The 43,791-nt window shown below is 67.5% G+C and carries 45 protein-coding genes; 23 read left to right on the forward strand and 22 right to left on the reverse strand.

Annotated features, from left to right (window positions below; all coding sequences use genetic code 11):
- Window positions 1-65: 65 nt before the first annotated feature.
- Together glyS and AAHM44_RS17305 are read right to left on the reverse strand one after the other, a co-directional pair.
- Window positions 66-2,180: a glycine--tRNA ligase subunit beta gene (glyS, locus tag AAHM44_RS17300; protein ID WP_342250764.1), complete on the reverse strand. Its 2,115-nt coding sequence runs from the start codon at window positions 2,178-2,180 to the stop codon at window positions 66-68.
- Window positions 2,177-3,070, reverse strand: coding sequence for a glycine--tRNA ligase subunit alpha (locus tag AAHM44_RS17305; RefSeq protein ID WP_342250765.1), 894 nt, complete (start codon window positions 3,068-3,070; stop codon window positions 2,177-2,179). The genes glyS and AAHM44_RS17305 overlap by 4 nt, the downstream gene beginning before the upstream one ends.
- An 81-nt stretch (window positions 3,071-3,151) precedes the next feature.
- Here AAHM44_RS17305 and AAHM44_RS17310 point away from each other — a divergent pair, with 81 nt between their 5' ends.
- The 5 genes from AAHM44_RS17310 (at window position 3,152) to pth (ending at window position 6,542) form a co-directional block, all read left to right on the forward strand.
- Complete coding sequence (locus tag AAHM44_RS17310) at window positions 3,152-4,051, forward strand: TraB/GumN family protein (RefSeq protein WP_342250766.1); 900 nt, start codon at window positions 3,152-3,154, stop codon at window positions 4,049-4,051.
- Window positions 4,052-4,231: 180 nt separating this feature from the next.
- Window positions 4,232-4,561 carry an ArsR/SmtB family transcription factor gene (locus AAHM44_RS17315; RefSeq protein ID WP_342250767.1) on the forward strand — a complete coding sequence of 110 codons (330 nt, stop codon included), beginning with the start codon at window positions 4,232-4,234 and terminating at the stop codon, window positions 4,559-4,561.
- A complete protein-coding gene (locus AAHM44_RS17320) occupies window positions 4,558-5,034 on the forward strand; it encodes an SRPBCC family protein (protein ID WP_342250768.1) in 477 nt (158 codons plus the stop codon). The genes AAHM44_RS17315 and AAHM44_RS17320 overlap by 4 nt, the downstream gene beginning before the upstream one ends.
- A 234-nt stretch (window positions 5,035-5,268) precedes the next feature.
- Window positions 5,269-5,889: a 50S ribosomal protein L25/general stress protein Ctc gene (locus AAHM44_RS17325; RefSeq protein WP_269572691.1), complete on the forward strand. Its 621-nt coding sequence runs from the start codon at window positions 5,269-5,271 to the stop codon at window positions 5,887-5,889.
- Window positions 5,890-5,972: 83 nt separating this feature from the next.
- Entirely contained in the window at window positions 5,973-6,542 is a 570-nt protein-coding gene (pth, locus tag AAHM44_RS17330; RefSeq protein WP_269572692.1) for an aminoacyl-tRNA hydrolase, read from the forward strand.
- Between the two features lie 61 nt (window positions 6,543-6,603).
- Here pth and AAHM44_RS17335 read toward each other — a convergent pair whose 3' ends face one another.
- Window positions 6,604-6,999: a MerR family transcriptional regulator gene (locus tag AAHM44_RS17335; protein ID WP_269572693.1), complete on the reverse strand. Its 396-nt coding sequence runs from the start codon at window positions 6,997-6,999 to the stop codon at window positions 6,604-6,606.
- A 76-nt stretch (window positions 7,000-7,075) separates the two neighbouring features.
- Here AAHM44_RS17335 and AAHM44_RS17340 point away from each other — a divergent pair, with 76 nt between their 5' ends.
- Together AAHM44_RS17340 and AAHM44_RS17345 are read left to right on the forward strand one after the other, a co-directional pair.
- A complete protein-coding gene (locus AAHM44_RS17340) occupies window positions 7,076-8,056 on the forward strand; it encodes an aldo/keto reductase (protein WP_342250769.1) in 981 nt (326 codons plus the stop codon).
- 86 nt (window positions 8,057-8,142) lie between these two features.
- Window positions 8,143-8,583, forward strand: a complete 441-nt coding sequence (locus tag AAHM44_RS17345) for a GFA family protein (protein ID WP_269572695.1) — start codon at window positions 8,143-8,145, stop codon at window positions 8,581-8,583.
- 36 nt (window positions 8,584-8,619) lie between these two features.
- On the opposite strand, the gene AAHM44_RS17350 is transcribed toward AAHM44_RS17345, so the two are convergent.
- Window positions 8,620-9,807, reverse strand: coding sequence for a JmjC domain-containing protein (locus tag AAHM44_RS17350; protein ID WP_342250770.1), 1,188 nt, complete (start codon window positions 9,805-9,807; stop codon window positions 8,620-8,622).
- A gap of 187 nt (window positions 9,808-9,994) precedes the next feature.
- Window positions 9,995-11,020, reverse strand: coding sequence for a transferrin-binding protein-like solute binding protein (locus tag AAHM44_RS17355; RefSeq protein WP_269572697.1), 1,026 nt, complete (start codon window positions 11,018-11,020; stop codon window positions 9,995-9,997).
- A 269-nt stretch (window positions 11,021-11,289) separates the two neighbouring features.
- Between AAHM44_RS17355 and ychF the strand changes: the two genes are divergently transcribed.
- Both ychF and AAHM44_RS17365 read left to right on the forward strand, forming a co-directional pair.
- Window positions 11,290-12,387, forward strand: coding sequence for a redox-regulated ATPase YchF (ychF, locus tag AAHM44_RS17360; RefSeq protein ID WP_184168997.1), 1,098 nt, complete (start codon window positions 11,290-11,292; stop codon window positions 12,385-12,387).
- Window positions 12,388-12,434: 47 nt separating this feature from the next.
- The gene (locus AAHM44_RS17365) at window positions 12,435-13,535 is read left to right on the forward strand and encodes a DUF4272 domain-containing protein (RefSeq protein ID WP_342250771.1); all 1,101 of its coding nucleotides are present in this window, start codon (window positions 12,435-12,437) and stop codon (window positions 13,533-13,535) included.
- 7 nt (window positions 13,536-13,542) lie between these two features.
- Here the strand turns inward: AAHM44_RS17365 and AAHM44_RS17370 are convergent, their stop codons facing one another.
- Entirely contained in the window at window positions 13,543-14,862 is a 1,320-nt protein-coding gene (locus AAHM44_RS17370) for an acetamidase/formamidase family protein (RefSeq protein WP_342250772.1), read from the reverse strand.
- Between the two features lie 125 nt (window positions 14,863-14,987).
- On the opposite strand from AAHM44_RS17370, the gene AAHM44_RS17375 reads away from it, so the two are divergent.
- Window positions 14,988-15,602: a hypothetical protein gene (locus tag AAHM44_RS17375; RefSeq protein WP_269572701.1), complete on the forward strand. Its 615-nt coding sequence runs from the start codon at window positions 14,988-14,990 to the stop codon at window positions 15,600-15,602.
- Here AAHM44_RS17375 and AAHM44_RS17380 read toward each other — a convergent pair.
- Window positions 15,571-17,025, reverse strand: coding sequence for an alpha/beta hydrolase (locus AAHM44_RS17380; RefSeq protein WP_342250773.1), 1,455 nt, complete (start codon window positions 17,023-17,025; stop codon window positions 15,571-15,573). The genes AAHM44_RS17375 and AAHM44_RS17380 overlap by 32 nt on opposite strands.
- A 129-nt stretch (window positions 17,026-17,154) precedes the next feature.
- Between AAHM44_RS17380 and AAHM44_RS17385 the strand changes: the two genes are divergently transcribed.
- Both AAHM44_RS17385 and AAHM44_RS17390 read left to right on the forward strand, forming a co-directional pair.
- Window positions 17,155-18,435, forward strand: a complete 1,281-nt coding sequence (locus tag AAHM44_RS17385) for an alkaline phosphatase family protein (RefSeq protein ID WP_269572703.1) — start codon at window positions 17,155-17,157, stop codon at window positions 18,433-18,435.
- Between the two features lie 172 nt (window positions 18,436-18,607).
- The gene (locus AAHM44_RS17390; RefSeq protein ID WP_269572704.1) at window positions 18,608-19,063 is read left to right on the forward strand and encodes a MaoC family dehydratase; all 456 of its coding nucleotides are present in this window, start codon (window positions 18,608-18,610) and stop codon (window positions 19,061-19,063) included.
- Between the two features lie 135 nt (window positions 19,064-19,198).
- On the opposite strand, the gene AAHM44_RS17395 is transcribed toward AAHM44_RS17390, so the two are convergent.
- The 4 genes from AAHM44_RS17395 to petA form a co-directional block, all read right to left on the reverse strand.
- The gene (locus AAHM44_RS17395; protein WP_184169003.1) at window positions 19,199-19,729 is read right to left on the reverse strand and encodes an adenine phosphoribosyltransferase; all 531 of its coding nucleotides are present in this window, start codon (window positions 19,727-19,729) and stop codon (window positions 19,199-19,201) included.
- Window positions 19,730-19,828: 99 nt separating this feature from the next.
- Window positions 19,829-20,665: a cytochrome c1 gene (locus AAHM44_RS17400; protein WP_184169004.1), complete on the reverse strand. Its 837-nt coding sequence runs from the start codon at window positions 20,663-20,665 to the stop codon at window positions 19,829-19,831.
- A 15-nt stretch (window positions 20,666-20,680) separates the two neighbouring features.
- Complete coding sequence (locus AAHM44_RS17405) at window positions 20,681-21,940, reverse strand: cytochrome b (protein ID WP_184169005.1); 1,260 nt, start codon at window positions 21,938-21,940, stop codon at window positions 20,681-20,683.
- A 12-nt stretch (window positions 21,941-21,952) separates the two neighbouring features.
- A complete protein-coding gene (gene petA / locus AAHM44_RS17410) occupies window positions 21,953-22,501 on the reverse strand; it encodes a ubiquinol-cytochrome c reductase iron-sulfur subunit (protein ID WP_184169006.1) in 549 nt (182 codons plus the stop codon).
- 202 nt (window positions 22,502-22,703) lie between these two features.
- Between petA and AAHM44_RS17415 the strand changes: the two genes are divergently transcribed.
- The 3 genes from AAHM44_RS17415 (at window position 22,704) to AAHM44_RS17425 (ending at window position 24,734) form a co-directional block, all read left to right on the forward strand.
- The gene (locus AAHM44_RS17415) at window positions 22,704-23,156 is read left to right on the forward strand and encodes a tRNA (cytidine(34)-2'-O)-methyltransferase (protein WP_184169007.1); all 453 of its coding nucleotides are present in this window, start codon (window positions 22,704-22,706) and stop codon (window positions 23,154-23,156) included.
- Window positions 23,153-24,007: an oxygen-dependent coproporphyrinogen oxidase gene (gene hemF / locus AAHM44_RS17420; protein ID WP_342250774.1), complete on the forward strand. Its 855-nt coding sequence runs from the start codon at window positions 23,153-23,155 to the stop codon at window positions 24,005-24,007. The genes AAHM44_RS17415 and hemF overlap by 4 nt, the downstream gene beginning before the upstream one ends.
- A 127-nt stretch (window positions 24,008-24,134) precedes the next feature.
- Window positions 24,135-24,734: a GNAT family N-acetyltransferase gene (locus AAHM44_RS17425; RefSeq protein WP_342250775.1), complete on the forward strand. Its 600-nt coding sequence runs from the start codon at window positions 24,135-24,137 to the stop codon at window positions 24,732-24,734.
- Here AAHM44_RS17425 and AAHM44_RS17430 read toward each other — a convergent pair.
- The gene (locus tag AAHM44_RS17430; protein WP_269572709.1) at window positions 24,698-25,438 is read right to left on the reverse strand and encodes a hypothetical protein; all 741 of its coding nucleotides are present in this window, start codon (window positions 25,436-25,438) and stop codon (window positions 24,698-24,700) included. The genes AAHM44_RS17425 and AAHM44_RS17430 overlap by 37 nt on opposite strands.
- Window positions 25,435-26,268: a glycerophosphoryl diester phosphodiesterase membrane domain-containing protein gene (locus tag AAHM44_RS17435; protein ID WP_269572710.1), complete on the reverse strand. Its 834-nt coding sequence runs from the start codon at window positions 26,266-26,268 to the stop codon at window positions 25,435-25,437. The genes AAHM44_RS17430 and AAHM44_RS17435 overlap by 4 nt, the downstream gene beginning before the upstream one ends.
- Window positions 26,269-26,361: 93 nt before the next feature.
- Between AAHM44_RS17435 and lipB the strand changes: the two genes are divergently transcribed.
- From lipB to AAHM44_RS17450, 3 genes are all read left to right on the forward strand, one after another.
- On the forward strand, window positions 26,362-27,006 hold the full coding sequence (gene lipB / locus AAHM44_RS17440; protein ID WP_269572711.1) for a lipoyl(octanoyl) transferase LipB: 645 nt from the start codon (window positions 26,362-26,364) through the stop codon (window positions 27,004-27,006).
- 114 nt (window positions 27,007-27,120) lie between these two features.
- On the forward strand, window positions 27,121-27,357 hold the full coding sequence (locus tag AAHM44_RS17445; RefSeq protein WP_269572712.1) for a hypothetical protein: 237 nt from the start codon (window positions 27,121-27,123) through the stop codon (window positions 27,355-27,357).
- Between the two features lie 191 nt (window positions 27,358-27,548).
- Window positions 27,549-28,229, forward strand: a complete 681-nt coding sequence (locus tag AAHM44_RS17450; protein WP_269572713.1) for a hypothetical protein — start codon at window positions 27,549-27,551, stop codon at window positions 28,227-28,229.
- A gap of 163 nt (window positions 28,230-28,392) precedes the next feature.
- Here AAHM44_RS17450 and queE read toward each other — a convergent pair whose 3' ends face one another.
- The 8 genes from queE to AAHM44_RS17490 all read right to left on the reverse strand — a co-directional run bounded on the left by queE (window position 28,393) and on the right by AAHM44_RS17490 (window position 35,234).
- Window positions 28,393-29,025 (reverse strand): 7-carboxy-7-deazaguanine synthase, encoded by a 633-nt coding sequence (gene queE, locus AAHM44_RS17455; RefSeq protein ID WP_342250776.1) that lies wholly within the window; start codon window positions 29,023-29,025, stop codon window positions 28,393-28,395.
- A 1-nt stretch (window position 29,026) separates the two neighbouring features.
- Window positions 29,027-29,710, reverse strand: a complete 684-nt coding sequence (gene queC, locus AAHM44_RS17460; protein WP_342250777.1) for a 7-cyano-7-deazaguanine synthase QueC — start codon at window positions 29,708-29,710, stop codon at window positions 29,027-29,029.
- A 163-nt stretch (window positions 29,711-29,873) separates the two neighbouring features.
- A complete protein-coding gene (locus AAHM44_RS17465) occupies window positions 29,874-30,284 on the reverse strand; it encodes a hypothetical protein (RefSeq protein WP_342250778.1) in 411 nt (136 codons plus the stop codon).
- A 69-nt stretch (window positions 30,285-30,353) separates the two neighbouring features.
- Window positions 30,354-31,280 carry an Hsp33 family molecular chaperone HslO gene (locus AAHM44_RS17470; protein WP_342250779.1) on the reverse strand — a complete coding sequence of 309 codons (927 nt, stop codon included), beginning with the start codon at window positions 31,278-31,280 and terminating at the stop codon, window positions 30,354-30,356.
- Between the two features lie 101 nt (window positions 31,281-31,381).
- Window positions 31,382-31,795, reverse strand: coding sequence for a hypothetical protein (locus AAHM44_RS17475; protein ID WP_342250780.1), 414 nt, complete (start codon window positions 31,793-31,795; stop codon window positions 31,382-31,384).
- A 10-nt stretch (window positions 31,796-31,805) separates the two neighbouring features.
- The gene (gene argF, locus AAHM44_RS17480) at window positions 31,806-32,726 is read right to left on the reverse strand and encodes an ornithine carbamoyltransferase (protein WP_342250781.1); all 921 of its coding nucleotides are present in this window, start codon (window positions 32,724-32,726) and stop codon (window positions 31,806-31,808) included.
- Between the two features lie 177 nt (window positions 32,727-32,903).
- The gene (locus tag AAHM44_RS17485; RefSeq protein WP_269572719.1) at window positions 32,904-34,100 is read right to left on the reverse strand and encodes an aspartate aminotransferase family protein; all 1,197 of its coding nucleotides are present in this window, start codon (window positions 34,098-34,100) and stop codon (window positions 32,904-32,906) included.
- 294 nt (window positions 34,101-34,394) lie between these two features.
- Window positions 34,395-35,234 (reverse strand): ABC transporter permease, encoded by an 840-nt coding sequence (locus AAHM44_RS17490; RefSeq protein WP_269572720.1) that lies wholly within the window; start codon window positions 35,232-35,234, stop codon window positions 34,395-34,397.
- A 55-nt stretch (window positions 35,235-35,289) separates the two neighbouring features.
- Between AAHM44_RS17490 and AAHM44_RS17495 the strand changes: the two genes are divergently transcribed.
- Window positions 35,290-35,961, forward strand: coding sequence for a GcrA family cell cycle regulator (locus tag AAHM44_RS17495; protein ID WP_184169023.1), 672 nt, complete (start codon window positions 35,290-35,292; stop codon window positions 35,959-35,961).
- 163 nt (window positions 35,962-36,124) lie between these two features.
- Here the strand turns inward: AAHM44_RS17495 and AAHM44_RS17500 are convergent, their stop codons facing one another.
- Window positions 36,125-37,855: a phospholipase D-like domain-containing protein gene (locus AAHM44_RS17500; protein ID WP_342250782.1), complete on the reverse strand. Its 1,731-nt coding sequence runs from the start codon at window positions 37,853-37,855 to the stop codon at window positions 36,125-36,127.
- A 261-nt stretch (window positions 37,856-38,116) separates the two neighbouring features.
- Between AAHM44_RS17500 and AAHM44_RS17505 the strand changes: the two genes are divergently transcribed.
- From AAHM44_RS17505 to AAHM44_RS17520, 4 genes are all read left to right on the forward strand, one after another.
- Window positions 38,117-38,431 carry a hypothetical protein gene (locus tag AAHM44_RS17505; RefSeq protein WP_269572722.1) on the forward strand — a complete coding sequence of 105 codons (315 nt, stop codon included), beginning with the start codon at window positions 38,117-38,119 and terminating at the stop codon, window positions 38,429-38,431.
- Window positions 38,428-39,954 carry a methyl-accepting chemotaxis protein gene (locus AAHM44_RS17510; protein WP_342250783.1) on the forward strand — a complete coding sequence of 509 codons (1,527 nt, stop codon included), beginning with the start codon at window positions 38,428-38,430 and terminating at the stop codon, window positions 39,952-39,954. The genes AAHM44_RS17505 and AAHM44_RS17510 overlap by 4 nt, the downstream gene beginning before the upstream one ends.
- Before the next feature lie 199 nt (window positions 39,955-40,153).
- Complete coding sequence (gene parE, locus AAHM44_RS17515; protein WP_269572724.1) at window positions 40,154-42,136, forward strand: DNA topoisomerase IV subunit B; 1,983 nt, start codon at window positions 40,154-40,156, stop codon at window positions 42,134-42,136.
- A gap of 220 nt (window positions 42,137-42,356) precedes the next feature.
- The gene (locus AAHM44_RS17520; protein ID WP_342250784.1) at window positions 42,357-43,685 is read left to right on the forward strand and encodes a serine hydrolase; all 1,329 of its coding nucleotides are present in this window, start codon (window positions 42,357-42,359) and stop codon (window positions 43,683-43,685) included.
- Window positions 43,686-43,791 lie beyond the last annotated feature (106 nt).

Here is a 43,791-nt window from a genome sequence, read left to right on the forward strand (position 1 = left end):
CCCCCCCCCCCCCCCCCCCCCCCCCCCCCCCCCCCCGGGGGTCAGCTATGGAGAATGCTCCCGGATCAGCCCTCGATCTTCGAGAAGTCGGCGACGTTGTTCACCGCGTCGCGGATGCGGGCGAGCAGGCTAAGCCGCATCTCGCGCTTGAACTCGTCGGGATCGACCACGGTGACATCGTCGAAGAACTTGTCGATCGGCGCGCGGAGCGAGGCGAGCGCGGCCATCGCCGCTTCGTAATCCTCAGCCTCTACCGCGGCTTCGGCCTTGGGCTCGGCAGCGTCGAGAGCTTCGCGCAGCGCTGCTTCGGCGGGCTCGGCCTCATAGATCTCGTTGTCCGCGACTTCGCCCGGTGCCCAGGCTTCCTTCTTGAGGATATTGGCGGCGCGCTTGTAGCCGGCGAGCAGGTTCTTGCCGTCCTCCGAGGTGACGAAGGACTGGAGCGCCTTCACCCGGGCGAGCAGGCGGACGAGATCATCCTCGCCGCCGAGCGCGAACACCGCGTCGATCAGGTCGTGGCGGACGCCGGCTTCCTTCTGCTGGACCTTGAGGCGGTCGGCGAAGAAGTCGAGCACATCCTTGCTGACCGACTTGGTGAGCGGGAAGCGCAGGCCATTGTCGAGGATCAGCGCGATCACACCCAGCGCCGAGCGGCGCAGCGCGAACGGGTCCTTGGAGCCGCTGGGCTTCAGGTCGACCCCGAAGAAAGACGTGATGCTGTCGAGCTTGTCCGCCAGCGCCACGGCCACTGTCACCGGCGCGGCGGGGACGTCGTCGCCCTGGCCGACCGGCTTGTAGTGATCGCGGATCGCTTCGGCGACGGCGGCGGGTTCGCCCTGGGCGGCAGCGTAATAGCCGCCCATCAGGCCCTGGAGTTCGGGGAACTCGCCGACCATGCCGGTGACGAGATCGGCCTTGGCGAGGCGCGCCGCGCGCTCGGCCATATCCGCCAATTCCGTCATCCCGGCGGAAGCCGGGATCTCGTGCGGCTCCTGTCCCGCGCCATCGCCTGAGACCCCGGCTTTCGCCGGGGTGACGATATTGGATTCAACCAGCCAGCGCGCCAGCTTCGCGACGCGGTCGACCTTGTCGGCCACCGTGCCCAGCTTCTCGTGGAAGACGATCTTCTCGAGCTTGGGGGTGAGGTCCTCGAGGCGGGTCTTGAGGTCGGTCTCGTAGAAGAAGCGCGCGTCCGAAAGGCGAGCGGCGAGGACCTTCTGGTTGCCCTCGACGATCTTCTCGCCACCGTCCGCCGCGTCGATGTTGGCCACGCAGACGAAGGCGTTGGCGAGCTTGCCCGCATTATCGCGGCAAACGAAATACTTCTGGTTCACGCGCGCGGTGAGCTGGATCACTTCGGGCGGCACGTCGAGGAAGGCTTCGTCGAAGCGGCCGAGCAGCGGCATCGGCCATTCGGTGAGGCCGGCATTCTCGTAGAGCAGCCCCTCATCCTCGATCAGCGTCAGGCCCGCCTTTTGCGCAGCCATCTTGGCGCCCAGCGCGATGATGTTGCGGCGCTCGGCACCGTCGACGATCACGTGGCAGGCGCGCAGCTTCTCGATGTAATCGGCGGCCGAGCCGATCGTGATCCCGCCCGGGTGGTGGAAGCGGTGACCGACCGTGACCGAGGCGCTCTTCACCCCGGCGATCTCGACCGGGACCAGCTTGTCGCCGAGCAGCGCGATGATGCCCTGGAGCGGACGCACCCAGCGCAGGCTTTCGGTCGAGGAGGAGGCAGCGCCCCAGCGCATCGACTTGGGCCAGGGGAAGGCGGTGATCGCGCTGGTGATCGCGCTGGCGAGCACCGAGCCGGCGACGATGCCGGGGCGGTCGATCACCGCGAACAGCACCTTGTTGCCCTTGCCGTCGTCGCGCTCGACGAGCTGCTCGCGAGCAAGGCCGGTCGAGCGCAAGAAGCCCTCGATCGCCTGGGCCGGAGCATCGGCGCGGGGCCCCTTGCGCTCCTCGCTGGCGGCAGCGGTCATCGCCGCGACGCCGCGGACGATCAGCGCGAGGCGGCGCGGCGTGGCGTAGCTCTCGATGCTGGCGAACGGCAGGTTGAGCGCGTTCAGCCGCGCCTCGAACAGCGCCGCCAGATCGGCGCGCGCCTTTTCCTGCATGCGGGCGGGAATTTCCTCCGAGCGGAGTTCGAGCAGGAAGTCTTCGGTCACGGCAGTCATACCGTCCACTCCGGGTATTTGGCTTGCCAGGTGGGCGTCATGTGCTGAATCCACGCTTCGCAGCTGCCCTTGGCGAGGTCGCGCACGCGGCCGATATAGGCCTGGCGCTCGGCGACGGAGATCACGCCGCGGGCCTGGAGCAGGTTGAACAGATGGCTGGCCTCGATCGCCTGCTCATAGGCGGCGATGGGCACGTTGTTCGCGAGGCAATTCTCGCATTCGGCCACGGCCTTGCGGAAGCCCTCGAACAAAGTCTCGGTGTCGGCGACCTCGAAATTGTACTTCGACATCTGCTTCTCGTTCTCGAGAAACACGTCGCCATAGCTCACGCCCTGGTCGTTGAAGGCGAGGTCGTACACGCTGTCGACATTCTGGATGTACATCGCCAGGCGCTCGAGCCCGTAGGTGAGCTCGCCGGCGACGGGCTTGCAGTCGAAGCCGCCCATCTGCTGGAAATAGGTGAACTGGGTCACCTCCATGCCGTCGCACCAGACTTCCCAGCCCAGGCCCCAGGCACCGAGCGTGGGCGATTCCCAATCGTCCTCGACGAAGCGGATGTCATGCTTGGTGAAGTCGATACCGATCGCGGCGAGGGAGCCCAGATAGAGGTTCTGCAGGTCGCTCGGGCTCGGCTTCAGGATCACCTGATACTGGTAGTAATGCTGGAGCCGGTTCGGGTTCTCGCCATAGCGGCCGTCGGTCGGGCGGCGGCAGGGCTGGACGAAGGCGGCGTTCCACGGCTCGGGGCCGAGGGCGCGCAGGGTCGTCGCCGGGTGGAAGGTGCCCGCGCCCATGCGCATGTCATAGGGCTGGAGGATCACGCAGCCCTTCGCCGCCCAATAGTCATGGAGCGTGAGGATCATGCGCTGGAAGCTGAGAGGCTGTGCCATAGGCCTGCGCTTTGGCGTCTCCTCTCCTGACGGTCAATGCCGGTGCTGGATCGTGCAGGCTTTCGCGGCTACCGCTTCGGGATGACCGGTAGCCAAGTGATCCGCCGCCTGATCCCCGCGCTGATGGCGCTAACCCTTTGGGGCTGCGGGCAGAAGGCGCCTGCCCCGGCCGAGAAGGCCGATCCGGCTTTGTGGGTGGCCAAGGACCACGACACCACCATCTACCTGTTCGGCACCGTCCATGTCCTCAAGCCCGGCATCAACTGGTTCCAGGGCGGGCTCAAACAGGCGTTCGACAAGGCCGACACGCTGGTGCTCGAACTGGTGATGCCGCCCGATGCCGAGATGCAGGCGATCGTCGCCGAGTTGGGCACCGCCGCCGGTGGCCCGCCGCTGACCGAGCAGCTGCCCGCCGCCGAGGCCGAGAAGATGCGCGCGGCGCTGCCCAAGTTCGGCATGGCACCCGATTCGCTCGACCGGGCCGAGCCGTGGCTGGCCGCGACGCTCCTGTCGGTGCTGCCGCTCAAGCAGCTGGGATATGACGACAAACAGGGCGCCGAGCTGACCCTGACCAATGCCGCCAAGGCCGCGGGCAAGAAGCTGGAGGGGCTGGAGACCGCACGCCAGCAATTGGGGTATTTCGACGCCCTGCCCCTGCCCGCCCAGCGCAAGCTGCTGGTCGAGACGATCGACGATTTGCCCGAGGCCGGGACCAAGATCGACCAGGCCGTCACCGCCTGGCGCAAGGGCGACGCCGATGGGCTGGCCCGGCTGGTCAATGCCGACATGGCCTCCGCCCCCGAGGTGACCGAGGCGCTGCTCGTTCGCCGCAACCGCAACTGGGCCGACTGGATTTCCCAGCGAATGCAACAGCCTGGCACGGTGTTCGTCGCCGTGGGAGCCGGGCATCTGGCCGGCGATGCCAGCGTGCAGGCGGAGCTGGCGAAGCGCGGGCTGAAGGTGGAGCGGGTGCGGTATTGAGGCGCCGGACAGGCTCCTGAAATACCACCCTCATCCCCGCGCAGGCGGGGATGACAACCCCTTTGGGCCCCTTTTGGCGACCAGACGCACCAGACGCCCAAGTGCGCAAAGGTTGCGCGGTTGCTTGACTCCGGCCCGATTCATATTTAACCAATAGGTTATATATCCAAAAGGTTAGATATGGACGCCCTGAGCAATACCTTCGCCGCCCTGGCCGATCCCACCCGCCGCGCGATCCTGGCGCGGCTGGCGCTGGGAGAAGCCAATGTGGGCGAGATCGCCCAGCCCTTCGCGATCAGTGGCCCGGCGGTGACCAAGCATCTCAAGGTGCTCGAACAGGCCGGGCTGATCTCGCGCAGCCGGGTGGCGCAACAGCGCCCCGCCAGGCTGGAGCCCGAGGCGCTCAGGGCGGCGAGCGAGTGGCTGGGCGAATATCGGCGGTTCTGGGACGCGAAGTTCGATGATCTGGACGCCTATCTGGCGAAACTGCGGACGGGAGAGACGGAATGAACGCGAATGTTGGCATTGGCCGGGAAGTGACGATCGACCGCGTCTTCGCGGCCCCGCGCGAACTTGTCTTCGATTGCATGACCCGAAGCGAACATCTCGAAAAATGGTGGGGCCCGCACGGGTTCGACGTGCCGTTCTGCGAGAGCGATGCCCGCCCGGGCGGCAGTGTCCGCATCGATATGCGGGGCCCGGAACCGTACGGTACCAACCCGGTGCAGGGCGAGTTCGAGGTGGTCGACCGGCCCGAACGGCTGGTGATGGTGCTGCGCGGCTTTCCCTGCGAGGACGGCAGCTGGGGGATCGAGCACCGCACCACCATGGTCTTCACCGACGCGCCCGAAGGCGGCACGCGCATGCAGATGTCGACGGTGGTGCTGCAGGTGAGCGAGGCGCTGCTGCCGGCGCTGGACGGAATGCGCGAAGGGTGGAGCCAGAGCTTCGAGAAGCTGGAAACGCTGCTGCGCCAACTTTAGGGACCAGTGCGCATCATCCCGGCGAAGGCGGGAATCCATTCAGGCTGACGGTGCGGCGCTTTCCGCACGTTCAGCGGCAATGGATCCCCGCCTTCGCGGGGATGGCGGTTATGGGATGCATGGCGACTCTCCTTGCTTTCCCCTGCCCCCTCCGCTATGCGCGCGCCTTCCGTGCCAGGGTCATCCCTGGAGGCCTGGCCGGATTGAACTAACTTTAGCTGATTGGAACGACACATGAGCGATACGCTTACGCTGTCGGCCGAGACGCGCGAGCAGGTTGGCAAGGGAGCCTCCCGCGAGCTTCGTCGTAATGGCCGCGTCCCCGCCGTAATCTACGGCAACAAGCAGGACCCGAAGAGCATCCACGTCGAGGAGCGCGAGCTCTATCGTCTGCTGATGACCGGGCACTTCTTCAATTCGGTCGTCATGATCAATGGCGAGCGCACCCTGCCCAAGGACGTGGCTTTCGACCCCGTCACCGATCGTCCGGTGCACGCCGACTTCCTGCGCATCAGCGAGCACGCGACCGTGCACGTGAACGTGCCGATCGTCTTCACTGACGAGGAAGAGGCCCCCGGCCTGAAGCGCGGTGGCGTCCTGAACGTCGTCCGTCACGAGCTCGACCTGGTCGTCGACGCCGCCGAGATCCCCAGCGAGATCACCATCTCGCTCAAGGGCCTCGAAGTCGGCGATTCGCTGCACATCTCGGCAGTGACCCTGCCGAAGGGCGCGACCTCGGCGATCACCGACCGCGACTTCACCATCGCGACCGTGGTTGCTCCGTCGGCGCTCAAGTCGAGTGAAGGCGACACGACCACGACCGAAGCGGCCGAAGGCGAGGAAGCCGGCGAGTAATCGCCCCTTTTCGAACTACGGCTTCAAAAAATCGCCTCCGCATCCTAGGTGCGGAGGCGATTTTCGTTTGAGCAGGAATTGAGATGCAGCTGTGGGTCGGCCTGGGCAATCCGGGCCCGCAATATGCGATGCACCGGCATAATGTGGGCTTCATGGCGGTGGACGCCATTGCCGAGACCTATGGCTTCACGCCCGAGAAAAAGCAGTTCCAGGGCTGGACCCGCGAAGGGCGGATCGGCAGCGAGAAGGTGGTGCTGCTCAAGCCGGGCACCTTCATGAACGAGAGCGGCCGATCGGTGCGCGCGGCGATGGACTTCTACAAGCTCACCCCGGAAGACGTGACGCTGTTCCATGACGAGCTCGACCTGGTGCCGATGAAGGTGAAGGTGAAGCGCGGCGGCGGCACCGCGGGGCATAACGGCCTGCGCTCGACCGACAAGCATCTGGGGCCGGACTTCCGCCGCGTGCGGATCGGCATCGGCCATCCCGGGCACAAGGACCGGGTGCACGGCTATGTGCTGGGCAACTACGCCAAGAACGAGCTCGACCCGCTCGCCGACATGCTCGGCGCGATCGCCGCCGAGGCGAGCTGGCTGGCGGCGGGGGACGATGTGCGGTTCATGAACGACGTGGCGATGCGACTGCAGGATTGATTGCCGCCAGCGGTTGTCGATGCAGCGGGACCCCGGCTCAAGGCCGGGGGGACCGAGATCGTCAGCAGAGATAGTCGGCCAGTTCCGGGGCGTCGCCCGGCTGGCCTGCCTCCACCCAGGCGAGCTTGCCGGTGAGGAACCCCAGCGCGGTATCGATGGCGGCGCGCCGCTCCTCCAGCCGCGCGATCTGCTCGCGCAATATCTCTGCGGTCCGTTCGGGCGAGCCGGCGCCCGCGCGATATTCGGCATTGAGATCCGCGATCTCGCGCAGCGAATAGCCCAGCGATTGCTGGAGCCGGATCATCCGCGCCGCCGTAACCTCCGCCCGGCCGAAGAGCTGATAGGGATTGGAGCCCCCCTTCGCGCTGCGCTCCGGCCGCAACAGGCCCTTGGAGACATAGAAGCGGACCGTCTCGGGAGACAGGCCGGTTACACTGGCGAATTGCGAGATCAGCATCGGAAAAGCGCCTTGACCCTGTACTAAGCTACGCACTTATGGGCGGGGCTCCTCGAAATTTGGAGTCCTTTCCGCCATGACCCCTCCCCCTTCCCTGCCGCAGTTGCGCCTGGGCGCCGATGGCCCGCTCATCGGGGCGCAAGGCCTTGGCTGCATGGGCATGAGCGAATTCTACGGCGCGACCGATGAAGCCCAGGCCCGCGCCACGCTGGAGCTGGCGCTCGAACGCGGCGTCACCCTGTTCGACACGGCGGACATGTATGGCCTGGGCGCGAACGAGAAGTTCCTGGCGCCCTTCCTGCGCGCGCATCGCGGCAAGGCGCTGATCGCCACCAAGTTCGGCTATGCCCGCACCGTGGAACGGCCCGATGACTGGAGCCTCGACAATCGTCCGGCCTTCATCCGCACCGCGGTCGAGAACTCGCTGCGGCGGCTCGATGTGGAAGCGATCGACCTCTACTACATGCACCGGCGCGATCCCGCCGTGCCGCTGGAGGATTCGGTGGGGGCGATGGCGCGCCTCGTCGAAGAGGGCAAGGTGCGCTGGCTGGGCCTGTGCGCGGTAAGCGCCGGAGAACTGGAGGCGGCCCATGCGATCCACCCCATCGCCGCGCTGCAATCGGAATGGTCTGTCTTCACCCGCGGGATCGAGGCCGAGGTCGCGCCGGTCGCCGCCCGGCTGGGCGTGACGCTGGTGCCCTATTCGCCGCTGGGGCGCGGGATGCTGACCGGCCGCGACTTTGGCGCCGCGCTGGCAGCGGGGGATGCGCGCCAGCATTTCCCGCGCTTCTCGGCGGACAATCTGGCGGCGAATGCGCGGCTGGTGGCGGAGATCGAGCAGCAGGCCGACGCGATGGGCGCGACTCCGGCGCAACTGGCGCTGGCATGGCTCCACGCAAAGGCAGCGGCGCTGGGCGTGAAGGCCGTGCCGATCCCCGGCACGCGCAGGCCCGCCCGGCTGGAGGAAAACCTGGCCGCGCTGGCGCTGCATCCGCCCCGGGAGGCGCTGGACGCCCTCGATACGCTTGCCGATGCGGTGCAGGGCATCGCGATCTGAACAAATCCGCCGGGAGAGCCGGTTGTGCCTTGCCTCAGGAGCATGGCCGGCTATCCCCGCGCTCCATTTCATCGAAGAGGAATTTCATGCCGGTCACCGGAGGATGCCGCTGCGGCGCCGTACGCTACACGATCGATCTCGAGGCACTGCCGCTCAGCTATGCCTGCCATTGCCGCGACTGCCAGACCTGGAGCGGCGGCGGCTTCGCGCTGCACGCGCTGCTTCCCGAGACGCTGGTGACGATCTCCGGCGAGGCTGCCGATTTCCGGATCGGGGCGGACGAGGCCATGGCATCCGAGCATATCGGCTGCCCGGCCTGCATGACCCGCATCGCCAATCGCAACAGCGCGGTGCCGGGCATGGTGATCCTGCGGGCGGGAACGCTGGATCGCAGCGACGAACTCACCCCGGCCGCGCATATCTGGACGAGCCGCAAGCAGCCCTGGCTGGACATCGGCGACACGCCGCACTTCGCGGAGACACCCAGCCCCGCGCAATTCGCGCAGGCGCTCGGCCTGGGCCAGTGACGGGGTGATCGGCCGGCGGCCCGCGCTCGCGGCCGATCAGAGCTCCGGCCGATAGGGCTGGAGCAGGCCCAGCCGGACCAGCTGGGCGAGCAGCGCGCCGATCTCGGCTTCGGGGTGATGCGCAAAGCGGGCGCGGAGCTCCTGGACGCTGACCGCCGGGCGGGACAGCGCATAGTCCGCGGCATCGGCGATCGGGCCGAGCGGCTGGTCGCCGGCGCCGGTGCGCAATGACGCGCCGGTCTCCAGCCAGGCGACCGAGGCGGCGCGATCGGTGCGCGCGTAGAAATCGAGCATCGGCCGCTCGGGCAGCGCGAGGTCGCGGCCGGAGGCTGCGAGCTGGCGCTGGCGGAGCGTCACTTCCTCGAGCAGCGCGCGGCTGCGCGCGAGCTCCGACAGCCGCGCGCCGAGGGCCGCGAGCTGGCCGGCCAGCGCCTGTCCGTCCTGGGCGCGGGCATCGGCGAGATAGGCGCGGAAGGCCGGCTCGCGCAGCGCCATGTCCTGGAGCAGCTCGAACAGCAGCTTGCCCGAATGCGGGGTGATGCCGAGCGTGAGGTGGAGCGATTCGGCGGAGCTGGCCAGCGCATCGTGGAAATAGCCGCGCGGGATATAGAGCACGTCGCCGGGGCGCAGCGTGACGTCCATCAGCACCGGCCCCTTGGCGGCATCGATCCGCGCCTGGGCATCGTCGCCGGTCAGCGGCTCGAGCGGGTTCTCGGCGCGATTGGCATAGATCCGCCAGCGCTTCTCGCCGACGCAGTGGATCGCGAACACCTCGTGCAGGTCGCAGTGCGAGGCGAAGGCCTGGATGCCCTGGAAGGAGCAATAGAGATTGGCCTCGACCCGCGCCGAGAATCGCCGGGCGAGCGCATCGGTGAGCGCGCGGATCTCGGGCGCGACCTGCTCGACCGCATCGGCGACCAGGCTGGCGCCCATCGCCAGGAACATCTCGACCTTGGCCGGATCGGCGAACCGGCGGGTGCCGCCGCGGCCGGGAACCGCGTCCATGTAGAAATCAGGCGCGACCGGCGCGCTGTTGAGCAGCAGCTTGATATGCTCCGGCCCCCAATGGGTCCGCACGCCGAGCAGCTGGTTGAGCCGTTCCCAGCCGATGACGGCCGCGCGGTTCGATCCCGCGGGCGCGGGAATATGGACCGGCTTGCGGCCCCAATAATCGGCAAGGAAGTGCTCGGGCGCCAGCGGCGCGATCAGCTCGGCGAGTTCCACCGGTGCACGCTAGCGGGTGCGGGCGCCGTTTGTCGATGGCGCTGGCGCTGGTGGCGATCTCGGTCGGCGCGTTCGACGCAGAAGAAGCGGGACCCAGGGTCGAGCCCGGGGTGACGGAGAAAGGGGCACAAACAAAAGGGGCCCCGGCGAACCGGAGCCCCTTTCCTGTTTTCGCGACGTTGCCGGCTTACTTCTTGCCGACGACCACGCCGATCAGGCGCTGCTGGGCGCCGCCGATCGTGCCCGAGGCCGAGAAGACCACGCCGACCTGCTCGCCCTGCGAGCCGAAGAAGCCACCCGCCAGCGTGCCGGTGAGCGGGCTGGTGTTGGTGAAGCTGCCGGTCCACTGGTTCTGGCCGACCGGGATCGCGCCCTGGGCAGTGAAGTTGGCATAGGCGACCGGGGTCCCGCCGCCGGCCGGGATGGTGCTGAGCGTGAAGGTCATGTCGACCACGCCGGTGGCGAAGTTCACGCTGGTGGTCACCGTGCCGCTGACCTTGTTGATCGCGGTGCTGGTGCCGCTGGTGCTGACCAGACGGCCGGTCATGCGGCTGGTGTACGACACGGTGCCGGTGGTCGGCATGTCCGACGTCGCGGTCGAGAAGCCCCAGGCGGTGTAGGCGAGGCGCTTCTGGCCCGCGGTCGAATCGCCGCGCCACCAGTTGGCCCAGCTGACGCGGCTGAGCGCCAGAGCGGTGTCGCTGGTCGGCCCGACGCCGGTGCTCGACACGGCGGTGACCACGTTGTTGAGATACTCGACCTGGTCGAACTTGCCCGCGGTGGTGGTGTCGTCGCGGCGGAAGACGAACTCGGTGTTGGCCGGGACCGCATTGGCGGAGAGCGTCGCGGTGCAGGTCTGGCCGGTCGGCACGCAGAAGCGCGCTTCCTCGGTGTTCTCGCGCATCACATAGGTGCCGGTCGCGATCGCGGTATCGGTGGCGAGGCGCACGCGGCTCGACAGCGTTTCGGTGTTGGCGGCGCCGAGGGTGACCGCGCTGGTCGCCGGATCGCCGGTGTAGCTGGTCGCGGCGCTGAAGGTGTAGAACTCGGTCGGCGCGGTCAGCGGGAAGCTGGCATAGGTCGGCGACGCGGTGGGCGTCGGGGTAGGCGTGGCGGTCGGCGTCGGAGTCGCGGTCGAGCTATTGCCGCCACCGCAGCCCGACAGTGCAACCGTCGCGGCAAGCGCGCTCATGAACATGTGACGGCGAATCATTCCCTGCTCCTCAAAACACACGGGCACCGAAAGGGGTTTGCCCCTGTACCCCAGATGAATGGCCCTCAGTCAAGCCATGCCGGTTCCGGCTAATCCGGACCCAATACGGCGCTTTGAGGGCCTTGGAAAACGAAACCGCGCATGTCGGTGTTCGTCCTCCGTCGTGACGGAGACGGAGCCGCGGCGGACGTTCCGCAAGCCCGTGCTGGCAAAAGCGGCGCTTTGCCTCTATCGGGCGCCTTTCCCCAATTCACTGGAACAGGCTTCACATGGGTTTCCGCTGCGGCATCGTCGGGCTTCCGAACGTTGGCAAGTCCACGCTCTTCAACGCGCTGACCGAGACGGCGGCTGCGCAGGCGGCGAATTATCCGTTCTGCACGATCGAGCCGAATGTCGGCAATGTCGCCGTGCCCGATCCCCGGCTGAACAAGCTGGCCGAGATCGCCGGCTCGCAGAAGATCATCGAGACGCAGCTCGGCTTCGTCGACATCGCCGGCCTGGTGCGCGGCGCGAGCAAGGGCGAGGGCCTGGGCAACCAGTTCCTCGGCAATATCCGCGAGGTGGACGCGATCGTCCATGTGCTGCGCTGCTTCGAGAATGACGACATCCAGCATGTCGACAACAAGGTCGATCCGATCGCCGATGCCGAGACCGTCGAGACCGAGCTGATGCTCGCCGACCTGGAGAGCCTCGAGAAGCGCGTGCCGAACCTGCAGAAGAAGGCGGCGCAGGGCGACAAGGAGTCGAAGGTCGGCGCGAGCGTGCTCGGCCAGGCGCTCGACCTGCTGCGCGACGGCAAGCCCGCCCGCCTCACCGAGCCGAAGGACGCCGACGAGGAGCGCGTGTTCAAGCAGGCGCAGCTGCTCACCGGCAAGCCGGTCCTGTACGTGTGCAACGTCAACGAGGAAGACGCGGCGAACGGCAACGAACTGTCGGCCAAGGTGTTCGCCAAGGCCAAGGCCGAGGGCGCCGAGGCGGTGGTCGTCTCGGCGGCGATCGAGGCCGATATCGCGACGATGCCGGTCGAGGACCGCGCCGAGTTCCTCGGCGAGCTGGGGCTGGAGGAGACCGGCCTCGCCCGCGTGATCCGCGCCGGCTACAAGCTGCTGCACCTGCTGACCTTCTTCACCGTCGGCCCCAAGGAAGCGCGCGCCTGGACGGTGGACGAAGGCGCCACCGCGCCGAACGCCGCCGGCGTGATCCACAGCGACTTCGAGAAGGGCTTCATCCGCGCCGAGACGATCGCGTACGACGATTTCGTCGCGCTGGGCGGCGAAGCCAAGGCCCGCGAAGCCGGCAAGCTGCGCGCGGAAGGCAAGGCGTACATCGTCAAGGACGGTGACGTGATGCACTTCCTGCACAGTTGAGCGTTGGGCCCATCGCTATCCACTGAGAGGGGAATTCGATGGGCCTGTTGGACAAGTTGCTGGGGCGCGGCGCGGCCAAGTCCGAACCGGCGGCGCAACCGCTGCCGGCGGACGATGAGGGCGTGCTGGTCAACGCCTATGCCACCGTGCGCGACCTGCCGCCGCTGGGCTTCGCGCATGTATTGCACAACCGGCGCGACCTGTCCGATCCCGAGCTGGCGCCGCATCTCGACGGCTTTACCGGCTATGTGATGGGGCGCGGCGACGGCCAGATGACCATGACGCGCTATCATCTGTGGCGGCATATCCAGCGGGTGCGCCACCAGATCAGCTTCTCGGTGGCGGCCGACGCGTTCGGCGAGATCGCGCAATGGGCGCGCGACGCCAACGCCGTGTTCTTCCTGCCCGACGGTTCGGTGCGCGCGCCGGACGGGGCGGTGCTGATCGACGGCGCCGGTGCGAGCGATCCCGCCGCCGCCCTGCCCTACCAGCCCGACGCCGTGGCACGCCGCGAACACACGCTGGCGGCCCTCGCCGGGATCGAGCCGCGGCCGCCCGCCAGCATGCCGCCCGCGCTTGGCGAGGCCGAGGTGGTGCTGCGCCCGGCGGCGGCGGTGCTGCGGCGCGCGTTGGCGCTGACTTGCGTGGCAGTCCATGCCGAGAATCTGGGTGCCGGCGACGACGACATCCGCCCCCGGCTGCGCGAGGCGAACCCTGTCGGCATGGCATCGCTGACCCCGGAGGAAGCGGCCTTCCTCGAGGCCGACGCCCCCGATGCGCAGACCGTCAGCAAGATGGGCTGGCGCTACGAAGCGCTGAACACACTGCTCTGGGCGCTGGGCAATCCGGCCGGAAAACTCGACTCCAGCGACCAGATTGCCGATGCCGGCACGCTTGCACGCGCCGTGCTCGAGCTCGCAGAGGCACCGGCGGCCGATCCGCAGCTTCGCCCCGTTCCGGAGATCCTCGATGCGCTCGACCGGACCTGGCGCGCGCACTGGATCGTCCGGCAAGCACACCAGCAAGGAACGCAACCCGATGGGCTGAACCCCGATATCATCATGGAACGCCATGTCGCGCTCAACTGGCTGACCGGGTTCCAGCAGGCGCGCGGCACCGAATGGGACGATATCGACACGCCGAGCTGAGCGGCCCTCAGGGCGTCTTCGCGCCCGGCAGTGTGGCGAGGCGGGCCTTGGGGATCTTGAGGACCATGCCCGCGGCACGGCCCGGCACCGCGCTTACCCGATATTCGGCGGCGGTGCCGTAGATCTGGGCGATGTCGGCGGGCGACAGGCCGTACTCGGCCGACAGCCAGGCGAACATGCTCGACGAGGCGGTGCGGAATGACGCGTCGAGCGAGCCGTCCATGCCGATCGCGACGAGGTGGGTCGACGTCTCGATGCGGACCTGGCCGGCGCTCTTGCCGCGGACGAGATCGACTTCGACCTCGACGTCCATCGACGTCTCGAGCGCGTCGCCGGTGGTCTCGCCGTCGCCCTGCGCCGCATGCGCATCGCCGAAATAGAGCAAGGCGCCAGGCACCGCGACCGGGAGATAGACGGTTGTCCCCTCGCCCATCTCGTTGAAGTCCATATTGCCGCCGAACCGGCCGACATCGCCCGAGCCGGGCGCGGGCGAGCGGGCATCGACCGCGACGCCGATGCCGCCGAGCATCGGCCTAACCGGCACCCAATAGCCCTTGAGCGCATCGCCCGGCGCCTCGGGCATGGCGATGCCCTTGTCGCGGTCGAGTCGCCAGGGGACCGGCTTGCCCGTCCCCGCCAGGCGGACCGCGGTGCGCGCGTCCTGGCCGCGCTCGGTCATGCCGTTGGTACTGATCGCGGTATCGCGGTTGAGCCGGAGCTTGCGGATGCGGACGACCAGCGTGTCGCCGGGCATCGCGCCGTCGATATAGAAGGGACCGGTCTGCGGATTGCCGGGCGCGGCGCGGCGGACGCCGTCCGCATCGATGCCGGCGGCATCGATCGTGCTGGTGTGGATCGTGTCGCCCGGATTGACATGGAGCGCAGGCGGATTGGACGGCGAGAACTCCCGGTAGAAACGCGTCGGCACGAATTCGTGGCGCATCGCCGGCCGGGCCACGGGCTCGGACGGGCGCTCGGCGGTGAAGCTGAGGCGGTGCGGGATGCGCTTCGGCTCGGATCCGTCGACCAGCAGCATCTCGCCGGTGATCCGCCCCTTCACGAGCCGGGCGGTGACATCCTCCGAGCCGCCGACGCTGTCCCTGGCCAGGAAGCGTATCGCATCGCCCTTCACCGTGCCGGTGAGCACGTCGCCGGTCAGGTCGCCGGTGATCGTGGCGCCCTCCTGCTTGAGGGTGAGCGTCCAGACGGTGGGCGTGCCGAAATAGTCGACGGTGACGATCCAGCGCCCCGCGACCTGCTCCTGTGCCTGCGCTGCCGCCGGCATCGCGCAGACCAAAGCCGCCGCACTCCACAAACCACCCCGCATATCGCCCTCCCTGCGACTTCGTTTCGATGAAGCAATGGTTTGAAGACTGAACTTCAAATGAACCGCGGGCGGGTTCGCGACGGCACGGCTTGCGCTTGCGGTGGCACGCGGGCCAGATATGCGCCATGCGCCGCCCCTCCCCCGTCCCCGTCCTTCGCCAGCTGGGCATCGTCTCGGGTTTCGCGGTGGCGGGGCTGAGCCTGGCCTATCTGCTGGTGCTGGCGATCGGGCTGGCGACGCTGCCCGAGCGCGACGCGCCGATCGGCCAGCCCTGGTTCGGGGCGATGGAAATACTGATCCTGTTGCTGGTGCCGTTCCTGCTCGGGCTCGCCACCGCCGTGCGCGGCACCGGGCTGGCGCCGCGCTTCACCCGGCCCGCCTTGCCCCTGATGGCCGCCGCGCTGGCGTTGACCAGCGTGGTGCATCTGTCGATCCTGGCACTTGGGGCAGAGGACGCCTTCGCCTGGCCGAGCCTGCCCTATATGCTCGACATCCTCGCCTGGGACGGCTTCTTCGCGGTTGCCGTGCTGCTGATGGCGCCGGCGTTTCGCGGCGAGGTCACAATCTACCGGCTGCTGCTCGGCAGCGGCGCACTGGCGCTGCTCGGACTGCTCGGGCCACTGAGCGGAGTGATGCCGCTGCGGATGATCGGGGTGATCGGCTATGCGCTAGTGTTCCCGATCGCGGCGGCGCTGATCGCGCGCTGGTTCAGCCGGTGGCGGCCGGCAGCGCAAAGCTGACCGGCGCGGCATCGACCCGGCCGGGCAGCGCCGGCATCGTTCCGTCGCGCAGGAAGCGCATCGTCGCCGCATCGAGATCGGGATGATCGCGCAGCAGCCGGCCATTGTGCTGGCCGCGATGCACGATCAGCGTGCGGGCATTGGGAAACCAGGGCAGCACGTCCACCAGATTCTCGACCGGGGTGTTGGCGTCCCAATCGCCCTGGACGAACAGGATCGGGGTCTCGTCGCGCACCGGCAGACGGAAGGCGTCGCCAAGATCGGCGGTGGCCCAGGCATCGGCGGTAGCGGCATAGGAAGCGAAATTCCACGGGCCGAGCATGTCGAGCGCCGGGTCCGCCTGGATCTGCGCCCAGCGCGCCGCAGTGACGCCGGTTGCAGTGTCGATCAACGGGCCGATCAGCGCGGTGGTGCTGGCCTTGCGGGTCTCGGCTTCCTCGGCGGCCCAGGCCTGGTAGCGGCCATGATAGGCGTCGATCACAAAGGCCGGCCATTTGCTCGCATCGACGACATGGCTGAACAGCGCGCGCTGATAGTCGCCAAGGCCCAGCACCACCTTGCCGGTGCCGGGCAGCTCGACGGTAACCGGCGCGGCGGCGAGGCGATCGCGCACCGTGCGCGCCGCCGCGATCAGCCCGCCTTTGGGAATGAAGGGCTTGAGCGCCGGATCCTGCTCGGCCTCGAAGGCGACGCGCTGCATCACCGCGAAGACATGGGCCGGCATGTCGTACCCGTTGGCGAGCGGCTCAACCAGGGAGATCAGCCCGCGCGCCACCGTGCCCGGATGGCGCTTGAGCACGGCAAAGGCCCATTGCGAGCCGAAGCTGGCGGCGGTGAGGCTGATCCGGTCATAGCCGAGCGCGCGGCGGACCGCATCGACATCATCGGCGCATTCGGCGATCGTGTAGCCGGCCAGGTCGTGCCCCGGATTGGCGGCCACCGCCCCTTCGGCCAGCTTGCGCGTGACCGCGATCTCGTCCTCGATCCGGCTGGGCCGGTCGAGCGGGGCGGCGGGATAGCGCAGCTCGAGCATGTCGCCGCGCAGCGTGTAGCCGCGCTGTTCGACGATCACGAGGTCGTTGGTCTCGGCATGGTCGAGCCACATGCGCAGCCGGCGCTTCGCGCGCGGGCTGGGATCGCCGAGCGTGTCGAGCAGGGTGACGCCAGGGCCGCCGACGAGGAGGAAGATCGGCGGCTGGTTGCTCGGCTTCGTCGCCTTGATCCGCAGCACGCCGACCGTGATGCGCTTGCCGTCGGGCTTCGCGCGATTTTCGGGAACGGTGATCGCCCCGACCTCGTAGCGGACCGGGCTGCCGTCCGAGGCGGTCTCGGTGCCGGGGGCGAGGGTGAGCGGGCTCTGCGCCGCCGCGGGCGGTGCCGCCGCCAGGCCAACCGCGAAGACCAATCCGAGCAGCAGCCGCATCCACCCCTCCCCCGTTTCGAGCATCGTGACGCAGCCAAAATGAACGGGAGGTTAGCCGGCGATTTGCTCGTCCCGTCCCGTCGATGATACGACTTACCGCCGCAACATTTTGCTGTCAGGGGCCCCGACATGCGCTGGTATTCGAAGATCGCCGCCGCGGCCCTTGCCGCCGTCCTCCAGGCCTGTGCCACGGCACCCGTCGCCGCACCGCCGCCCGCCGTGGCACCGGCGGTTACCGAGCAGCGCGCGCCGGTGACGATCCTCGTCTCGATCGACGGCTTCCGCAGCGATTATCTCGATCGCGGGGTGACGCCGAACCTGTCGCGGCTGGCGGGGGGCGGCGCGACCGGGATCATGCACCCGAGCTTCCCGTCCAAGACCTTCCCCAATCACTGGACGCTGGTGACCGGCCTCTATCCCGACCATCACGGCATCACCGCCAACAAGATGGAGGACACGGCGCGGCCGAAGGAAGTCTTCACCATGCAGAGCGACGACCCGTTCTGGTGGAACGAAGCGATGCCGATCTGGGTGGACGCGGAGAAGGCGGGCATCCGCACCGGCACCGAATTCTGGCCGGGATCGAACGTCGCGGTGGGCGGCGTGAAGGCCGACAAATGGCCGTACAAGATCGAAGGCGGCACGCGGCCGAGCGACTGGGCGCAGTTCAACCAGGTCATCACCGGCGAGCAGCGCGTGAACGCGATCCTCGACTGGCTGCGGCGGCCCGCTTCGATCCGGCCGAAGTTCCTGACGCTCTATTTCGACACGGTCGACAGCGCCGGCCATAGCTACGGCCCCGACGACAAGCGCACGACGGCGGCGGCTGCCGATGTCGACAAGCGGATCGGCGAGCTGGTCGACGGGCTCGCCGCCTTGGGCCAGCCGGCGAACCTGGTGATCGTCGCCGACCACGGCATGGCGCAGGTCAGCGGCAAGCGCGCCATCTCGATCAACAACCTGGTGAAGGCCGAGGATTACCATTTGGTCGAATCCGGCCCCTATCTCAGCCTGATCCCGACCCCGGGGCGCGAGGCCGTGGTCGAGAAGGCCCTGCTCGGCAAGCACGACCATTTCGAATGCTGGCGCAAGGCCGAGATCCCGGCGCGCTTCCATTACGGCACCAATCCGCGCGTGCCGGCGATCTTCTGCCTGGCCGAGACCGGCTGGCAGGTCGGCGAGAAGGATATCGATCCCGACCAGATCGGCGGCAATCACGGCTTCGACAATCTCTCGCCCGAGATGAACGCGCTGTTCGTCGCCAATGGCCCGGCCTTCCGGGCGGGGACGACGGTGCAGCCCTTCGTCAATGTCGACATCTATCCACTGCTGCGCGACCTGATCGGCCTGCCGCCCAAGGCCGGGGTGGACGGGAATGACGCGCCGTTCCGGGATGTGCTGGTTCGGTAGGTTTGAGTCATCGCCCTGGCTGCTCCCCGGCGAAAGCCGGGGTCCAGGGTCACAGGCGATACGGCAGAGAAACCCTGGGCCCCGGCGTTCGCCGGGGGACTGAAGAGATTTGACGCCCCCCTCTCACAAAGGAGGGCTTGCGCCCGATCGGTTTTCATCCGAAACTGATTGCATGCTCTATTGGGAAGACATGCAGGTCGGCAAGAAGCGGAGCTTCGGCCGTTATGAGGTCACGCGCGAGGAGGTGCTCGAGTTCGCGCGCAAATATGACCCTCAGCCCTTCCATCTCGACGACGCGGCGGCGGCGCAGACGCATTTCAAGCGGCTGGCGGCGAGCGGCTGGCACACCTGCGCGATGACGATGGCGATGACGGTCGCCGAGATGTCGGTGGTACCCCAGGCGAGCCTGGGCGCGGCGGGGATCGACGAGCTGCGCTGGCTCAAGCCGGTCTATCCCGGCGACGTGCTCCGGGTCGAGACCGAGGTGCTGGAAGTGACCCCCTCGCGCAGCCGGCCCGAGATGGGCAGCCTGAAGAACCAGACCACCACCTTCAACCAGCATGACGAGCCGGTGCTGCGGTTCACCGGGCTGGTGCTGATGCGGCGGCGGCCGGCGGAGCAGGCTTAGCTCCCCTCCCTGCAAGGGAGGGGCCGGGGGTGGGTGGATGACCGCGTTACGGCCGCCATTCCACCCAGCCCAACAGTATCGCCAAGCCTCCACCCACCCCTAGCCCCTCCCTTCCAGGGAGGGGAATTCAGGGGATCAATGCCCGTCGAACGCCACCAGCGCATGCACCGCGATGCCATCGCTGCGCAGCGCGTCGGCGCCGCCCAGCTCGGGCAGGTCGACGACGAACGAGGCCTGGACGACTTCGGCACCGGCCTTCTTGAGCAGGCGCACCGCGGCACGGGCGGTGCCACCGGTGGCGATCAGGTCGTCGACGAGCAGCACGCGGGCGCCCGGGGCCAGTGCATCGGCATGGATGGCGATCCGGTCAGTGCCGTACTCGAGCGCATAATCCTCGGCGATCGTCGCGCCCGGCAGCTTGCCGTCCTTGCGGACCAGCAGCATGCCCGCGCCAAGCTTCACCGCCAGCGCCGCGCCGAACAGGAAGCCGCGCGCCTCGATGCCCGCGACCAGGTCGATCTTGCCTTCCACGGCCGCCGCCATGCGGTCGATCGTGAGCGCCAGCCCCTCGGCATCGAGCAGCAAGGTGGTGATGTCGCGGAACATGATCCCCGGCTTGGGGAAATCGGGGATGGTCCGGATACGCTGCCGGATATCGTCATTCATCGAAACGGACCCTTCGAACACTGATCTGAACACAGCAATCCCGCCCGGGCCAAGCCAGGGCGGGATTGCGTTGCTTCGTCTTGTACCGCCGAAGCGGGATCAGTGCTTAACGCCTGCCCACACCGAGCGATAGGCGCCATAGGTCAGGAAGGCCGCAAAGATCAGGAAGCCGAGCACGGCGAAACCGGCCTGGCGGCGGGTCTCGAGCGTCGGCTCCGCGGTCCACACCAGGAAGGCCGAGACGTCCTTCGACATCTGGTCGACCGTGGCGCGGGTGCCGTCCGAATATTGAACCTGGCCGTCCTGCGTCAGGGGCGGCGGCATCGCGATGTTGAGGTTCGCGAAATAGGGGTTGAAGTGCATGCCGTCCGGCGTCTTGGCGAATTCCGGGAACTTGGCCAGCGCCTCGGCCGAGGGCTTCTTGTCGTAGCCGGTCAGCAGCGAGTGGACATAGGCCGCGCCGTCATGCCGCGCCTTGGTGATCAGGCTGAGGTCCGGCGGGGTGCCGGTGCCCGGATAATAGACCTTGGGGAAGCGATCCGAGGGCACGTTGTCACGCTCGCCCCAGGTGCCGCCCTTCTCGTCGAACACCGGCTGCTTGGTGCCCCAGTCCTTGGCGATCTTCTTCACCTCGGCCTCGCTGTAGCCCAGGTCCTTCAGGTTGCGGAAGGAAACCAGGTTGAGCGAGTGGCATGTCGAGCAGACGTCCTTGTAGACGAGGAAGCCGCGCTGGAGCTGGGCGCGGTCGAACTTGCCGAACGGCCCGTCCGAGGCGAGCTTCAGCTCCTCCGGATGCTTGTGCATGGCGTGCTCGGCGGTTTCCGCCGGCGGTTCCTTGATGACGCCGCGGACCGAGCCGTAGAGCGCGATCAGCAGCACGACGATGAAGGCACCGCCGACCAGGAACTTGATCGATTTGATGAACAGCGAAGTCATGGTTCCTGGTCCCCCTTACGCGCCGGTCTTGGCCAGCACGGCCTCGGTGATCGAGCCCGGCAGCGGCTTCGGCGTCTCGATGCTCGAGATGATCGGCACGATGATCAGGAAGTGTGCGAAGTAATAGGCCGCCGCGATCTGGCTGACGATCACGTAGAGCGGCTCGGCCGGCGAGCCGCCGCAATAGCCGAGCACCAGCACGTCGAACACCAGCACCCAGAACGCCACCTTGTACATCGGGCGATAGGCACCCGAACGCACCGGCGACTTGTCGAGCCAGGGCAGGAAGAACAGCAGCAGGATCGAGCCGAACATCGCCAGCACGCCCCACAGCTTCGCCGGGAGGATGAAGTCCGCGGTGAAGGCGCGCAGGATCGCGTAGAACGGCCAGAAATACCATTCGGGGACGATGTGCGCCGGGGTGGAGAGCGGGTTCGCCGGGATATAGTTGTCCGGGTGGCCCAGATAGTCCGGCGCGAAGAAGATCAGCACCGAGAACAGGATCAGGAACACCACCACGCCCAGGCCGTCCTTCGCCGTGTAATACGGGTGGAACGGCACGGTATCCTGCTCGCCCTTCACTTCCACGCCGGTCGGGTTCGACGAACCCGGGATGTGGAGCGCCCAGATGTGGAGGATCACGGCGCCCGCGATCACGAAGGGCAGCAGATAGTGGAGCGAGAAGAAGCGGTTCAGCGCGGCATCGTCCGGCGCATAGCCGCCGAGCAGCCATACGCGGATCCAGTCGCCGGCCACCGGGATCGCCGAGAAGAAGCCGGTGATCACCTGCGCCCCCCAGAAGCTCATCTGCCCCCAGGGGAGCACATAGCCCATGAAGGCGGTGGCCATCAGCAGCAGGAAAATCACCACGCCGAGCAGCCACACCATCTCGCGCGGCGCCTTGTACGACCCGTAATAGAGGCCGCGGAACATGTGGATGTAGATCACCACGAAGAACATCGAGGCGCCGTTCGCGTGGGCGAAGCGCAGGAACCAGCCCGCGTTCACGTCGCGCATGATGCCCACATTCACGCTCTCGAACGCGCCTGCGGCCGAGGAGTGGAAGTGCATCGCCAGCACGATGCCGGTGATCAGCTGACAGACCAGCGCGACCCCGGCGAGCACGCCGAAGTTCCACCAGTAGTTGAGATTGCGCGGCACCGGATAGCCGGCGCCGACGGCGTTGTAGACGAAGCGCGGCAGGGGCAGACGCGAGTCCACCCACTGCATCACCGGGTTCTTAGGCTCATAATGCTTGGCCCAGGGAAAGCTCATCGCGCTCTATCCTCACCCAACCACGGCGATAGCGCCGTTGATGTTATATTTTGGAACCTCGAGGTTCTTCGGCGCCGGGCCCTGGCGGATGCGGCCGGCAGTGTCATAGGCCGAGCCATGGCAGGGGCAGAAATAGCCGCCGAACGGCCCGCGATTCTCGCCCTCGCCCGCGCCCAGCGGCACGCAGCCGAGATGGGTGCACACGCCCAGCGTGATCAGCCAGTTGGTGTGGTCCTTCGCCGTGCGCTGCTCGAGCGTCTGCGGATCGCGCAGCGACGAGACGGGCACCGCGTCCGCGGCGGCGATCTCGGCCGGCGTCAGGTTGCGCACGAACAAGGGCTGCTTGCGGAAGCTGGTCTTGATCGCCATGCCCGGCTCGATCTTCGACAGGTCCACCTCGGTGGTGGACTGCGCGAGCACATCGGCCGACGGGTTCATCGAATTGACCAGCGGCAGAACCACGACGCCCGCGCCCACAGCCGCGACCGAAACGGCGGCATATTGGAGATAATCGCGACGACGGGGATTCTCGGGACCGGCCAGATCGGCTTCAATTGCCATGTTTACCCCTTGCACTTCGGACTTGCCGCGGCGAACGCGCGGACAGAACGTAAAGCTCAACACGGGCGCTAAGGGCCCCCTCGTTGCCCTTCGATGTCCCCCGAATAGGCCAGCCGAGGTGATAGACGGCGGCTGCGCGCTTCCGCAACAGCCTTTTTCAGCGGCTTGTTACGCAAGGGAATAGAACGCTAGGAGCAAAGCCATGCGACTAGCCCTGTTCGAACCCGATATTGCCGGCAATGTTGGCGCCGTGCTGCGACTTGGAGCCTGTTTCGACACGCCCGTCGACCTGATCGAGCCGATGGGATTCGCGTGGAACGACGCGGCCTTGCGCCGCGCCGCCATGGATTATGGCGGCCAGGCCGATGTCGTGCGCCATGCCGATTTCCACGCATTCGCCGAGAAGCTGCCGGGCCGCGTGATCCTGTTCACCACGCGCGGATCGATTCCGCTCAACCAGGCGCGGTTCGAGCCGGGCGACACCCTGCTGTTCGGCTCCGAGGGCCGCGGCGCCCCCGATTATGTCCATGAACGCGCCGATCTCGCGGTGCGTATCCCGATCCGCGCGGGCCTGCGCTCGCTCAACCTAGCCGTGTCCGCGGGCATCTCGCTCGCCGAGGCACTGCGCCAGACCGATGGATTCCCCCCGCAATGATCGCACCCGACGAGCAGCAGCAGCGCGCCCGCGCCTGGTTCGAGGAACTGCGCACCGCGATCTGCACCGAATTCGAGGCGATCGAGGCCGAGGCCGGATCGGACGCCAGGTTCGACTATATCGCCTGGGACCGTACCGATCCCTCGGGCGAGCCCGGCGGCGGCGGCGTGCGCGGGGTGATGAAGGGCAAGGTGTTCGAGAAGGTGGGCGTGAACGTCTCCACCGTCGGTGGCAGCCTGGAAGGCGATTTCGCCAAGTCGATCCACGGCGCGGGCGAGGACCCGAAATTCTTCGCCACCGGCATCAGCCTGGTCGCGCACATGGCCAATCCGCATGTGCCGGCGGTGCACATGAACACGCGCTTCCTGACCACGACCAAGCGCTGGTTCGGTGGCGGGGCCGACCTAAATCCGCCGGTCCCGTACGAGGAAGACACCGCCGAATTCCATGCCGCGTTGCAGGCGGCCTGCGACGCGCATGACCCGGCGCATTATCCGCGCTTCAAGGCCTGGGCGGACGAGTATTTCCACATCCCCCACCGCAAGACGCATCGCGGGGTGGGCGGGATCTTCTACGATCACCTGGAAGGCGCCGGTGACGAAGGCTGGGAGGCGAATTTCGCCTTCACCCGGGATGTCGGCCGTGCGTTCCTCGACATCTATCCGCGCATCGTCCGCAAGCGGATGGGGATGGACTTCACGCCCGAGGACAAGCAGCGCCAGCTCGAATGGCGCGGCCGCTATGCCGAGTTCAACCTGATCTATGACCGGGGGACGCTGTTCGGGCTCAAGACCGGCGGCAATATCGACGCGATCCTGATGAGCCTGCCCCCGATGGCGGCGTGGTCGTGATTCACGCTGCTCTCCCTCCTCTCGTCATCCCCGCGCAGGCGGGGATCCAGGGTTGCAGAGCGACGTCCTTCGTGACTCTGGATCCCCGCCTGCGCGGGGATGACGGAGTGTGGGACAAGGCCAGCACATGGGCCTGATCCCGGTCGCCGACGACCAGATCGCCACCGTAGTCACCGCGCTCGAGATGCTGGCGCGGCCGCGGCCCCGCCCGCTGCCCGATTCGCCGCTGCGGCTGGTGCGCTGGCCGGCGCCCGACCCGGCCAAGTACCGCGCGCTGTTCCGCCGCGTCGGCGAGCCCTGGCTGTGGTTCTCGCGGCTGGTGATGGCGGAGGACCGGCTGGTCTCGATCATCCAGGACCCGAAGGTGCATGTGTTTGCGGTGGTCGACCGCGCCGGCATCGAGGTGGGCATGCTCGAGCTCGACTTCCGGGTCGAGGCGACCTGCGAGCTGGGGTTCGTGGGTCTCATTCCCGAGCTGGCCGGCAAGGGCCATGGCGGCTGGCTGATGGCGCATGCGCTGATGCTCGCCTGGACGCCCGAGGTCACCCGCGTCTGGGTGCACACCTGCACGCTCGATTCGCCCGGCGCGCTCGGCTTCTACCGCAAGCATGGCTTCGTCCCCTACAAGCGCACGGTGGAGACCTTCGCCGATCCGCGGCTGGCGGGCGTGCTGGCGGCGGATGCCGCGCCTCAGATCCCCTGCCTGGGCGCGCCGGCGAGCCGATAGGCGGCGACGCGGATCAGCGCGAGCGCGGCCCAGGCCGCCCCGCCGATCAGCGCGCTGACCAGCCAGGATACCGGCGCGATCGCCTGCACGCCGCCGATCAGGCCGGCGATCGTGCCGAGGATGCCCCCGGCGATCAGCACCAGTCCCAGTGCCAGGAAGAAGATCATCGAGGCGAGGCCGAGCAGCGCGAAGCCGGTCACCCCGGCGCTGCGCCGCCAGCCTTCGCGGAAGGCGCCCAGGATTCCGATCGCGGGATCGGCCGCGAAGGCCGGGCCGGCCAGCCAGGTGCGCACCAGCATGTAGAGGCCAGGAATCACGAACAGCGACAGGCCGAAGGAAAAGAGCAGCCCGGCGATCGTGTTGAGCACGAAGAAGGCGCCGAAGCGCTTGAGCGCGAGCAGCAGCACCTGCCCCAGGGTGCGGCCGTCACCGCGCAGGAACAGGTTGAAGATCGCGAAGCTGCCGAAATCCATCACCAGGCTGATCGCCAGGATGGTCAGCAGGTTTGCGTCGTAAAAGGCCATGATGGCCTCGCGCAGCTTCTCGGCGTCCTGGGTGGCGGGCAGCTGCAGCCCCGATACGAGCAGCACCGCGCCGAGCATCGGCACGACGAAGAACATGCCCGCCAGGGCGATCAGCAGCTCGCGCTCGGCGCGGAACAGGGAGACGGCATCGAGGAAGATGCCGCGGCTGGTGAGGCTCATGCGAGGATCAGCCCCTCGCGAAGCCCGGCCTCGGCCGTGAGCGCGAGATAGAGCTTGGCGGCGAAGGCCGGGACCAGCACGGTGAAGCCGGTCTGCACCGCGGCGACGACGATCGAGGTGAGCACCCCGGCCAGCGAGATGCCGTCGGCCGCGCCGCCAGCGACCAGGGCGAAGATGCTGCCGAACACCATGTTGGCGGCCAGGATCGAGACCCAGGAGACCAGTGCGTAGAGCAGGATCACTCCGATCAGCGCCCAGGTCCTGCCGCGGGTGAGCTTCCACGACTGGCGCAGCGCCGAGAACATCCGCTTCTCGCGCACGATCACCGCATTGGTGACGAACAGGCGCGCGCCGAGCCACAGGATCAGCGCGACCAGCACCAGCAGGTAGAGCGCGATGCCGCCTGCCATCTGGGTGCTGAGCGAAGTCAGCTCGCCCCGCGCGATCGCCATCATGTCATAGCCGGCGAGCTGGAGCGCGATCGGGATCGGCATGGCGAGCACGAACATGCCGACGAACAGCGCGACCGAGACGATCAACGCCGGCAGCAGCCGCGCCCGGCCGATCGCGCCTGCGCCACGCGCCTCCGCCATGTCGAGCGCCATCGCGGTGATGGTGAGCGATCCCCAGAGCGACAGGATGCCGAAGGCGAGCTGGACGAGATAGAGCGACAGGACCAGCCCGGGGCCGGCGCTGGCCTTGGCCGCCTGGAAGCTGCCCTCGATCGAGGCGGGCACGAAAAAGGCGAGCAGCGCCACCGGCAGGATCGCCCCCAGATTGTCGCTCAGAAACTCCGCCGTCCGATCCCAGACGGTGCCCATCTTCGCCATGCGCCCGATGTCCTCCCTTTGCCGGGGTGTTAGCCCGCGCGCAGTTTATTGCCAATGCTTGCGGAATCGCCCGCGGATGCGCAATTCGCACGCATGACCAAGGATATCGAATGGCGGGTCGCGCCGGAGCCGATCGAATATGGCGCCGCGCTCGCCGAAATGGAGGCGCATGTCGCCGCGCTGACCGCCGGCACCGCCCCCGAACGGATCTGGCTGCTCGAGCATCCGCCCGTCTACACCGCCGGCACCAGCGCCACCGACGACAGCGAGCTGGTCGATGCGGCACGCTTCCCGGTGTTCCGCACCGGGCGCGGCGGGCGCTACACCTATCATGGCCCCGGCCAGCGCATCGGATATCTGATGCTCGACCTGCGGAACCGGAAGCGCGACGTGCGCGGCTATGTCCATGCCGTCGAGGGCTGGGTGATCGCGGCGCTGGGCGAACTGGGGATCGAAGCGTTCCGCGCGGAGGGCAGGATCGGCATCTGGACGCTCGACCAGGCCGGCCAGGAAGCCAAGATCGGCGCGATCGGCGTGCGGCTGCGCCAATGGGTGACGATGCACGGCTTTGCGATCAACCTGTCGCCGAACCTCAATGATTTCAATGGGATTGTACCCTGTGGCATCCCCGATTTCCCGGTCACCAGCGCCGAGGCGCTCGGCAGGCCGGTTACGCCCGGGCAATTCGATTCGGCACTGCGCGCCACATTTTTGCCATTTTTGAACGCTCTCTCGTGAGCGCAGGTCAAATCGAGTCTTGAGGGGTTTGCCCGAACCGTCTAATGTCCACTCCGGTTTGGGTATTAAACGGCGTATCCGTAATCCAGATCCATAATCTAGGGAGCTTTCTACATGCGTGCAGTCATTTCGAAGATCGTTGCAGGTTCGATGATCGCCGGCGCGGCCCTCCTGGCCTCGGCGTGCACCAGCAACGAGTCGACCAACGTGACCAACACCACCGAAGTCGTTCCGACCGAGAACGTGACCACCGACACGATGGTCACCAACATCGACGCCGCCGCCACCGAGAACGGCGCCGTGGTCGAGAACACCACCACCGTGACCACCAACACCACCAACGCGATGTAATTCGCGCTCGGTCGAGTGTTTGATGAAAGGGCCGTCCGGGCGACCGGGCGGCCTTTTTCTTTATGCTTTTCCTATGCTTTTGCGATGAAATGCCGCGATGGCACGGATGGACGGCAAAAAGGGGCTTCAACGCGGACTCGGAACACCGTAACCCGTTGCCACGGGGTTAACTGGTAGTTTTCGAGGGCAGCATGTTTGCTTCGCGTATCGCATTGATGCTGGCCGGGGGGATCGGCCTGTTCGTTTCCGCACCGGCTTCGGCGCAGTTCTTCCTCAAGCCCGCCAATCTGGAGAGCGGGCGCGTGACCGGTTCCGAGCCGGGCATGACCGGCCCGGCGCTGCCTGGCGCCACCCCGGTCGAGCTGCAGGCCGCGCTCGCCTGGAACCTGCGCGCCGCGCTGAACGTCGCCGCGCTCCAGTGCCAGTTCGAACCGACGCTGCTTTCGGTCGACAATTACAATTCGCTGATCAAGGATCACGCGATCGAGCTGCGGGACTCATACGCTACGCTCGAGAAATATTTTGCAAGAACGTACAAGAACAAGAAGCAGGGCCAGCTTGAACTCGACAAGTATGGCACCCGCATCTATTCGGGCTTCTCGACTGTTCAGGGCCAGCTTTCTTTCTGCCAGACTGCCGCCGCAATCGGCCATGATGCGGTGTTCGTGAAGCCTGGCAAGTTCAGCGAACTGGCGCAGGACCGCATCAAGGAACTGCGCGCGAGCCTCGGCCCCTGGGGCGAGCAGTATCGCCCGTCGGGCTATGTCGTCACCGGCATGTACGGCGTGAAGCTGCCGCCCTTCGGCAACGACAAGTGCTGGAAGAAGGGCCAGTACCAGGTCAAGAAGTGCGGCCCGCTGCTGCTCAACTGAGCTAGGCCAGCCCGCTCGGCAAATTTCGTCACCCCGGCCCTGTGCCGGGGCCCACTGGGCCTCTTACACATCGCTTCGAGCCCCTTGCTGCTCGCCTGCCTCGCGGTGGATCCCGGCACAAGGCCGGGATGACGGCTGGGGGCAGAGGCAACCGCCGGGAAAGTTACCGCAGCCCCAGCATCTTGTGCGTCTGCAGCGTCAGCCGCCATTTCGGCCGTTCCATCGCGAAGGCGATCGCGGCCTCGATATTCTCCTGCGCCGCCACGCTGTCCATCGGCTGAATCAGGAAATTGGCGAAGTCCCAGCCCTCGATCGCCGCGACATCGGTGCCCGGCTGCGGCCAGACCAGCTTGAGCTCGTCGCCCGAGCGCTGGACGACCTCGCTGCCCGCCTTGGGGCTGATGCACACCCAGTCGATGCCGGGATGCGCGGGAAGCGTGCCGTTGCTCTCGATCGCGATGCGGAAACCGCGGGCGTGGAGCGCATCGACCAGTGCGTCATCGACCTGCAGCATCGGCTCGCCGCCGGTGAGCACGACGAAGCGCTTCTCCGCCCCCTCGCCCCAGAAGCCGAGCACGGCGTCGGCCAGCGCATCGGCCGTGGCGAACTTGCCCCCGCCCAGACCGTCGGTGCCGACGAACTCGGTGTCGCAGAACTGGCAGATCGCGCTGGCGCGGTCCTGCTCGCGGCCGGTCCACAGATTGCAGCCGGCGAAGCGGACGAACACCGCGCGGGCGCCGGCATTTACCCCCTCGCCCTGCAGCGTGAGGAACATTTCCTTGACGCTATAGGTCACGTCAGGCCCTCGTTGCGTACTTCGTCGGATCGGCGATGCCCGCCTCTTCGAATCCCTTGGACCGCAACCGGCAGCTGTCGCACAGCCCGCAATGCACGCCACCCGGCGCCGGATCATAGCAGGACCAGCTGAGCCCCATATCGAGCCCGAGCCGCGCGCCCTCGCGGACGATATCGGCCTTGGTCATGTGCTGGAGCGGGGCGCGGATATGGAAGGGCTCGCCCTCCACCCCGGCCTTGGTCGCCAGTTCGGCGAGCCGCTCGAAACCCTCGATGAACTCGGTGCGGCAATCGGGATAGCCCGAATAATCGAGCGCGTTGACGCCGATATAGATGTCGCGGGCGCCCGAAGCCTCGGCCCAGCCGAGGGCGAGGCTGAGGAAGATGGTGTTGCGCGCGGGCACATAGGTGACCGGGATATCGTCGCCCACGCCGTCCTTCGGCACGTCGATATCGGCGGTGAGCGCCGAGCCGCCGAACGCGCGCAGGTCCATCGGCATCACCACATGGCGCTCGGCACCCAGAGTGGCGGCGATGCGGCGCGCGGCGGCCAGCTCGACCTGGTGACGCTGATTATAGTCGAAGGAAAGCGCGAACAGGCGATGCCCCGCCTCGCGCGCGAGCGCGGCCGAGATCATCGAATCGAGTCCGCCGGAAACCAGTACAATTGCAACGCTGTCGGTCATCGACGCGACCTACTCCGGTTTTTGCTGCATGGCAAAAACGACGCAAAATGGGCCGCCCGAGAGCGGCCCAGTTTATTGGGAAAACCCATGCCAGAGAGGAAAGTGCTCACGAGGAGCGATGCCACGGTAGCCCGGTAGCTGTGAAAGAAGCGTTAAGCCCGGTTCAGCCGCAGCTGCCGGGGGCGCGACGCCCTTCATATTCCTGCTCGAAGGGTGCACCATCCAGCACGCCCTGGGTTTCGATGCGGACCAGCCGCGGCGTCTCAACGGTTACCGTGGTGCGGCCCTTGCCGCGGCCGGTGCAGGTATAGACCACCGTCGCCTGGTGCGTGTCCTGGCTGACGACGAACTGCTCGCACGGTGCCGGGCCATGAGCGATCTGGATGAAGCTGTTCGGATTGGTGAAGCAGACCTTGCGCTCGGTGCCGAGCCGTTCCTTGAGCAGCCACTGGCCGCGCTCGATCTGCGTCAGGACCGACTGGGTTGCGGCGCGATGCGCCACCGCCGAGCCATCCCCGACCATCAACAGTGACGCGCCGGCAAGTGCCGCGCACATCATACGCCTGAACAACATCACAAGGTCCTCCCGTCACGGCCCCGAAGGCCCGCGCCCTTCGCACCGATATGGCGGTGTTGCAGCGAATTACAACGCCGGTGGAACGAAATCGCTGAGGTGAATCGAGAACTTGCTGGAGCAGAATGCGCAGTCGACGGTGATCACGCCGTTCTCGTCAGCCATTTCCGCGCGTTCCTCCTCGGGGAACTTGGAGAGCACCTGGGTGATGTAGTCCCCATCGCAGCGGCAATTGTTGGCGAGCGTCGAATCGGAGAGGATGCGCACCTCTTCCTCCTCGTTGAACAGCCGCCACACCAGGGACTCGAGCGGGATCGCCGGATCGGCGAGCTCGTCCACTCCCATGGTCATGCCGAGCGCCTCGACATGCTCCCACTCGGGATGATCCATGCGCGCATGCAGGCGCTCGCGCCCGGCTTCGCCTTCCGGCAGATGCTGGAGGAACAGGCCGCCCGCGACCCACTGGCCGCTGGTCTTGTCACGCTGGGCACCCAGGCGGACCACGGTCGGGATCTGCTCGGACTGGAGGAAATAGCTCTGCGCCGCCTCGGCCAGCGAAGCGGTGTCGAGCGGCACGATGCCCTGGTAGCGCTCATTGGTGGCCGGCTGGTCGAAGGTCACCGCCAGATGCCCCTTGTTGAACAGGGCGAAGAGCGACGGATTTTTGCCCAGTTGGGACAAGCGGAGGGAATCGAACTGCACATAGCCGCGCAGGTCGCCATTCTTGTAATCGCACACCAAGAGGTTGACGATTCCGCCCTGGGTCTGCGCCTGGAGGGTCAACTGGCCCTGCGCGTCCTTGAGCGTCGAGCCGAGCAGCGCGGCGAGCGTCAGCGCCTCGGCCAGCAGCCGCTCGATCACCGGAGGATAGGCATGCGCCGCCAGGATCTCGTCCAGCGCCGGCCCCAGCCGCGTGACGCGGCCACGGGTGTGGCGGGCCGGAATGGTGAAGCCGACCGCGCGATCGAGGTCGGTGGTGGGGGCGGTGTTGGTCACGTCGAAATCCTCGCTGCCCGGCGCATAGGCCGGGATGCCGCATGTGGCACGTATTTTCGGAAAGTTGCGCGCTATGTAGGGCGCCGCGGCGCCGAAGCAACTCAGCCGGCCTGCCCGCGCTCGCGGTGCATGAACCGCGTCAACCAATCGCCGCTCACCAGCGCCACGCCGACCGCCAGCGCGAGGATGCTCAGCAGCCACGCGCCGGCGCCGATCAGGACGCGGTCGTCGATCTCCGGATAGTTCGGGATATAGTCGGGCCGCGTCACCCAGACGACCAGCGAGCAGGCAGAACTGAGCAGGACAAGCCAGATCCCCAGCCGCTGCACCCAGCTTCCACGGCGATCGAAACGCGTCAGCACGAGCACCGTCAGCGGCGCCAGCGCACCACCGTCCCAGTTGAACTCGATATGGGCCAGCGCCCGCGCCAGCGGCACCCCGCCGAGCAGGAACCAGGCCCAGCGGACAAGCTGCGCCACCAGCAGAAGCGCGGCCGTGATCCGGATCGCGGTCACGGCCAGCACCTCAGCCGATCTGGCCGAAGCACCAGCGCAGTACCGCCTTCTGCGCATGGAGGCGGTTCTCCGCTTCCTGCCAGATCAGCGACTGGGGCCCGTCGATCACCGCGTCGACCACTTCCTCGCCGCGGTGGGCTGGCAGGCAGTGGAGGAACTTCGCGTTCGGCTTGGCGGCGGCCATCAGCGCCTCGGTCACCTGGAAGGGCATCATCGCGGCGAGCTTGGTCTCGGCATGGGCCTGGCCCATCGAGATCCAGGTATCGGTGACGATGATGTCGGCGCCCTCCACCGCTTCCTGCGGCGTGCCGACCACCTTCGCCCGGCCCTGGCCGCGCGCCACGTCCTCGTCCGACGGCTGATAGCCCTGCGGGCAGGCGGCGACCACGTCGAAGCCCATCAGCCCGCCGGCCTCCATGATCGAGGCGAGGACGTTGTTGCCGTCGCCCAGCCAGGCGACCTTGAGCCCCGGCAGCGCGAAGCAGGCCTCGAGGATCGTCTCCATGTCCGCCATGATCTGGCAGGGGTGCGAGGCATCGGTGAGGCCGTTGATCACCGGCACCGAGGCGTATTTCGCCATGTCGACCACCTTCTGGTGATCGTCGGTGCGGATCATGATCGCGTCGCAATAGCCCGAGAGGATGCGCGCGGTATCGGCGATCGTCTCGCCGCGGCCGAGCTGCATGCTGCCGGCGTCCATCACGATCGAGGTGCCGCCCAATTGGCGGATCGCCATGTCGAACGAGACGCGGGTCCGGGTCGAGTTCTTCTCGAACACCATCGCGAGGACGTGGCCGGCGAGCGGGGCGTCGGCATCGACCTTGCCCTTGGGCCAGCCGGCGCGCGCCTGCTTGCGGGCGATCGCATCGTCGAGCATCGCCTGGATGCCGGCGGTGCCGGCGTCGGACAGATCAAGGAAATGGCGGGTCATATTCAAATCCTCCCCCAGCTCGCCTGGGGGAGGGGGACCGCCGGCCGAAGGCCGGTGGTGGAGGGGCTGCGCCGAAGGCGCGGAAGGCCGCTCCATATCCACGCCGCTGCGCGGCGCCCCTCCACCATGCTGCGCATGGTCCCCCTCCCCGAGACAAGCTCGGGGAGGAATGGTTCTTCAGTCATCGCTCGGCGGGGCGAACGAACGCGCGCCTTCGCTCAGGCGCTCGATGCACTCGGCAATATGGTCCTCGTTGATCACCAGCGGCGGCAGCACGCGGAACACGTTCTCGCCGGCGGCGACGGTCAGCAGCCCGTGATTGTCGCGCAGATGCGCCACGAAATCGCGGCTGACCACCGAGTCCTTCATCTTGATGCCGAGCATCAGGCCCTTGCCGCGGATCTCCTCGAACAGGTGATCGTGATTGGGGATCATCTGCTCGAACGCCTGGCGCAGGCGGTCGCCCATCTTCTCGACATGCGGCAGGAAGTCGGGCTCGAGCATCACGTCGAGCACCGCCTGGCCGGCCGCCATGGCGAGCGGGTTGCCGCCATAGGTGGAGCCGTGCGTGCCGATCACCATGCCCTTGGCCGCTTCCTCGGTCGCCAGGCAGGCGCCGAGCGGGAAACCGCCACCGATGCCCTTGGCCACGGTCATGATGTCCGGCGTGATGCCGTAATGCTCATAGGCCCACATCTTGCCGGTGCGGCCATAGCCGCACTGGATCTCGTCGAGGATGAGCAGCAGGCCATGCTCGTCGCACGCCTTGCGCAGGCCCTGGATGAATTCCGGGGTGCCCGCGGTCATGCCGCCTTCGCCCTGCACCGTCTCGACCAGGAAGCCGGCGGTCTCGCCATCGATCTTGGCGAGCGCGCCCTCCAGATCGTTGAACTTCACATAGTCGAAGCCCGGCAGCAGCGGCTCGAAGCCGTCGCGCATCTTGGGCTGGTCGGTCGCGGAGATCGCGCCGATCGAACGGCCATGGAAGGCGTTCTTGAAGGTGATCAGCTTGTGGCGCTGCGGGTTGCCGTTGACATAGTGATAGCGGCGCGCGGTCTTGATCGCGCACTCGATCGCCTCGACCCCCGAATTGGTGAAGAACACCGTGTCGGCGAAGCTGACGTCGATGATCCGCTGGGCCAGCGCCTCGCCCTGGGGCGAGCCGTAGAGGTTCGACACATGCATCAGCGTGGCGACCTGGTCCTGCAGCACCTTGGTCAGGTGCGGATGGCCATGGCCGAGCGCGTTGACCGCGATGCCCGCGGCGAAGTCCAGATACTGCTCGCCGCGCTCGCCATAGAGATACACCCCCTCGCCTCGCACCGGCCGCACAGCGCACCGCGGGTAAACGGGCATGAGCGGGGTGATAGTCATGGGAACATACTCCTCTAGGAAAAGCTCGAAACGAGACTCCAGAAACGACAAAGGGCGGCCTATCGGGACCGCCCGAGGCGGGTGTTTACGTGGGGTGGCCGGGAGAGGTCAATAATCGTTTGGGCGAAGGGCATGCCGGGGCGTTATCGGCACAACCGCAAACGCCAAAACCGTCATTCCCGCGAAGGCGGGAATCCATTCAGGCTGGCGCTGCGGTCCCATCCAAGTTCAGCGCCAATGGATCTCCGCCTTCGCGGGGATGACGATGGAGAGGAGCGCACTACGCGCCAGCCCTCAGTTCTTGATCTTCCAGCCGCGGCGCAGCAGCGCGTAGCAGGCGAAGCCCAGCGCGATGTCGAGGCCGAGGATCACCAGGCTGCCGACGAGGATCGGCGAATCGGCGACGCCGATGAAGCCGTAGCGGAAGCCCGAGATGATGTAGAAGAACGGGTTGGCGTGGCTGATCGCCTGGAAGGTCGGGGCCAGCCGCTCGACCGAGTAGAAGGTGCCCGAGAGCAGGGCGAGCGGGGCGACGACGAAGTTGGTCACCGCCGCGGCGTGATCGAACTTCTCCGCCCAGATCGAGGTCATCACGCCCATCAGCGACAGGAACAGCGAGCCGAGGAAGCCGAACCACAGCACCGCCCATAGATGCTGCGGCCAGACATCGACGCCCCACAAGGCCATCGCGAGCCAGACCGTGCCGCCGACGCAGAAGGCGCGGGTGACGGCGCCGCCGGCCAGCGCGGTCAGCATCTCCAGCGTCGAGAGCGGCGGCATCAGATAGTCGACGATCGTGCCCTGGATCTTGCCGACGAGCAGCGAGAAGCTGGCGTTGGCGAAAGCGTTCTGCAGCATGCCCATCACGATCAGGCCGGGCGCGATGAATTCGGCGAAGTGAATCTCGTGGTGCTGGACGCTCACCATCCGCCCGCCGCCGCCGAGCGCGACGGTGAAAATCACCAGGAACAGCAGCGTCGTGACCGCCGGTGCCCAGATCGTCTGGAGCTGCACCTTGAAGAAACGACGCACCTCCTTGATATAGAGGGTGCGCAAACCTCCCCAGTTGACGTTGCGGATAACCGGAACGCCGGGCTCGGGGAGCTGTTGACCGAATTCAGGCTGGCTGCTCATCGCGCGTTCGCGTAACCGCTGCACGAGCCGACGGCAAGGTGAAGGAAGAGAAGTTTTGAGCTGGACCGAAGAGCGGATCGATACGCTGAAGAAGATGTGGGACAGCGGCCTGACCGCAACCCAGATCGCCGAGGAGCTTGGCGGGGTGAGTCGCAATGCCGTGATCGGCAAGGCGCACCGCCTGGGCCTGCCGTCGCGTCCCTCGCCCGTGAAGCCCAACGAGCCCAAGGCCGCGGCCGAGCCCAAGCCGGCGCCCGCGCCCCGCGCCGCAGCACCTGCGCCCGCCCCCACGCCGGCTCCGGCCCCCGCACCGCGTGCCGCCGCACCCGCGCCGGCGCCCGAATCGGCCGGTGACGACTCGGCCGAGCCCGCTGCGCCCAAGCGCGAAGGTCCGGTCCTCCGCTCGGTCGGCCCCGGTGGTTTCGTCCGCCAGAATCCGGGCGAGCAGGCTCCGCCGATCTCGCCGGCCCCGCCGCGCCGCCTGGTGCCGGCCAAGCCGAGCGACGCGATCGCGGGCAAGACCAGCCTGCTCGATCTGAGCGACAAGATCTGCAAGTGGCCGCTCGGCCATCCGGGCGAGCCGGACTTCCACTTCTGCGGCGACAAGGTGAATCCGGGCTTCCCGTACTGCGTCGAGCATTGCGGCCATGCCTATCAGGCGCAACTGCCCCGCCGCGACCGTCGCCCGCCGCCGCCGCTGCCCTTTGGCGGCCCGCGCGTCCGCTAAGCCGTATCGGCATTCCGTTCTCCCTGTTCCCCGGCGAAAGCCGGGGTCCAGGTTCGATGCACTGACGACGGCTCAGTAGCCCCTCGAACGACATTGCAACTGGGCCCCGGCCTTCGCCGGGGAACTGCCAGCTGTCGCAGCCTGAATGGCGTTGCGTCTAGCGTCAGGCGAACAGCTCGCGGTCGCGGATCTTGACCGGTACCGTGTAGAATTTCTTCCACCAGGGCGGCGTGCCGTCGGTGGGCGGGATCTTCAGTTCCTTGCGCTTGCCATGGGCCTGCTGGTCCTTGGCGGCGAGGCGGTATTGATAGGCGTCGAAGATGCGCAGCGCCTCGACCATGTAGCTGGTGGCAAAGCGCGGATCGCGGATCACCACCAGGTTCTCGCCATTCTCCATGTCGGCCGGATAGGAGAAATTGTAGCTGCCGGTATAGACCCGCGCGCTCGGCTTGTTGAAATCGATCACCACGAACTTGTGGTGCATCTTGATGCCGCCACCGCCGCTCGCCTCGCTGTGGAAGGGCTCGGGCACGCCCTTGGTGAGCGCGGCCGGGGAGACCGAGGCGGGATTGCCGTCGGGCTGCATCAGCTGCATCTCCTCGGTCTCGCCCACCGGCGCATTGGCGATGCCGTAGACGAACAGGTCGCTGCGTCCGGTCGCCTTGAGGATTGCCTTGGTCACATCCCCGCTGGTCTGGCTGAGGAAGGCGAGCGAGTAGAACAGGCTCGACTGGGCGCCGTCGATCGCCTGGCCGATGCTCTTCTGGGTCGAGCGCGCGGCATTGTGCGGGCTCATCGCGATCTCGGCGTCGAGCCCCTCCACCTGGAGCCGCCGCCAGGTCGCCGCACCGCTGGCGGCGAAACTGGCCGCGGTGCCGCTCCAATAGGCTTCGAAGGCATCGCGCTGCTGGGCGACGATCGCCTTGCCGGTGACGATCAGCGCGTTGTTCGCCTGGACGTAGAAGCCGCGCCACGAGAAGTTGGTCGAGCCGAGCACGACCTGCTGCACCGTCGGCCCATCGACCACGATCATCTTGTTGTGCTGGAGGTTGCCCATCTTCTGGCGAACCACCCTGGCGCCCGCGGCGAGCAGCACGGCGGCGGCGCGGCTCTCGGCCGAATGGGGCAGCCCCTTGTCCTTCTCGCCGCTGCCGCTGTCGTCGAGGATGATGCGCAGCCTCTCGCCGATCTTCGCCAGCCGCTCGATCAGCTCGGGCAGGTTGAGCTCATAGGCGACGATCATCACCTCCGCCTTGTCCTTGATCGCGGCATCGAGCAGGCCGACGATCCGCGCCCGCGCCTCGAACCCCATCCAGGCATAGGCGTCCTCGGCCTTGGGATGATCCGACTTGAAATCATTGCCTTCGTCCGCCCTGGCCGGGATCAGCTGCTTGAACCCCTCGGCCCCGCCATATCGGTCCACGAAGCTTTGCGACGAGACATAGCCGCGAGTGAAGGCGACGTTGATCTTGCCGGGCAACGTTTCGGCATAGAGCGAGATCTGCGCCTCCTGCGCCAGCCCGCGCGACAGCTCGCCGGCGGTGTTCATGAACAGCGGCGTGACCCGGTAGGTGAACAGGCCGTGGACATTGGCGATACGCGGGAAATGGATCCAGCGGAACGACTGGAGCGGCGCCTCGGTCGTCGGATATTGCTCGGGCGGCGCGCCCTCCGCGCTCGGCTTGTGGCGGCCGGGAAAGGCGATGCGGTTCTTGATCGCGTAGAAGCGATCGCCGTCGGGCGGGAGATACTCGACCGCGAAGCCGACGAAATCGAGCGGCGGCTCGCCGTGCCGCCAGTTCATCGCGATCAGGACCATGCCCTCCCCGCGGTGCAGCTTCAACGTGAAGGGCGCGACTGCGTTTCTGCCCTCGACCTGCCAATCCATCGTCATCGCAAGATCCCCCAAGTTCCCCGACGGCGCGCGGGCCAGGGACCGGAGGCGCCAAAGGGCCTCGCACATGCCCTGGGACCGGCAGGCAAGGCCTAGCATGGCCGTTGGGTGCGCCCCAGAAACGATCCGGCCGAAACGGTGGCTAAGGGCCCGTCCGGCCGGCTCGGAACGCCGCCCCGAAGCCCGCAAAAATACGCATATCCGGGGATTTGCGGGCCGTGGTTTACGCGTTGCTAACCGGCTCCGCGCTAGGCGCGGGGAATGAACCGTTTTGGAGTAAAGCTCGGCCGCCATGCCCTTGCCGCGCAGCTGGCGCTGGTCGGGCTGGCCCTGGTCTGCGCCGCCTTCTGGCCGCCGAGCCAGGGGCGGATGCTCCTTGTCCCGATGCTTCCCGGCACCGCGAACCCGATGCTGGTGCGCGCGATCGACGGCGGCGCGCAGCTGCTCGGCGGCGGCCCGCTGCCCGGCAGCATGGTCGTCACCGGCGCGCATGCCGCGCTGGCCGTCGCGCTGCGCGGCAAGGCGGTGCTGATCCTCGCCGCGCCGCCGGCGCTGTGCGGAGGGCCCGCGGCATGACCGAGATCGACCGCCTGCGCCGCCGCGGCGTCGAGCTGCTCGTCGTGGCGAGCTGGGCCATCGTCCTGGTCGTGTTCGTGCTCGGGCTGATGCTGCGCGGCAGCCAGCGCGAATGGATCACGCTGCTGCTCGGCGCGGCGGCCAATATCGCGCCGACCATCGTCGCGCTGCGCCACCGCTATGATTCCTCCGCGCGGATGATCGTCGGCACGCTCGCCGCGATCCAGCCCGCGCTCGCCGTCTACGCGCTGACCGGCCATGCCTGGCAGATGGACGCGCACATGTATTTCTTCGTCGCGCTGGCCGGGCTGACCCTGCTCTACGACTGGAAGCCGATCGCGCTCGCCTGCGGCCTGATCGCCGCGCACCACATCATCTTCCAGTTCGCCTTGCCGGCCTGGGTGTTCGAGGGCGGCGGCGATTTCGGGCGGGTGATCTTCCACGCCGTGGCGGTGCTGCTCCAGTTCGCGGTGCTCGCCTATCTGACCACCCAGCTCTGCCGGCTGATCGAGGGTCAGGAGATCGCCCGGGCGCAGAGCGACCGCTTCGCCGAGGATGCGACGGCGCGCCGGGACGAGGCCGAAGCGGCATTGCGCGCCGTGCGTGCCGCGGAGTCGCGCGAGCGCGCCGAGCGCGAGCGGCGCGAGTCCAGCGAGCGCGGCGCCGCCGACGAGCGCCGGCGCGAGATGCTCGCACTCGCCACCGGCTTCCAGGAATCGGTCGCCGAGACGGTGCGCGACGTCACCCGCGCCGCCGCCGACCTCGATCGCTCGGCGCATGCGCTCAACACGCTGGCCCACACCGCCAATGTCGAGATTGCCGCGACCGCGCATATCGCCACCCAGGCATCGGACACCGCCGGCGGCCTGGCCGACGGCGTCCGCCGGCTCAGCGCCTCGATCATGGCGATTGCGTCCAGCGTTGACCAGCAGGCGACGCTGAGCGGCGCGGCGCGCGGCGTATCGCGCTCGGGCGAAAATGCCGTCCGTGTGCTTGCCGACCGCACCAACACGATCACCGTCTTCGCCGAATCGATCCAGGAGATCGCGGCGCGCACCAACCTGCTAGCGCTCAACGCGACGATCGAGGCGGCGCGTGCCGGCGATGTCGGCCGCGGCTTCGCGGTGGTGGCGCACGAAGTGAAGGCGCTCGCCAACCAGACCGGGCACGCGACCGAGGAGATCCGCAACTTGGCCGGCACCGTCCGGAGCGGCGCGAGCGAGGCGCATGACGCGCTCGACGAGATCGCCGCGACCGTCGCCGAAGTCGCCGCCGCCGCCGAGGCGATCCGCGGCGAAGTCGACGGCCAGCGCTATGCCGCCGGCATGATCGAGGCGACCGCGCACGATACGGCCGCCGGCGCCACCCGCATGGCCGAGCGAATCGGCGCCGTCGCCAGCGTGGCGAGCGACACCGAGGCGCTGTCCGACCGCGTCTCGAGCGCGGCGACTGGCCTGTCCGAAGCTGCGATGGCGCTGGAGACGGCGACCGATCGGTTCATCGCGCAGCTGAAGGCAGCGTAGAGGGACACCCCCTTCGGCGAATACCTCGTCACCCCGGCCTTGTGCCAGGGTCCACAGCGCCGCACCGACAGTCGCTCAAGCCTCTTGCCCATGGCTCGCCTCCCGGTGGACCCCGGCACAAGGCCGGGGTGACGGTATTGGCTGAGCGTCCTCCCCGATTAGCTTGCGCCGCTCACCGTACACCCCCTATACGTTCTCCATGGCTGCTGAAGACCTGTTCGCCGCGCCGGGCGTGCCCTCCGGAACCTATGACGCTTCCTCGATCGAGGTCCTTGAGGGACTGGAGCCGGTCCGGCGCCGGCCGGGCATGTATATCGGCGGCACCGACGAACGGGCGCTGCATCACCTTGCCGCCGAGATCCTCGACAATGCGATGGACGAGGCCGTGGCCGGCCATGCCAATCGCATCGAAGTGACGCTCGAGGTCGGCAACCGCATCACCATTATCGACAATGGCCGCGGCATGCCGATCGATCCGCATCCGAAATTCCCCGACAAGTCGGCGCTCGAGGTGATTCTCTCGATGCTCCACTCGGGCGGCAAATTCTCGGGCAAGGCCTATGCGACCTCGGGCGGCCTGCACGGCGTCGGCATCTCGGTGGTCAACGCGCTGTCGATCGACACCACGGTGGAAGTCGCGCGCGACAAGCAGCTCTATCGCCAGCGTTTCAGCCAGGGAAAGACGCTCGGGCCGCTGGAGCATGTCGGCGGCACGCCCAACCGGCGCGGCACCTCGGTCAGCTTCATTCCCGATACCGAGATCTTCGGCGAGATGCTGTTCAAGCCGGCCCGGCTCTACAAGCTGGTCCGCTCCAAGGCGTATCTGTTCGCCGGCGTCGAGATCCGCTGGAAGTGCGATGCCGAGCTGATCAGCGACGATACGCCGCCCGAAGCGGTGTTCCAGTTCCCCGGCGGCCTGGCCGATCACCTCAAGGAGCAGATCGGCACCCGCGAATGCGCCACCGCCGACTTCTTCGCCGGCAACCAGGATTTCCCGGGCGAGAATAACGGCCGGGTCGAATGGGCGGTCGCCTGGCCGCTGTGGAGCGACGGCTCGTACAGCTGGTATTGCAACACCATCCCGACCCCCGATGGCGGCACGCACGAGCAGGGCCTGCGCCAGGCGCTGACCCGCTCGATCCGCGCATTCGCCGAACTGGTCGGCCAGAAGAAGGGCAAGGACATCACGGCGGACGACGTGATGACCGGCAGCGAGCTGATGCTCTCGGTGTTCATCCGCGAGCCGCAATTCCAGTCGCAGACCAAGGACCGGCTGACCTCGCCCGAGGCGACGGCCTTGGTCGAAAAGGCCGTGCGCGACCATTTCGACCATTTCCTCACCGACAATATGGACCGCGGCAAGGCGCTGCTCGGCTATGTGCTCGAGCGGATGGACGACCGCCTGCGCCGCAAGCAGGAGCGCGAGGTCAAGCGCAAGACCGCGACCAGCGCGCGCAAGCTGCGCCTGCCCGGCAAGCTGACCGATTGCTCGGCCGACGATCCCGCCGGCACCGAGCTGTTCATCGTCGAGGGCGATTCGGCAGGCGGCAGCGCAAAGCAGGCGCGCGACCGCAAGACCCAGGCGATCCTGCCGATCCGCGGCAAGATCCTCAACGTCGCCTCGGCCACCTCAGCCAAGATCCTGGCCAACCAGGAAATCGCCGATCTGATCCTCGCCATGGGCTGCGGCACCCGCAAGGACTGCGATCCGAGCAACCTGCGCTACGAGCGGATCATCATCATGACCGACGCAGACGTGGACGGCGCGCACATCGCCACGCTGCTGATGACCTTCTTCTTCCAGGAAATGCCCGACCTGGTCCGCCAGGGGCATCTGTACCTCGCCCAGCCGCCGCTCTACCGCCTGACCGTGGGCTCCAAGAGCCTCTACGCCCGTGACGACGCGCACCGACTCGAGATCGAATCGACGGCGTTCAAGGGCAAGAAGGTCGAGGTCAGCCGGTTCAAGGGTCTCGGCGAGATGAACCCGAACCAGCTCAAGGAAACCACGATGGACCCGGCGACCCGGGGCCTGCTGCGCATCACCCTGCCCCAGGAATATGAGGAGCGCGCAGGCGTGAAGGACCTGGTCGACCGGCTGATGGGCAATAATCCGGCCCACCGCTTCGCCTTCATCCAGGAGAATGCGGCGCGGCTCGACGAGGAAGTGATCGACGCCTGAGCCATGACCGTCATCCCGGTGCAAGCCGGGATCTCAGTCGAAGGCGCGGGGCGAGAGCCGCACGAGGTTCCGGCGTTCGCCGGGATGACGAGAACACCCATTAATGTTGATATCATGATTATTGCGCGCTATGACGGCTGCGCAACGAAGGTTGACGAGTCTCGCGCCAAGTGTATTAGGCGAGTAATACGACTACAACTGTAATCGGAAAGAGCTCCCCATGCGCCCTGCCCTGTTAGCGTTCTCCGCCCTGCTGCTCGCGCCCGCCGCAGCCGCGCAGACCCAGCCCGCCGCACCGGCCAGCCAGCAGGCCCAGGCCGATCCCGCCTTCACCGCGCGGCTGGACGAACTGCTCGGCATCCTCAACGGCACCGGCGACTATGCTTCGTTCTTCGCCCCCGGCTTCCAGGCGAATGTGCCCAGGGACAAGTTCGACGCGACCACCGCGCGGCTGATTGCAAGCAACGGCAAGCCGAGCGCGATCCTGGGCGTGGCGCAGGCGACACCGTGGCAGGGCGTGGCGCGCGTTCAGTTCGCCTCGGGCGTGGCGCTGATGCAGCTCACGGTCGATCCGGCGGCGCCGCACCAGGTGGCCGGCCTGGTCGTCCGCGGCTTCGAGTCCGCCGAGAAGACGCTGCCCGAAGTCGAGCGCGCGCTCGCCGCGCTGCACGGCGATACCGGCTATGCGATCGCCAGGCTCGGCGCCGGCACGCCGCAGCTGATCGCCGGCCGCAACGCCGACAAGCCCTATGCGATCGGCTCCGCCTTCAAGCTGGTGATCCTGGCCGAGCTGGTCCGCGCGACTAATGCCGGCGAGCGCAAGTGGGACGATCTTGTCACGCTCGACGGCAGCCCGCTGCCGAGCGGTGGCTATATGCGGCAGCCCAAGGGCACGCAGGTGAGCCTGCGCGAGCTGGCGACGCAGATGATCTCGATCAGCGACAACAGCGCGACCGACGTGCTGCTCAAGACGCTGGGCCGGGCAAAGGTGGAAGCGATGCTGCCGGTGCTCGGCATCGCCGATCCGGCGCGCAACCGGCCGTTCCTGTCGACGCTCGACATGTTCAAGCTGAAGGGCGTCCCCGGCCTGGCCGACAAATATCTCGCGCTGGACGAAGCCGGACGCCGCGCGCTGCTCGACGGCGAAGTCGCCGGCCTGCCGCTGATCCTGATCGACCAGACCAGCTTCCAGAAGAAGATTCCCAACCGCATCGACACGCTCGAATGGTTCGAGAGCCCGAACGGCCTGGTGCGGGTGATGGACTGGCTGCGCCGCAATACGGACGGCCCCACCGGCGCGGATGCGCGCGCGGTGCTATCGAAGAATGCCGGCCTCGGCCCGGATGCCCGCGGCAAGTGGCAATGGGTGGGCTACAAGGGCGGCTCCGAGCCCGGGGTGATGAACATGACCTACCTGCTCCAGGCGCAGAATGGCGACTGGTATGCCGTCACCGGCAGCTGGAACGACCTGCAGCGCGACGTCGAGCAGGGTCGTTTCGCCGGGCTGATGGGCAAGGCGGTGGAGCTGAGCGCGCCGGCGGCGCCTTAGGCGCATGCCTGAACTGTTCCCCGGGGGGGGGGCGGGGGGGGGGGGGGGGGCCGGGGGGGGGGGGGGGCCGCGGGGGGGCGCCCGGCCGCGGGTGTGCCTCCCCCAC

It is taken from the genome of Sphingomonas sp. OTU376, from assembly GCF_038440415.1.
GTDB lineage: Bacteria > Pseudomonadota > Alphaproteobacteria > Sphingomonadales > Sphingomonadaceae > Sphingomonas > Sphingomonas kyeonggiensis_A.

Coding starts and splice junctions, on each gene's coding strand:
- glyS (WP_342250764.1), bottom strand. CDS start 2,180: ATGACTGCCGTGACCGAAGACTTCCTGCTCGAACTCCGCTCGGAGGAA.
- AAHM44_RS17305 (WP_342250765.1), bottom strand. CDS start 3,070: ATGGCACAGCCTCTCAGCTTCCAGCGCATGATCCTCACGCTCCATGAC.
- AAHM44_RS17310 (WP_342250766.1), top strand. CDS start 3,152: ATGACCGGTAGCCAAGTGATCCGCCGCCTGATCCCCGCGCTGATGGCG.
- AAHM44_RS17315 (WP_342250767.1), top strand. CDS start 4,232: ATGGACGCCCTGAGCAATACCTTCGCCGCCCTGGCCGATCCCACCCGC.
- AAHM44_RS17320 (WP_342250768.1), top strand. CDS start 4,558: ATGAACGCGAATGTTGGCATTGGCCGGGAAGTGACGATCGACCGCGTC.
- AAHM44_RS17325 (WP_269572691.1), top strand. CDS start 5,269: ATGAGCGATACGCTTACGCTGTCGGCCGAGACGCGCGAGCAGGTTGGC.
- pth (WP_269572692.1), top strand. CDS start 5,973: ATGCAGCTGTGGGTCGGCCTGGGCAATCCGGGCCCGCAATATGCGATG.
- AAHM44_RS17335 (WP_269572693.1), bottom strand. CDS start 6,999: ATGCTGATCTCGCAATTCGCCAGTGTAACCGGCCTGTCTCCCGAGACG.
- AAHM44_RS17340 (WP_342250769.1), top strand. CDS start 7,076: ATGACCCCTCCCCCTTCCCTGCCGCAGTTGCGCCTGGGCGCCGATGGC.
- AAHM44_RS17345 (WP_269572695.1), top strand. CDS start 8,143: ATGCCGGTCACCGGAGGATGCCGCTGCGGCGCCGTACGCTACACGATC.
- AAHM44_RS17355 (WP_269572697.1), bottom strand. CDS start 11,020: ATGATTCGCCGTCACATGTTCATGAGCGCGCTTGCCGCGACGGTTGCA.
- ychF (WP_184168997.1), top strand. CDS start 11,290: ATGGGTTTCCGCTGCGGCATCGTCGGGCTTCCGAACGTTGGCAAGTCC.
- AAHM44_RS17370 (WP_342250772.1), bottom strand. CDS start 14,862: ATGCGGGGTGGTTTGTGGAGTGCGGCGGCTTTGGTCTGCGCGATGCCG.
- AAHM44_RS17375 (WP_269572701.1), top strand. CDS start 14,988: ATGCGCCGCCCCTCCCCCGTCCCCGTCCTTCGCCAGCTGGGCATCGTC.
- AAHM44_RS17380 (WP_342250773.1), bottom strand. CDS start 17,025: ATGCGGCTGCTGCTCGGATTGGTCTTCGCGGTTGGCCTGGCGGCGGCA.
- AAHM44_RS17385 (WP_269572703.1), top strand. CDS start 17,155: ATGCGCTGGTATTCGAAGATCGCCGCCGCGGCCCTTGCCGCCGTCCTC.
- AAHM44_RS17390 (WP_269572704.1), top strand. CDS start 18,608: ATGCTCTATTGGGAAGACATGCAGGTCGGCAAGAAGCGGAGCTTCGGC.
- AAHM44_RS17395 (WP_184169003.1), bottom strand. CDS start 19,729: ATGAATGACGATATCCGGCAGCGTATCCGGACCATCCCCGATTTCCCC.
- AAHM44_RS17400 (WP_184169004.1), bottom strand. CDS start 20,665: ATGACTTCGCTGTTCATCAAATCGATCAAGTTCCTGGTCGGCGGTGCC.
- AAHM44_RS17405 (WP_184169005.1), bottom strand. CDS start 21,940: ATGAGCTTTCCCTGGGCCAAGCATTATGAGCCTAAGAACCCGGTGATG.
- petA (WP_184169006.1), bottom strand. CDS start 22,501: ATGGCAATTGAAGCCGATCTGGCCGGTCCCGAGAATCCCCGTCGTCGC.
- AAHM44_RS17415 (WP_184169007.1), top strand. CDS start 22,704: ATGCGACTAGCCCTGTTCGAACCCGATATTGCCGGCAATGTTGGCGCC.
- hemF (WP_342250774.1), top strand. CDS start 23,153: ATGATCGCACCCGACGAGCAGCAGCAGCGCGCCCGCGCCTGGTTCGAG.
- AAHM44_RS17425 (WP_342250775.1), top strand. CDS start 24,135: ATGGGCCTGATCCCGGTCGCCGACGACCAGATCGCCACCGTAGTCACC.
- AAHM44_RS17430 (WP_269572709.1), bottom strand. CDS start 25,438: ATGAGCCTCACCAGCCGCGGCATCTTCCTCGATGCCGTCTCCCTGTTC.
- AAHM44_RS17435 (WP_269572710.1), bottom strand. CDS start 26,268: ATGGCGAAGATGGGCACCGTCTGGGATCGGACGGCGGAGTTTCTGAGC.
- lipB (WP_269572711.1), top strand. CDS start 26,362: ATGACCAAGGATATCGAATGGCGGGTCGCGCCGGAGCCGATCGAATAT.
- AAHM44_RS17445 (WP_269572712.1), top strand. CDS start 27,121: ATGCGTGCAGTCATTTCGAAGATCGTTGCAGGTTCGATGATCGCCGGC.
- AAHM44_RS17450 (WP_269572713.1), top strand. CDS start 27,549: ATGTTTGCTTCGCGTATCGCATTGATGCTGGCCGGGGGGATCGGCCTG.
- queC (WP_342250777.1), bottom strand. CDS start 29,710: ATGACCGACAGCGTTGCAATTGTACTGGTTTCCGGCGGACTCGATTCG.
- AAHM44_RS17465 (WP_342250778.1), bottom strand. CDS start 30,284: ATGTTGTTCAGGCGTATGATGTGCGCGGCACTTGCCGGCGCGTCACTG.
- argF (WP_342250781.1), bottom strand. CDS start 32,726: ATGACCCGCCATTTCCTTGATCTGTCCGACGCCGGCACCGCCGGCATC.
- AAHM44_RS17485 (WP_269572719.1), bottom strand. CDS start 34,100: ATGACTATCACCCCGCTCATGCCCGTTTACCCGCGGTGCGCTGTGCGG.
- AAHM44_RS17490 (WP_269572720.1), bottom strand. CDS start 35,234: ATGAGCAGCCAGCCTGAATTCGGTCAACAGCTCCCCGAGCCCGGCGTT.
- AAHM44_RS17500 (WP_342250782.1), bottom strand. CDS start 37,855: ATGACGATGGATTGGCAGGTCGAGGGCAGAAACGCAGTCGCGCCCTTC.
- AAHM44_RS17505 (WP_269572722.1), top strand. CDS start 38,117: ATGAACCGTTTTGGAGTAAAGCTCGGCCGCCATGCCCTTGCCGCGCAG.
- AAHM44_RS17510 (WP_342250783.1), top strand. CDS start 38,428: ATGACCGAGATCGACCGCCTGCGCCGCCGCGGCGTCGAGCTGCTCGTC.
- parE (WP_269572724.1), top strand. CDS start 40,154: ATGGCTGCTGAAGACCTGTTCGCCGCGCCGGGCGTGCCCTCCGGAACC.
- AAHM44_RS17520 (WP_342250784.1), top strand. CDS start 42,357: ATGCGCCCTGCCCTGTTAGCGTTCTCCGCCCTGCTGCTCGCGCCCGCC.